Source organism: Nitrospiraceae bacterium (assembly GCA_020632595.1).
Lineage (GTDB): Bacteria > Nitrospirota > Nitrospiria > Nitrospirales > UBA8639 > Nitrospira_E.
In genome coordinates, this window is record JACKFF010000005.1 from 1 (window position 1) to 57,671 (window position 57,671).

Consider the following 57,671-nt stretch of genomic DNA (forward strand, 5'->3'; position numbering starts at 1 on the left):
TGGCCATTTTGCGCCGATTGTCTGCATCGCGAATAGGTCGCCCAACGACTAAATAATCAGCCCCGGCTCGAATGGCATCAAATGGAGTTAACGAACGTTGATGTTCATGGGTATTCTGTCCGGCAGGTCTCACACCTGGAGAGACAATGAGCACCTTCGGACCAAACCGTTCCCTCAGAATTCCAACATATTTTCCCGAGGCGATTAGACCATCGCACCCTTGGGCCATCGCCATATCGGCTCGCCATAAGACGTAGTCATCCAGAGAATGAAAACGTGCGGACTCTCCTGGGTGCATACTCATCATCCCCAGGTCTTGAAGATCCTTTTCCCCCCAACTCGAAAGGAGCGGAACGGTCAAAATTTGAATTGACCGGGCGCCTCGACCCAGCACTGCAGCTTTGGCTGTGGCATGATTTCCAAATATGGTCAGAAAATCCACATCAAGATCAGCCGCCAGATTCACAGCGCGGCGCACAGTTTCATCAATATCATTCATCTTCAGATCTAAAAAAATCCTGCAATTTTGTGCACGTAATTCCTTGATAAAATCCGCATTCACCGCCAGAAATAATTCCAGGCCGATTTTATAAAACCAGGCGACACCCTCTAAATCCTTCACATATTGACGGGCTTCCTCTACGGAGGAAACATCAAGTGCGACAATTAACCGTTCCTGTAGGGGGATAACCATGTTCATTCCTAATTCATCATATACGCCGGTGGTTCAACATTCATGGGAATGCGCGGATGAGTAATCTATAGACAGCCCTAGGAATGAGAGACCGAGGTATGAGCCAGGCTTTTACCAGTGAATAGCCACACACCCAAATTCCACATGAACACTAATTCTTGCTTATGGACAGTGGAGAGTGCCATAACCAATGGATGAACTCAAGCCACACCGCATCGAGGCCAAACCTGCCCTTGATGACTCATCGATTCGAACCATTTCGTCGAAAATCCCTGGACCTACATAGGTTTTCTGGATCGACTCCCTTACACATCCTGCCCCGCAGGATCCGTATCCAACATTTTTCGGTTCTGCCATACGATAAAAGCCCGGGTTCCAGTTTCGAAGCCGAATGAGATCAGGGCTCTCCACAATTTTATGTCGGGTGGAGTCCGATTGTTGAGGCTTGGAGACAGCTAGTTGACCTATTAAAGGAAACAGATCGAAAAAGCAGGGCAAATTCCCCAGCACAATTGTCGGTCAATTCCATCTCGTGGAAAATACAGGTCAAGGTTGTGTATCCATTTGGATAATTGGGTGTATCCAAACAGATATCAAAATTTCGTTTTTTCATGAAAAGAAGTCAAAAAAAAAGGCTTTTCCTTGCAAAGATTTCACTAAATCACAATTTTTCCAAAGGCTTATCGCCTGTCCGAATTAACGTATGCCCTAATTGGTACGTAGATTGCGTGTGCCATATGTACGCCCATTAACAGGAACATTGGCTTTGAGGGTCAGTTACACCAGACATGAGGTCAAACCATGGCAAATGCATCCCCGATACCATCCTCTTCCCCCATTCTTGTCGTCGACGATGAGCAGGATATTGTCCTAACCTTACGAGATCTTTTGGAGGCCGACGGACATCACATTAATGTGGCGTCAACAGGCGGCACAGCCCTGGAATGCGTAAAACATCACTCGCCTAGTGCAGTAATCCTTGACGTCAAACTCCCTGACATGGATGGCTTACTCGTTTTAGAGAAGATGACAAAAGCAGTACCCGGTCTTCCCATCATTATTTTGTCGAGTTATACCACTCTCGATGATGTGACCGGCCCTCTTGAGGAACAGGGCGCCTTCGCCTATCTCCATAAACCCATCAACCGTTCCGAAATCAGGACCACGGTGCGCCAAGCACTCAAGGCTTATGCCTTGGCAAAAAAAATGGAACACGCCCGTCACGCCTTATATGAAAGCGAAATCCGCTTTCAAGCCGTCTTTCAGGCGGCCATTGATGCCATTGTATTAGCCGATCACACCGGCCGCATCACGTCCTGGAATAAGGCTGCAGAATTGATGTTTGAATATACCGCCGAGGAAATGTTCGGAAAACCACTTACACTGATCATGCCCAATCGGTACCGGGAAGCTCATACCAAAGGCATGAAACGATTACAGACAACAGGCGAATCTCACGTCATCGGGAAAACGGTCACACTCCATGGATTACGAAAAAGCGGACAGGAATTCCCCATCGAACTCTCTTTGAATTCCTGGATGACAGGAACGCAGCCATCCTATTCCGGATTTATCCGGGATCTTTCGTTGCGAGAATCAAATAAGGGAAAGCCTGTGCACTATCAAAACGTGTGAGACCCCTGTGCCGAGCATGGCTGTTTGTTTACTGAGCGGTAAGAGAATCGTCTGAACAAGCAGGAACTGAAGAAGAGCAATCCCAAACAAGTTAAAGGATTCGGTGCAAGCATCGGATAATTCCTGCTGTGAAACCCTTCCAATATGACGCAGCCTCATCTTCGTGGGAACACCTCATGGAGATTGGCATTTAGTTGTACCTCGCCGTTACCAATGTGACTCCTTCGTATCACCTGTTCAGGCGCATGTAATCCCTCATTCGAAATCACACGTTTTTTCGTGGTTTTCCCTCACGCTCGGGACCTCCGAGAACAGCTTGGACCTGCTCATTCCTATCGCAAGATTCCCACACAATTTGAATATTTATTTGGATTTTAATGTAGCAAGGGCTGGCTCAAGCCTTGGAAGATCATCATTCAAAAATCTCAGATCGGTTGAAAATATGTCATACTTGGTTAACTCAGGCAAAGGCACGAACCGAATATTTTTGATCTCGGGAGATCGGGGGCGTATGTGCCCGGAACTCAGTCTCGCACGGAAAATTGCGAAACCGTCCTGTGGAGCACAGCGGAAGTAAAAGTGCAATCGAAAGGGGCCGGGTTCTTCCGGAAGATAGGGAATAGCATCAATTCTAAGGAGACTGTTCACCCTAATGGCGATACCGAGTTCTTCGGACATTTCCTTGCAAAGAGCTGCCTGTATAACATCGTCAGGCGATGAAGTATTGCTTGGTCTGGTCGGATCTCCGGGAGTCGATTCGAGAGACCCACCAGGAAGACCCCATGCTCCTTTCGGCCGATAACTGTGCTCAACCAAGAGCACCTCCGGAGGTGATGAATTTTCGTCAATCATGACGGCTATTGCCCCCACTACCCAGCTTCTGGCAAGCAACCCTTTCAAAAATCCTGCCACCCGTGGAGGAAACAGCCTCCAAATATAAAGGGCAAAACGATGAAGGTTGGGGTGATGCTCAATAAACCGTGTTAACCATGCGAACATATCTTTTTGCGTTATCTATAAACGGCCAGCCGGCACGGAGATTTGGTGAATGTTCCAAGAGGACCTTTGATTTTTTTTCAAGTACCTGTCCTTTTGTCTTATCACTGTGCCTGGGGTCAATAACGCCAATACACTATGTATCACTATCCAAAGCAAATTAAATCATTAATTTTAAATCAAAAATTACCCTTTGGTTTTGGCACTATGATCCGACTCTCCATAGCTATCGCCTTATAAGGTACCCAGCGTCGCGGCTTGATGGCTTTCCCAAAGAACCGCCTCTCCGCAACAGTCTTGTATCGGCGATTGATTCGGTTAATGCCGCTGAGGGGACCTGTATCCCAGGAAGAAAATACATCCCATATCCGGACAAATTCCCCCTATTCTTTTGATTCGAATTTTTTACGCTCATGTGCAACATGATTGAGTGGTCTCAATACTGTAAGGATCCTCTAGCTGAGGTAAACCTTTCAGAACGAGACCTTTAAAATTTTCTTTGCTTGTGAAGCACCTTCACATTTTTCTGTGCCGGATCTGGGTTCACTCCAAAAATTGAATACTCATCCTGGGTGACCCAGTTCCGGGGTGGTCCACCGGTAGATGTTTCAGTCGTTGGTCCTGAGAATTCTAAATCTGCCTATTTGTTAAAAATATTTCTTGAGTATCAAAAGGGCACCACGACGATGCGGTACGCTCCACCCTCAGGCTCGGCATCTAAAGAACCAATCAACGAAGGAAGTTTGTCAAAAATTGTAAACAAACCTTGGACGTGGGAGGCAGACCAGGCAATAGCGGAAACACAAAAATAGAGGAAAGTGCCTGAAAGGAAAGAGAAAGTTGACTGGCTGGGGGACCAGGAATCGAACCTGGGTTCTAAGATCCAAAATCTTATGTCTTGCCCCTAGACGATCCCCCAACCGAACAGCCACTTTAAGACTTACGGGTCTAAAGCGTCAAGATCTTTCAAGTTTAGTACACACGCCCGTAGACGATCCAATGCCGGTCATCAGGAACATCAACCATCAGGCGGCTTAAATTCAGTTCTGCGAGGTGAGCAGCCACTTCATCTTCCGTAAATGCCGCCAACAGGGAATGAAAGAAATCCTGCCGTAATCTCTCAGGTTCATGGGCCGCATACTGCTCAACAAGCGCCTGCGCCTCGTCGGGAGAATTCGGACGAAGGAGATCCATGACCACCACAAGCCCACCTGGCTTGATCATTTTTTTTATCTCATACCAAAATCGTAACGGATTGGGAACATGGTGGGCCAAACTGTTCGATATCACGGCGTCCGCTGGAGTAGCCAACCTGACATCTTGAAACCGTTGGGAGAGAAACTTTATTCGATGAGCTAACCCGGCTTGCTTCACTGCCTGTTCCGCCCAGGTGATCATAGGGATGGAAGCATCAATTCCTGTAATCCGACAGGTGGGATGACTCCGGGCCAGGCGAATGGCGATATCACCGGGGCCACACCCCAAATCCACAACATGAGGGCCATCACAGTCCTCATACAGTCGAAGAAAGGTATCCACAAATCCCTGATTTTCTTCTTGAAAATCCGCTTCGGCATAGGCCTGAACCTGAACCGGGTCATCCATAACTTCCGGTTCGAGAACCCGTTCCATCATTGCATATTCCTTTTCGGCAATGTCACGACCCACACTCCATCACCTTGCCGTACCCGTCCTTCGGACAGGACCTGAGCATACAATCGGCTCCATCCGGGATGTTGCCGGTGCGAAATCCGGGAAAAGTCGCCATTCGCAAACCATTGCGCATTATGACGACACGGTTCACAATATTTTGTTAGTTTGATCTGCACCTCTTCTCCAATTTTCAGATGGTCACCTGGTTTCAGCTGTGTCCAATTAAGTCCGGCCACGGTCAAATTTTCTCCCGAGGCTCCAGGATAAACGGTGTGTCCCTCCTGTTGTAAGGCCTCCAGGACCTCAAACGAGAACAGGCATAAGGCCCGATCCGGGCCGCCATGCAACGCCCGATTCCGATGCCCGTCCCCATCCATCCCTTTGAACGTAATCCACGCCTCGGGCACGGGCAGCTTGGGGAGTCCACCTGGAGAACGATTAATTTGATGGAGATATGCGACAGAACCCATAAAAATCTTTATATCACCGGCATACTTGTCAGAGACGAAGAGGATGGTAGCCATCGAACGAAAGGGTGGTCAAGCCGCATTACATCAATCACGAAGACCCGCCATGGTCTTAGGAGGTTATAGTCTGCACAAAGCCCGTGATTTTCTGAAAATAGGAGATTCCCCCAACAAAGGGCACATCATTATGCTCCGCACCCACTATCACAAACCATTGTTTAGGCTCATGTGCTGCATCATAGACCTGCCGCCCCAGGGCCATCGGAACAATGGAATCCTTTTCGCCATGAATCACCAATAGCGGACGCCTGAGCTTGGCCACCTTTTCAGTCAGATTAAAGTCCACATTTAACAACCAGTGGGCAGGCAATCCCATGTAATGGTGGTCCGACATGGCCTGGATAGAAGGAAACGCCCCCTCAAGAATGACCCCGGCCGATGGCCGGAAAATGGCCACCTCACCGGCCACACAAGCGCCCAGAGATCGTCCAAATACTACAATCCGGTTCGCGGCAATGCCACGTTGGTGTAAGACATAGTCATAGGCGGCCAGTGCATCCTGATACATGCCGGGCTCTGAGGGAGTGCCTGTGCTCCGGCCATACCCACGATAATCAAAGATGAAAACAGATAATCCGCGCCGATACAGCTCCCGGATATTGTCTAACCGGTGACTAATATTACCGGCATTTCCATGACACCAGAAAAGCACCGGCCTAGTCGGTCCGGCGTCGACAAACCAGCCGAATATCGTGACTGACTCATCGACCGGAAGCCACACCTCTTCTAAAGGCAGTCCACTGAGACTCACCCAGTTCCGGTCTTCCCAAGAAGAGGGCTGAAATACAAAGACTCCTTCAAACATCGGCCCATTGTAGCAAGGCGGGGACACCAACGCGGATAAAAAATGCTAAAGTAGGGTATTCTTTCAATAGAAATTTCTTTTACCATTCGAGATCCTTCACGATGGCTACTTATGCAATTGGAGATGTACAGGGATGCGTTCAGGCCTTACACCGTTTGATTGAAAAGATTCGCTTCAATCCGGCATCAGATCGGCTCTGGTTCGTCGGGGACTTGGTCAATCGAGGGCCAGATTCCTTGGAAGTGCTCCGCCTCATCAAGCAGTTAGGGAACTCGGCCATCACCGTGTTGGGCAATCATGACTTACATCTTCTGGCGGTGTGGGCCAAGATCACCACTCTTAGTCAAAAAGACACCTTACAATCGACACTCTCGGCTCCCGATGTGGATGAATTGCTCGCCTGGTTGCGATTTCGACCCCTTGCCCACGTCGAAGATGGATATTGTCTAATTCATGCCGGCCTCTTACCATCCTGGTCCATTTCTCAAGCCCTGGAGTTAGCGCGTGAGGCAGAGGAAGCCTTGCGGGATGAGAATTTTCACCAGCACCTACCCGCAATCTATTTTCGAAAAGCTCTCGTGTTTTCTCCTCATCTGAGCCTTGATGAACGAGTAGGCCTCACCACCAATGTCTTGACCCGGCTCCGGGTCTGTACCCAAGAAGGCATTCCTGAGTTCTCGTTTAAGGGGCATCCCGACGACGCCCCTCCGGGGTATATGCCATGGTTCCAAGTTCCCAATCGAGCGACACAAGAGGACACAATTATTTTTGGTCATTGGTCCGCCTTAGGAGTTGTGAAAGGACCACGCGTCTTCGCGATCGACGGTGGATGCGTGTGGGGACGGGAACTCATTGCCCTGCGCCTCGAAGACAAACATCTCTTTCGCGTCACCTGCTCAAAGATTTAATCAGATCACGCGACCCGCCGTGGTATAAAAGGCCAGGCAGTCTCCCCCTTTCCCATACACGCCATATCCCCCTGCTGTTCCCTAAAATTTCACACCACTTCTAACATGTATCTGATGAGATACATTTTGTATCCTTTTAGATACCTAGTGATTCCTTCTTCCCCCTCTGCCCTTGTGTAAGTTTCAATTTTTTTTAGCACCATATAGTGCTTAATAATTATTGGCATTGTCTTCCCAGGATTTATTCAAGTTCTTCAGGCACTTCTCTTGCTTGATTATCTAGTTACAACCGGGAGAGGTAATTGCGATCGAAAGTGAACCATCCTGAAGACTTAAGGAGACCTCACCTCTACATTTTTTTAGAAAGGAATCCACATGATGAAATCCACTCTCCAACAAAGAACCAATTTATCCGCAAATAACCCGCCCCCCACGCACAGAAAAATTCGCCGACGCCACACTCGTATACATTTGGATTCCCTCAGACCGGATCCATTGGCTTACTGCGCCGACACACTCTCTCAATGCCCAAAATGCCAGGGCTTGGTGCATCAAGAGGGTGGAGAAACCTCGAAGGAAACCGTGGTCCGCTGTCTAAATTGTGGGTGGCAACCGCATTATCAGACTCCCATCATTCGTGAAACAGCAGAATCCAGAATGATTCGCTCACTGACCGCCCAGTTTGTTTCAGAATACGAGTGGCATCGCGTACCATAAATTTTTCAGGGCCGCAGTCATCCGGCGCCAGAGCGGTTTTGGCAATAGTTGCACGTCAAGTGAAATTTTCTCCGGTACTCTCAAGAGGCTTTCCCATTCCATCTGAATAGCCTTCCTAGACGGTTTCCGCTCTCGTTCACTTCCTCAGCCCCCATCCCCATAACTTCCTCCTCATTTCCGACCCGGAAATTTCCCGACATATTGTGACGAGCATTCGGTCGGTACTACCCTTGCTTCTTTTCAATATTTGAGTGAGACTTCAGGGTGAAAGTTGCGTATGCGCTTCGACCAGGCAACCGCTAATAGAAAATAGGATTCCTCCTGATGAGAGATCACAGCCAGGGTTGTCGATGCATGGAATCCCCTATTCTTTTCCTCACCAGGAGGAAAAATATGAAGGAAGAATTTTTATACTCAGGCATCCGGCCCTGTAAGCCCTTTGTCATCGTTTCAAATGAATCAAATCAACCATTATCTGACCCATATGGTAGAACAAAGAGCCTCATAATTTTCTCTGAAACACGATGAATAACTTGAGGGCTATTTGCCGCCGATCACCCTACTGGAGGAAGCTTGTCCGGGTGATCGTATGTGTAGGCATTTTTCTCGATCTGTCCACTGTCACCTCTGCGCAGGAAGTCGCCATCCTCAAGTCGGCAGACATCAACGCCTATTCTGAAGCCATTTCTGCATTTACATCGGCCCTCCCGTCCTCTCTTCAGGTTACCAGGGAATATGACCTCAGGGGGGACCTGGCAAAAGGCCGCCAGCTAGCTCGCCGCATTCTCGCATCCAAGGCGAAGGTCGTACTGGCCGTGGGATTAAAAGCAGCTATGGCTGCCAAACTCGAGATTCAGGAAATCCCCGTCATATTTTGTTTGGTTCTTGATCCGGAAAAATATGGTTTGCCGGCAACCAACATGGTCGGTCTCTCCCTGAAGGTCCCGTTTCGCGAAACCCTACAATCCCTCAACGCTTTGGCACCCAAGGTTTCACGCATCGGAGTACTTTTCGATCCGCAAAATACACGCGAGATGCAGAGGCAACTTCTCCATGACGCCAACGCATTGGGAATTAAAATCGTCTCCGAAGAAGTACATCAAGAACAAGATGTCGCTTCCGCACTCAATGCCCTCAAAGATCACATCGACGCCTTGTGGCTTTTACCAGACAGCACCGTTCTCACCGAAAACACGCTGGACTTTCTGATGAGTACGACCTTGGAAGCCAATATCCCCGTCGTGGGTTTTTCCCCCGCGTTAGTGCGTAGCGGCGCCGTTGTCGGTGCGTATTTCGCTTATGCGGACATCGGCACCCAGGCTGCCCAGCTGACTCAACAGTTAGCCAGGAAAACATCCTCATCTTTTTTGGGGACGATGATTTCTCCTGAGCGCGTCCATCAATCCATCAATCAGAAGTCCGCCAGGTATTTGGGCATGTCTTTGACTCCAGACGTCCTGAGGCAATTTGATGAGCGTTTTTAGCCCCCGGCTCCCCCAACCCTCATCGCCTCTCCGAACTGCCCCCACCGCAATGCCGCGTGGCTTTCTCTCATTACGAGCAAAATTTTCATTGTTTGTCAGTTTGGTCATCGTGCTTGCCTGTTCTAGTCTCAGTGGCTACCTCATTCAACAAGAAGCCGAAGTCATGAAAGGCGCGCTTCTCAAGACCGGAATGATTCTGGTTAAAACACTCAACAAAGTCAGCGTCAATAGACTCATCATTCAAGATACCCACTATCTGGAGGCCATGTTGGATGGCGCGTTATCGGCACCAGAAGTTATTTATGCCATCGCACGGGATCAGCAGGGACACGTGTTAGTCCGGAAAACAAAAGGAAAATTAGTGGATACCACAAAGCTGACTCGTGACGAAACGCAGCCCATATTCCCGGATGATTCCCTCACCGAGGGGCTGCTCTCACCAGCTCGCCCAAATTCAAAAATCGAGCCGCTCGTGACCGTCTTACACACCTCACCACTCAAGGAAGGACTTCTCCCCGACAGGTCGGCAGAACGAAAGGGTGCAGAAAAATTCAGCATCGGATCAGAAACCATTTATGATTTGGCCCTTCCGGTCTATCGTCAAGAAAGACGACTCCCGACGATTGACCTCCTGTCCGAAGAAACCCTTCAAGACAGTCGCACGGTTTCCACCATACCGTCCTCCATCATCGGCATTATCCAAATTGGTATCACCACGACACACATGCAACAATCCCTCAACCAAACGGTATGGCACATCGGGCTCCTCACCGTGGGAATCATTCTCGTGGGGATTCTTCTCACAATTCTGTTAGCCAATCGCATCGTCACCCCTCTTCAGCATTTGGCCGTTGCCTCTCGAAAAATCGCTGAAGGAGATTTGTCCGTGACGGTCACGACCGACACCCAGGATGAAGTGGGACAACTCACTACCAGCATCGATCGGATGGCGCGGGCCCTTCAACAACGCGAAGCAGCCATCTCTCATTATGTTCACACCATCACGAAGCAGGTCACGCAACTCAGTACCTTGCACCAAACCGGAATTGTGATCACTTCGACTCTCGATGTCCAAAAACTGTTTTCCACCGTCCTGAAACTTCTTCGCCAAAATCTGGGGTTTCAACGCATGATCCTCGTTCTCCAGAACCCCGGGGACACAAAAGCCAGGGTCTCGGATGTATCAGGTGTGCCTCCGGAATTAGAGCAGCAAATTCGACATCTTGAATTTCCCATTTCTCCAGGAAGCATAGATGAAACCCTTTTGCTCCATGGACGCCCGGTCTTGGCATACGATCTGGAGGAAGTTGCTCATCAGATGAGCCCTCTCATTCTCCCCATCTGTCGAAAAATGGAGGTGATCTCTTTTGTGTGCGCCCCGCTGCTAAGTCATCAACGCGTGCTGGGATATCTGGGAGCCGATCGGGGCCATCAACGTTGCACGCAGGAAGATCTGGATTTGCTTTTGACCATAGCCAGTCACGTGGCGGTAGCCATCGACAACGCACAAACCTATGAGGAAGTTGAAAAGCTCGCTCAAACCCTCGAAGAACGGGTCAAAGAACGCACGCAAGACCTGCAGTCCGCCAATGAACGTCTTCAGGAATTAGACCGGTTGAAGTCTTCCTTCGTGTCGATCGTCTCACATGAACTTCGCACGCCGATGACCTCTATTAAAGGTTTGGTGGAAAACATGTTGGATGGCTTGGTCGGTGATCTGAATGACCGCCAATCATTCTATCTTGAACGGATGAAATACAACATCGAACGACTCACTCGGATGATTAATGATCTTTTGGACCTTTCCCGCATCGAATCAGGCCGCATGGACTTGCACCGGAGCCCCGTCAACATGGGCAGCCTCGCCAGAGAGGTCGTGGAAACGTTGCAATCTCTCGCGCAGGAACGTTCGCTCATTCTCCAAGCCCATATTTCCAATCCCATCGGATTCATCCAGGGCGATCGGGATAAACTCATTCAGATTTTTACCAACCTGATCAACAACGCACTCAAATTTACAGAATCTCCCGGAACCGTGACAGTGGAAGTCAAACAGCGGGACGACGGCATGATTCAAACATGCGTCATTGATAGCGGCTGCGGCATTCCTCTCGATGAACAACAGACGATTTTTGAACGGTTTTATCGTGGGCAATCTTCTGAAATGAAAAATCGCGGAGCCGGCCTCGGCCTGGCTATTACGAAGAGTTTAGTTGAGCTACATGGTGGATCGATTTGGGTAGAGAGTACTCCCGGAGAGGGTAGTCGTTTCTGTGTTATCTTACCCGTTACACCTTCGACCCCACTCTTCTAAAAATTACCAATACGGTCTGTCACACATGTATCTGTTCAGATACAACAGTTATCTAAACAGATACATCATTAATTTTGACAATTTCCTTTTTCTCCAAAAAACAAGCATTTATGTAAGCCTATAAATTGCAGAGTTTTTTGAATGGCTGGAGGAACGTAGGGATATTTCTAGGTGACCTTTTCTGCCAGAATTTTACAATCCTCTGATTCGCCTCCAAAGAAAGGAAACATGTCAACCTTGTTCACGAAGCCGCGCATTTTGCTTGTGGATGACGACACCGACATTCTTCTTGCCCTCTCTGACTATCTTCGCCAGGAAGGCTTTGAGGTGGAATCCGTGGAGACCGGAGGGGCTGCCCTCCAAAAAAGTTCGACATCTTCGTATGATATCGTGCTTCTCGATGTCGGACTTCCAGATCGGGATGGCATTGAAGTGCTCAGCGAACTCTCTCAGACGCACCCACATCTGCCCGTCATCCTGTTGACGGCCTTTACCTCCCTACGAAGAACCGCCCATCCGGACATCCTGGATAAAGCCTTTGCTTACCTCACCAAACCGTACCAACGGCAGGAGGTTAAATCAGCCATTCATCGAGCCTGTTTGGCCCGAAACATCGCGATCGCAGGGTGGCAAGGCTCTATCGCACCCACCCATCCAATTGCCACTTTTCCTTCCCTTCTTCAACCAAGCTCAACGGGGGCTCCCCTCCATGACTCAACGCATCACCCAGTGAACCTCACCGCATATGAGCAGCTGGCAGAGTATGCTCAATTGATGCAATTCGCTTTTAATCATGTACCCAATGGAATCATGGTGGCGGATTCGGATAAACGCTTACGTTTTGCCAATCAGGCGGCTTGCGACGCCTTAGGATATACCCAGGAAGAACTCAAAACCCTTCGCATTCCCGACATTGCCCCCTATCATGACAATGAAAAATTCCAACAATGCCTGGAAAGCTTGAGGAAGGGTCAATCTTTATCCTACCCATCGGTCCACCGCAACAAAAATGGCCAGGAGTTCCCAATTGAGATTTCAGTATACCTGCTCAATTTTCAAGGCCAGGAATTTACCTGCGCGGTGACCCGTCCTGTAGCGGAGAAATCACCTAAGACCTAGAATTTTGTTCGGCACCCAGAGCCTCATACCACTCTTTACGCGGCGGGGTCTGAAACCATGAAACCCGCTTGCAAAGCTCCCATAGTTGAGAATCTGTCCGCAGAAAAAGGAAAGCAAGTCAGAGGAATTGCATAGGACTAATCAGGAAGGAACGAAAAAGCATAAGGGTCTTTTGAGTTTAGCTGAGGAGATTCGTAGGATTATGCAAGGTGAAACCCTCAATGAGCAATCTGGCATTCAGAATGCCTTTCAAAAGTCTGCACAATTGGATATGGCTGTGTCTGTTTTTTTAGCTTTCCTCTGCTTCGCGACAGATCTGAAAGCCCATTCCTTCCTCAATGACCGAAGCAACCGACCACTTGGCATTCTTTCAGAGGAAGAAACGTCTCCAGCCTTTTGATATTGGAGAACTTCTTGCCCCCTCACTCAACCCGGACCCACCATCACAGTCTTTACAAGCTCGTCACAAGGTATTTCAGTTGCCAGGGGGTTATGGTGTTTCCGTGGTCTAACCTGACTGATTTCCACTATGCCCACCAATTGGTTTTATGGAACCCAGCAGGCAGTTTTTCTCGATTATATCAGCACAATGCCAGCATGCAGACCAATTCCAACTAGCACAATAGGTCCTCATTCCCCCTTTACCAGTAAACAATTGATCGTTTGAACCTTGGGGAGTTTTCCCCCCGGTTCCTCAAAAAGCCAAAATCGTCAGGAACTCTCTGTCCCCTGCTGAATGCCTTTTTGTTTGAGGAGCCGGGAAAGATAAGTGCGTTGAAGTCCAAGGAGTTCCGAGGCTTTGGTTTGGCTCCAGTTGCTCCGACGCATGGCCTGCTCCAGAATGCGGGTACCAAACCGGTCCAGGGATTCATGATAGGGCAGGTTGTCGATCTCATCGAGTTCGTCTTTTCCTCCCCCCAATCCCAAGAGATCAGGAGAAATTTCTTCCTCCACTCCCAACACCACTGCTCGAGCAATCGCATTGTCCAGTTCCCGAATATTGCCGGGCCATGCGTAGCATCGCATCGTTTTAATGGCAGACTTGGAAAAACTCCGCTTCCGTTTTTTCATTTCCCGCATGTGGCGTGCTAAAAAATATTCGGCAAGCGGTATGATATCTTCTGGACGATCCCGCAATGGTGGCAATAACAAGTTCACGACATTCAGCCGGAAATACAGGTCTTCCCGAAAGGTCCTCTCCTTAACCGCTCGCTTCAGATCCTTGTTGGTGGCCGCAATTACCCGAATGTTGACGCGAACCAATCGCGTCCCACCCACCCGGGGAAACTCATGATCCTGAAGCACCCGGAGTAATTTAGCCTGAAGCCCCAGCGGCATATCCCCAATTTCATCAAGGAAAACCGTTCCCCCATCCGCAGCTTCGATTTTCCCCTTCTGGAGAGAATCTGCCCCGGTAAACGCCCCCTTTTCATGCCCAAAGAGTTCGTTCTCCAAAAGGGTTTCCGTGAGAGCCACGCAATTAATGATGCTGAAGGGCATATCCCGCCGGTCGCTCCATTGGTGAATGGACCGAGCAAACAATTCCTTCCCCGTCCCACTTTCTCCCAGCAGCAACACCGTGGCATCAGCTTCGGCAGCCCGTTTTGCCAACTCCACCATTGAATGCACCTGAGAACTATTCCCCACGATTTGGCTATACCGGCTTTCCACCTCGGTACGCAACGCGGCCACCTGCCGCCCTAATGCTTCCCGCGTGAGGACCTTTTTGAGGACAATGGCCAGATGGTCCAGCTCAATAGGCTTTGTGAGAAAGTCATACGCTCCCGCTTTCATGGCTTCAACGGCTTTGGAAATTGTGCCATGAGCCGTCATGACCACCACAGGCAACGGGAGGCACTCTCCTCCCCCAAATGTCTGAGAATCAGCCTCTCCATTTTTTTTCACACTCATTTTGGCCAATTGGTGCAACACTTCCATGCCGGCCATCTGTGGCATTTCCAAATCCAACAGCATGAGGTGAGGAAAGTCCTGCTCATATTTCTCCAACGCTTCTTGGCCGTTTCCAGCGGAAATCGTGTCATAACCCAAGGCCTCTAAGCGGTCTGTAAGCATGAGGACAATGTCGGGATGATCATCGACAATGAGAATTTTCTTTTTCATGAGGGTTCTCCTCCTAAAGCCCGCACCTAATTTCCCCTGTCCATAATTTCCCAGCCACCTGAGAATGCCTCACCTACGCAGCGCCTCCAGGACGGCTGCGGCCAAAAGCGGAACCATCAATTCATGATGGCCGGTCAGCGCATAACCTTTTCCACCTTTTTGGGTTGGCCGCTTCACGACGTTGGTCATCGGCCGGTAGTGCGGGAGAAAATCCATATTCACCGTTGTGATCTGCTTTAAGGCTCGTCCCAGATTCCGGCCCAACGTCACGGTTTTGAGAAAGACTTCCGGCATCATGACCGCCGATCCCAAATTGATATACACGCCCCCTTCCATCTTCGACACCACTGCGGCCAGCTTGCGAAAATCCAATAACGAGCCGCCACCAATCGCTTCGCCGTTTGCCTGGGGATGCATGTGAATAATATCGGTTCCAATCGCCACATGCACCGTGACGGGAAGACCAAGTTGCGCACCGGCCGCCAGCAAACTCCTTCGCCGATGTGGAAATTGCTTGGGGTACTTCAAAAGATACCGGCCGACCGCTTCTCCAATGCCCAAACCCTCTCGCCATCCCTGTACAATCGCCTCATTTAAAATGCGTCCCGTATCTTCTGCCATGCCAAATCGTCCGGAATCAATTTCAGCTTCGACCTCCTCCGAGGTTTGCCCCAGGTAGGCTATCTCAAAGTCATGGATAATGACCGCTCCATTCATGGCCACAGCCGTAATCACACCCTTGCGCATCAGGTCCACGATAATGGGATTAAGACCGACCTTGGTCGGATGGGCGCCCATGCCGAGGATCACCGGTTTTCCCCGTCGCCTGGCATCAACAATCGCCGTCACCACGGCTTTGAAAGTTTTGCCCGCTAAAATATCCGGTAAGGTTTTAAGGAAGGCTTGAAAGGAACCAGCACGCTGCCAAGGTGAACCAAAATCCGCCAATTGCACTTTGGAATGACGGGTTTGAAGCGGGTAAGTGCGAAGCCGGGCGAGATTCAGCTTCGGAGACGTACCGGTCGGCGATGATTTAGCCCTGGTCACCAAAGAGACGCTCTTCAATAAATTCGCACAACACGTGACCCAGCGTAATATGACATTCTTGAATACGTGCCGTCACCGAAGAAGGAACCCGAAAACAATAATCGACGAGATCTCCGACTTTACCCCCCGTGGCGCCTGTCCAGGCGACGGTGACAAGGCCACGGTCCGTGGCCGCTTCCACACCACGGATCACGTTCAGGGAGTTCCCGCTGGTGCTAATGGCAATAGCCACATCTCCCTTGCGGCCATGCGCCTTTATTTGCCGGGAAAAAATATCAGTGTAGTCATAATCATTGGCAATACAGGTAATGGCAGCCATATCGCAGGCCAACGCCAGGGCAGGAAGGGGATCCCGATCGCGTCGGTACCGACCCACAAACTCCGCGGCAAGATGTGAGGCATCCGTGGCACTCCCACCATTCCCAAAAAGCAAGACCTTTCGGCCTTCACGAAATGCGCGGATCAGCAATTGACCAACTTCAACGACACGATCCGCGTGGGTCCGGATAAATTCATTTTTGACATCGGCACTGGTTTCAAAGGCCTGGATGACCGCCTCAATATCCATCGTGGCCGATTCTATCAGGATAGGAATCAAATTTCACACTGTGTGAAGAGAAATACCGGGATTCCCAGTTGAGAGCATAATATCCGGCATCGGTTTTCTTGCCGGGCTCATCAACCGATGATATAGTCGACCCATTGTGAGTGCCCATATCCCCACCAAAGCACTCCTACTCGCCATTCAAGCCGACCCTACGTCCGCCATCGCCATTATCCGGCACTTGAATCCTGACATGGTCTGCTTTTTTCTACACGAGTCCCATAAGCAGGTCGTGGAATCTCAGATCCCTCCGTCCTTGTCACGCATGCCCCAGCGCTGGGACTGGATCGTCACCCCTTCCCCTACAAGTTTTTCTGCATGCCAGAAAGCCCTGGCTCACGGGCTAGGCCCTTTGTTAACGACCTGGAACGTGATGCCCGGGGAACTGGTGATTGATATTACCAGCGCAACCGTTGGCATGGCTTCCGCCATGGTGCTGACAGGATTTCCCTTTTCCACCAAAGTGCTGTCGTTTCCCGGCCATCCTTTTCCATCTGTAGACCAGGCCGTTGAAACGATCACCAAATTGTTGTCGCAGTCTGAAGCCTCTGCCAATCCTTGGGACGAAGAGGCACCGCATCTGCGAAACGAGACGTGTTACCATTTCAATCATGGCTCGTATGATGCCGCCGCTAAAGGGTTTCACACATTGGAACATCGCATTAGCGGCGGGCTGAAACCCTTTTATCGGGCCCTGGCCGATGTGGCACAGGGCTATGGCCTGTGGGATCAACTCCTGTATCGTTCCGCCTGGGAAAAATTAAAAGGCGGGATCAAAGCCTTGGAACTGGCCTCCGTGTGGGGTGGCCCTCCAGGCATGGATCGCCTCATTCACTTCCTCAAGGCAAACCTCACGTTCCTTGAACGAATCGTGCTCGATTCGAAAGATATTAAGCCGGCGGTGGCTCTCGACTTATTGGCATGGGCAAAACGCCGTGGAGATCGCGGGCAGGATCTGGAAGTTGCCACTCACGTCCTCCTGCGAGCCTTGGAAGCCTTTAGTCAATCCCGTTTGTATACCCAGTATCACCTGAAAAGTTGGGATGTGAATCTGGAGCAACTCCCTGAGGATTTGCGAGAAACCTGTCGCAGGCAATATCTGAATGAAATTGATGGGAAATATCGCCTTCCTATGCAGGCACAATTTCAGGCGTTGGCTGCGCTTGGAGATCCTATGGGGCAACGCTTTGTCACCGATTGGTCTAAAATGAAATCCTTATTTGATGCCGCGGATCATGCGCTACTGGGTTACGGATTTGAACCCATAAAACCCGAACGCTACCACCAGCTCTATGACCTGGTGATAAAATTAAGTGGCGCGGCCCCCACCGACCTTCCAGAATTTCCCACCATGAATGTGTAGGGGAGGCGACCGGCCGGAATGGAGGTTCGGGTCTATTATGAAGATACAGATTGTGGAGGAGTGGTATACTACGCCAACTATCTCAAATACTTTGAACGAGCTCGAACCCATTACCTGGATAGCCATGGCCTGTCGGTTGCCGCATTAATACAAGAAGGAACTGAATTTCGCGTGATACACGCTGAACTTTCCTATCGATCCGCCGCTACCTATGGAGACATCCTGGAGGTCGAGACCACGGTAGGGGCCGATCGACGAATTTCTCTCACGTTTTCCCATGTCATTAAAGATCGCACCAGCAAAAGATTGATCGTGGAAGGATCGGCAACCCTTGTGGCAGTGGATACCAACGGCAAAATCAAACGCCTCCCACCTCCTATCCTGAAAGTCCTGGGCCTCCCCTTAGGGCTCACTACCTCCTGAGATCGCATTCCTATGGCTCTCCCCAATTCTCGACAACCGGGAATGCTGCTGACGTTTCCTCGGCTACTCTATGCGGAAGCCTTGAGACTTCAACAATCTCTGGTCACCCAACGTCTGGAGGACCGTCGTGCAGACACGCTGGTATTGACCGAACACGAACCTGTCATCACATTGGGGCGAACAACCAAGCCTGAACATTGGGAGCCTCGCTGGACCGAACTGCAGCATATGGGGGTCCATCTTCATCAGACCGGGCGTGGCGGGTCTGTAACCTATCATGGCCCCGGGCAGCTAATTGGATATCCGATTTTACGACTTCGAAATTTCTGTCCTGGCCCCAAAATCTATGTCCAGCAATTGGAGGAGGTCCTGATTCGCACCTTAGGGGAATGGGGGATTGCCGGATGTCGGCATGAATCGTTTCGGGGGGTGTGGGTGAAAACATCCCCCACGTGCAGAGAAAAAATTGCCTCCATCGGCGTACGAATTTCCCGTGGGGTAACCATGCACGGATTTGCCTTAAACGTGAACATCGATCTCCAACCGTTCACTCTCTTGGCGCCATGTGGGATTGAAGGCTGTACCATGGCTTCCATGGCAAAAAATCTTGGGAGAACCATAGATTCACACAGGGTGCGGACACAAATCGCCCATCACTTTGGGGAAATTTTTGGCATCACCTGGTTAGAAGAGAATGGACCAGGGTACGGGCAGGAAACAGGATGAGAGGCAGAACATTGGAAGGGTTTCTCCCGTTGTCAGGCAGGCACAAGGAGGGTAATTAAGGAGAAAGCCTGTATCTGCTCATTTGTGACAGCTTGGAGGCTTCAGACTCCCCAACCGCCGCTCACGTGCAGATTGGCTCCCGTTACGTATCGAGCTTCGTCAGAAAGAAAATAACGAACGGCTTGGACGGTATCCTCAACCTGACCAATATATCCTGCCGGAATTTTCTTAGCCATGCCATCCAGCTCTCCCGGTGGCGCGCTTCCGGAATCGATAAATCCCGGTGAAATCGCATTCACAGTGATGCCATCAGAAGCCAGCATTTTCGCCAGAGTCCGGGTCAGAATGAGCACACCGGCCTTAGCAATATAATGAGCGGTCACATGCGGTTGGGCTTCCATTTTGTCCGCGTTGGCCATGCTGAAGGAAATAATGCGTCCAGATTTTCTGGCTTTCATCCCCGGCGCCACGGCCTTCGCGAGATAAAAGATCGGGTGAAGATTATTTGTGAACATGTCCGACCATCCTTCAACAGTCTCTTCAAACAGTGAAATGCGATGGTAGGGCCCTGCCCCGTTGATCAGCGCATCGATCCTGCCCCAGACATTTTCCACATGCTGAACAAGCTGTGATGCCGCAACAGGGTCGGAGACATCGCATTGAATGGCCAACGCCTTTCCACCCCGTCCCTCAATGCCACGTTTGACTTCCTCAGCTTCCTGCTGACTGGTCCGATAGCAAAGAGCCACCCTCCAACCCTTGTCCGCCAAGTCCAGCGCGATACCCCGCCCAATTCCTTTGGCTCCGCCGGTGATCAACACCACACGGTCAATCATTTCTTCTCTCTCCTATAATGTGCGCGTGCCCACCCTGCGTATTCAAAAAGAATTATTGTTCCTTTATTCGCGATTGGTCAATCGCTTGGCCAGCTCCTGCAACACATTTTTAGTCCGAGAAGAGAACATCTGATTCTGCGGATCTTTCGAATCCCGGATACACGTGTGAAGATCCTCCACCGTATCAAGATCACGAAGTTCCGGTAGGATTTTTAACGAGAGGCCCAGCATTTTTACCTTCTGCTCTGTGAGGGCATACACCTGCCCCGTGGACCACGGTATGTTCTCAAACAGTTCCGGCACGGGTGTGCGCAGCCCGATTAAATAATACCCGCCATCCATGGTGGGACCTAACACGACATCATGATCGTGAAGACTGCCGAGTGCCATTGTGAGAAGCGGACCATTTATGCCGGGAATATCCGTTCCAATGACCACAACCGAACGGTATGGGGAACCGAGCGCTTGCTTGAATGCTGCTGCCATGCGCGTTCCCAGATCGCTCCCTATTTGATCCCAGACCGGAATCTTGAATCGAGCCTCCATGGCCCGAAAAAATGGATGATGGGGAGAGGGCGTTCCGGCCAGGATGCAATCATAGCCCCTGAGAGATTGGCATCGCTCCAGGATATCTAAGACGAGACTTCCGTGGAGACTGGCTGCCTCATCAGGCGTGAGAGGCGGGCACAGGCGTGTTTTGACTTGACCGGCAACCGGTGCCTTCGCAAAGACAATAATCGCCGAGGTCGCAGGCGGGAGAGATCGACGTCTCCCACCCTGGCTCTGGTGTGCTGGACGTGATCGACGTACAGCTGGGTCGTTACCGGACGATGTCATAATACTGCTGGAGACGACGCGGATCCCATCCTAGCCAATACCACGCGCGGAGCGTCCACATGCGCACGATGGTGCGGAGAGGGCCCTGCTGTTCCCACCGCCGAAACGAGGTAATGACCTTCACCCGCAGAGACGCGATCGTGCCAACTCGCTTCAACCGGCTGCTGAATTCAATATCTTCCATAAGAGGAATATTCGCAAAGCCCCCCAACTTTTCAAACACGGAACGTCGCACAAATATGGTTTGATCGCCGGTGAAGATCCCCGACCAGCGTGAGCGCAGATTCATAAGCCGGCTCACCATCCATGCATACCCGGTATCCTGTGGGAAACGTACATCAAACCGGCCGCCGACACACTGCGGATCATCCATGGCGTCTGTTATCACTTGCCTGGCATTGTCTGGCATTTGGGTGTCAGCATGCAAAAATACTAAAATTTCGGAGTCGGCCAGAGCGGCCCCGGTGTTCATTTGGGAAGCCCGCCCACATGGACCGGAAATGATTCGATAGCGGGAGTCGGATGTCGATTCCAGCATCTTCCTGGCCATATCCACGGTGCCATCCCGACTTCCTCCATCTACCACAATAATTTCTTCGAACCCCAGCGGTATTAAGACGGGCAACAAAGCCGGCAAAGCTTTCTGTTCATTCAAAACCGGAATGATCACGGCAATGCCCATGAAAAACCTAATGGCTGCCACACAATGAGAAAAACTAAAAACTCAGAACGTTGGGCTACGAGCCGGCGGGTTTCTTGGGGTTTTTGAACATAAAAAACACGACGACCCCGATCGTGCCCCAGTAAATGAGATACTTATGCCAAAATAACACTTCCCCAAAATGCATAAATGCCATCGCGCAAAGCAGAGACAACGCCATCACCGTATAACGGACAGTGAGGTTGTCCACGGAGGAATAGGCCCACATGGCCATTCCTGAAAAATAAATAATCATGGGGAAGATGCTGATTTCGGCACCGGTACTGGCGGACAGAAAAACCTGCAAAAACCCGATAAAGACCATGGCAGATCCCACCATACGCATGGCCACCTGCATCTGCAGATTTTCTTGATCTTCCGGGTCCTCATCCCTGACCGGCGGACGGGGAGGCACTGGCTTGGGGGCAACAGGGTCGGTCGACTGCGGTTGTTCGGTTTCTGTACTCATAGTTACCACTTAAAATGTTTGCTGAGTGTGAGACCCTGCTGAAAATAGGACGACCCCAACGCCGATCCATATAACTGCGTGGGGATATCCCGCATCTTCTCATAGACGACTTTAAAAAACGTCTGTCCGTCATGAATACGGAAAGGCACATCATGAGGGCGGACCTCCAAGACCACCTGGGTGCCTTTCCGGCTGCGGTTGGCATAGCCAAACCCGGGATCGAAGAACCCCGCATAATGGGTTCGCAATTCCCCGCAGGCGGCTTCATATGCCACCATTTCCGATGAATAGCCAGGTGGAACCTGGATTCGTTCTTTGGAGGCCAGGATATAGAACTCTTCCGGCTCCAAGAGCATCGTGGCGGTGGCATTGCGTTTTAGCGGTTCCCAAAAATCAGAGGCGGCGTAATGGCCCACCAGACTGAGATCAATAACATGACTATTCTTTTTTGCCCGGTACCCCACAATCGACTCGGAATGGTCGCTCGATCCTTGCAAATCGACACTTAAAAACAGACCGTTGTTTACCCGGAGTTCCCTGGCCGTTAAGGGCAGATCCGTTTTCCCGGAATCTCCATTATGATAGAGCAAGGGGGTCTTACGATGAACGGCTCGCAACCCTGAATCCGAGACCATGGGTTTCCCAGACAGTAATCGTAACTGGTTGAGGGCCAGTCCAGCCTGCACACGTATGGTAAACGACCGGGGCACGATTTCCAAAAATAACGGGCCTTCATATCCGGCGCGGATTTCATCAAAGCCCATATGGAGATCCGTCACCACGCGGGTAAAAATATCCAACCTCCCCGTGGAACTTTTTGGATTGGTTCGACCGCGGATATCCTTAGGCAGCTTGACCCTCTCCATCAAAGGGACGAGATAGACATGGCCTTTTTCCAGAATGGCACCATTGGTCAGATCCATATCGTACATCACCATATCGGACCGGTAGAGATCCTCAATCGTAAACTGGGATTGCTGATCAGAGGGTTCTGGCAGAAAACTGCTCAGGAGACGGTAGGCCTTCGTTCCCAGTCGTAAATCGAGACTGGCCGGTTGAATTTGCCGGGAGGTAATGGGCACATCGGCCCGGATCACCTGCTGACGAACCAGCGCACGAAGGTGTTGAAAGGACAGAATGCCCGTCTTCTTAGAATCGACCATTAATAGTCATCCATGGCGCCGGCACCGCACATATCCTGGGATGCAGGGGCGCCGACCATGGGAAGTTCGCGCCCGTTTCCCGATGTCGGCTGAGGATAATGATAGGTTTTATTTTCGTAATTTTTTAATACCGCCCCGTTCTCATCCAAATTCAATAAATAATCGTTAGGCAACAGCGGAATCTTTCCGCCACCGCCTGGCGCATCAATGACAAAGTGGGGAACGGCCATGCCACTCGTATGCCCCTGAAGGGATTGAATCATTTTCAACCCCGTTTCTACCGAAGTCCGGAAGTGATTCGTCCCCTTGGTGAGATCGGCTTGATACAGGTAATAGGGTTTCACTCTGGCCAACAACAGTTGATGCATCAGCCGTTTCATGATTTCCGGGTCATCATTGACACCTTTCAGCAAGACGGTTTGAGCTCCCAGAGGAACCCCGGCATCCGCCAACCGACCACAAGCCTCCTTGACCTCCGGCGTCAACTCATCCGGATGGTTGAAATGCAAATTCATATAAATGGGATGGAAGCGCTTAACGATCTCACACAATTCCGGAGTAATGCGTTGCGGGAGGGTCCCTGGCACCCGGGTCCCAAACCGAATCAATTCTAAATGGGGGATGGACCGAAGGCCTTTCAGAATTCTCTCAATGAGACGATCAGGCAGCAATAACGGGTCACCGCCGGACAGGATGACATCCCGTACTTCAGTATGCTCTCGGAGGTACGCCACCGCTCGATCCAGCTCACCCTTTTTAAGAAACCCCGGCTTCCCCACCAGTCGCTTTCTCGTGCAAAACCGACAATAGATTGGACATTGGTTGGTCACCATCAACAACACGCGATCAGGATATCGGTGGACCAAATGAGGAACCGGGCTATCCGTATCTTCTTCCAACGGATCGTCCGGGGCATCAATATCATCCAATTCGATGGCTTCGGGAACGACCTGCTTCCAGATCGCATCCCCTTTACTTTTAATCGTGGCCAGCACTGTCGGGGTAATTCGCATTGGATAGGGCCCGACGACGGCTTCCACCTCCTTGGGATCGACCCCAAGATACTTGGCTAAATCCTTGGGTTTGGTGATACTTGCGGCGAGGACCTTTTTCCAATCATCCATAGCTTAATGATTCCTTTCATCAAGGTTGCTGGAGGGTGGCTTGGTGGCTTCCCCGGAGGGAGTTCCATGGTCTTCGTAGTCGTCCAGATATGCCAAGATATCGGATGTCTCCGTCAACACCGTTTCTCCATGCACCAACACCGGGACGTAATTCTGTCCCGAGATTTCATACAAATTTTTCCGGAAAGGTCGAACATCAGGCACAACTTCATCTTCATAGGGCAGACCCAACTCAGCCAACCTCTCGCGGACGACTTGGCATTCCGGGCACCATTCCGTGTGATACAGTTTCATGCGGTTAAGAGTATCAGACATGTCAACTAGGGGTCTTCCCCATGAGAGAAAAAATACACTAGGCCCGAAAGAACCAGGAAATCTGGGCCTTATGGGCTGAGGTGACTAACCATGATGGAACAGGGAGCCATGACCGCATCCCGCATGCCATGAATAATTTTTTTATCTTTGGGACACACCGTCGCCAGAACACCGCCCAGCTCGGCCTGTCCCTCGGTCACGAAATAATACGGAGATAAGCGCGCCCGTCCTTCCATACTGACGACGTCACCGGAGTGGCTGTCATAATATTCAACCATAACCAGTCGCCCTTTGTGAAATGTTTGAAGAATCGAAGGGCTCGTCTCAAATTGATCCAGAGCATGGGATACGACCTCTTTCCATTGGACTTGCGACATATCATGCCCGATGGAAACGCCCCGGCTCCCCCAAGCCTGGTCGGAAAATCCTGACACTTTGATGACATACTGACGTTCTTTTTGGGTGGCATCTCCCAACCACTGCCAATCCGACACCGCACGATTTCCATGACGCAAGCCGGGAATTACCGCAGATGGCGGAAGGGGTCTGGGATCCAAAATCCAGGTCTCGGGAATGAGGGCACGAAGACAGTCATACGTGTCGGATTTCAATTCGCGTTCCCAAAATTTCTCCAGCATCGGATGGTGAAACAAGGCTAGAGCCAGCTTTTCCTCCATCCAGGGCTTATATGGCGGGGTGACCACAACCCGGCCTTTTTTGGCACTGTAGGCAATCAATTCCCCTTTGGGAATATTTTTCAAATCAAACAACTCATAGAACCGGTAAACCACCGAAAGAGGCTGTTCCTGTCCCTCATGGTGAATCCAAAGACCCTCTTCCGTAAATCGAATATCACGGGGATGCCCGCAATAGGCCTCCCAACCTTCCTGCCGGAGTTGTGTCACCACCCACTGCATTTCGGCGCGATAGGCATCAGCTTCATCCGAGACGACAATGGCCACCCGAGGAGGCTGCCCGTGCAATGCCCCTCGTAACATTCGGGAAAACCCTTGAACCAATCCGTCCGCCTGCGGCCACACAGGAAAACCCTGCTGGGCATACATCCGACTCAAGCTGCCGGTTAAGCCAATCCCTCCAGGGACGGAATCAAGTTCCGTCAGGGCCATGGCACCATTGGTGGGAATAAGATCGGGACGAATGACACCTGGGAGGTGATTTTTGAATCGATTCATCCGTGCAAGGGCCAGAAGATCCTCCGGCTTTCCAATATCCAAATATTCATGAACCCACGCCGGTTGCAGACCTTTCAGGCTTTCAAGATACAACCGGTTCAAGGCCTGGTAGAACACCAATAGATGCTGACCTAATGTTTCAAAAAACTTGGCTTCCTCGGTGGAAAGCGAAAAGGGTCCGCATGCCACGCGCCAATGATCATCCTGCCCGTTAATAAATAAACCGTCTTTGATCAGCCTTTCCCGAAATAGAGGATAGGGGCTGTCAGATGTCGACGGACTCAACGGCAGAATGGGGCCGGATTGTTCTACGTGGGAAGAAATAACCGATCCTGGGTTAATCGTGGAAGACGGGTGAAACGGACGGGACACGCTGACGTCCTTCACTCGTCGATCACAAGAGGTTGGACCTGCACGAAATACTTCAATTCGGGCCTAACATGAAAAGCTTGGACCTTGATGACGGCCCTTTTGCTAGAATAGGGAGGATCGTAGCACGCTCTCTTGAAACCAGACAAGGCACGCCCCCGAGGGCAATGGCGGGCCAAGTCGCCATGAAAGTTATTCGCCTATGCCGCAAGCCATCCCCGTCATTCCTGGCCCACAGGTTGTTCCCTCCGCTGTCTGTTTTCGATGCGACGTCTGCTGTCGCTTCCCAGAACAAGACAGCACCCTCAGACCGTACTTTACTAAAGAAGAAATTCGACAGGCGGTCACGCATGGCATCTCTCCCTCTTCCTTTCCTGATCATCGGGGTAGTCAGATTCAAGTCGTCCGAAATCCCAATGATGAAGGATTTCTCTGCCCGGCATTTGATCCCATCACACAACACTGTCGCATTTATGAGGTTCGTCCTCTGGACTGCCAATTGTATCCCTTTGCGCTCATGTGGGATGCTCAACACGAGAAGGTCGTGCTTGGTTGGGATCCGTTGTGCCCGTTTCTTCTCGAGCAAGCCGTGGAAGAAAATTCTCTCAGGAGAGCTGGCCTAGAACCTTCGGAACGGACCCTTCCAAAGACGTTCATGGAACAGGCCCAAAAAGTTGCGACCTATCTGGAATCTGATTATGTTCTACATTGCCTTGCCGTTCATCCTCGATTAGTGACTCCGTTTCAACCGGACGTCGTCGTGTTGCACACCCTCGACCGCCTGACCGCGACTCTTCGGTCCTCCGATTCGAACGACATGAGATGACGGCCACGGACTCGCCCTTTTTCCATTGATCCTTCATCCCGTATAACGATCTTTCATGTCCATCCATCTCAGTCCTTTGACCATCAACGATCAGTCTCGTCTGAACCAGGCCATTGCCTCCACAAGTATCGGGGGGAAAACTCCCTTGAGCACCTGGTCATTTCCACCGCATTATATCTGGAAGGACCTGTTCACCTTTTTCTGGACGGACATTGACGGGTGGCTGTGCCTTTTCGCGGAATATTCCGATGGGATCTTTATGCCTCTTCCCCCCGTCGGGCCCTATTCTGCAATCGGATCCTCCTCCGGCAACCCTCTCAAAGACGTGCTGAGTCAAGTGACGGCATACATGGTGACCCGGAATCGTGGATCCAGCGTTACGCGAATTGAAAATATTCCCGCTGAATTAAAAGAAGAAATTCAACAATGGGGATACAATCTCCTACCAAAGGACTCCGATTACCTCTATCGCACCTCCGATCTCATCCAACTGAAAGGAAATCCCTACAAATCCCAACGCGCCGCATGCAATCGCTTTATTCGCGGGCACCGCATCCGGATTACCCCCTACCGGATCATCGATCGTGATGAGTGCTTCGCCCTTTTTCACCGCTGGATCCATCAAAAGGACGATATCCCAATTTCCCGAATAGGACCCAACGAGGATGTGGCTCGCCTGATGCTTCGAGATGCCGCCCATGCCCACCGAGTAACACTCCAGGAATATCGTGAACTCGGTCTCACCGGGCGAATCGTCCGGGTGGATGAAGCGGTTAAAGCGTATACGTTCGGGTTCCCACGCTCATCGGAGGTGTTTTGCGTCTTGCTGGAGGTGGCAGATCGATCAGTCTATGGTTTAGCCCAGTATCTTTTTCGTGAATTCTGTCGCGAGTTTCAGGCATACCCATTCGTAAACACTATGGATGATTCAGGGCTACCGGGTTTAGCAAAGACAAAACTGGCCTATCATCCCTTTCAATTAGTGTCCAACTACATTGCCCAGCCCTCATGAGTGATCAGGATCTCTCCCCGTGGAGTGCTGGATAAATCCTCCGGCGTCGTGGTCGTCCCTTGGTCATGCTCACGCTTTCACCTGTACGCTACGCCTGCGAACAAGCGCTTACGCCTAACGAACGTCGCAAGCCATACTGCGGCCATCCCTTCGCATGACTGAGGGCGGGACTGGATTGACCTTTGAACCTTCCTTTCTTGCTCTTGATGGTCCCGCCATCAACGGGGCAGGAGGTGAACCGGTGAAAATTTTGAATTTTTCAACAATCTCCCATGGAAATGCATCGATCACACTTGCAGGTTGTCCTCCCTGAAATGACACCCGTATAATGCCCCCTTAGCCGTCCATGTGTTTTGCTGTTTCATTTCTTAATTTGGATGAGAGGTTATGAAGGGTCTTGAATTCGGTATTGAACAATTCCGGGTAACTGAGGAGCCGTTCTATCAAGAAGTGAACGGGGAAATCGATCTGTTCACCGTGGGTGCCAAAAACAAAATACCTGTGATGTTGAAAGGCCCCACTGGATGCGGGAAAACCCGGTTTGTCCAGCATATGGCGCATCGACTCAATCGGCCCTTGATTACCGTCGCGTGTCATGAAGATCTGACCGCCTCAGATTTGATCGGACGCTACCTGTTGAAAGGGGAAGAAACCGTATGGGTGGATGGCCCGCTCACCCTGGGAGTCAAGCATGGCGCCCTTGTCTATCTGGATGAAGTGGTCGAAGCCCGAAAAGATACCACCGTGCTGATCCATCCCTTGAGTGATGACCGGCGGTTTTTACCCATCGAGAAAAAAGGGCAGATGATTCAGGCCGTGGATGATTTTTTGCTGGTGATCTCGTATAACCCCGGATATCAAAGTGTCTTAAAAGAATTAAAGCAAAGCACCAAGCAGCGTTTCATGGCTATTGAATTTGGGTATCCCCCCAAAGACATCGAGACCAGGATCGTGGAGCATGAAGCCAAGGTTTCCAGGGACGTGGCCATCCGCTTAGTCAAATTGGGTGAAAAGGTACGAAATCTCCGTAACCATGGCCTGGAAGAAGGTGTCAGTACCCGACTATTGATTTATGCAGGGACCTTGATGCAACAAGGCGTGGCCCCCGACCGGGCTTGCGATGCCGCTATTACCCGCCCGATTACGGACGATACCGATATGCAACGCAGCATTCAGGAACTCGTCAAGGCAATTTTTTAATCCGAACTGCCCAACAAGCGACAACCCCCGCCTTCGGACAGTCCGTGACGCTCAAAAAGAAATGTAGACGGCGTACTCCAGTCTCTGGAAGTCTTAAAAAACCCCTCCTGATAAGACCGGCCAATTGGATCTTTTTTTAACAAAAATCCATGCACTTCCTACCACCGCTCAAACTATCCCCAACTTAATTGAAGAAGATCCGGGGTTCCGCTGCTAGTCTGTTTGGCAGTAAAATCCCTTCCATTTCCTGACCTGACTTGATTCGACTGGGACTCCAAAGGCGTTGACCAGCGTATTCGATAAAATGGCCTTCATGCCCTTCATTCCAGGCTTCGGTCAACCGATACGGTCAATGGATTACCGGCACACATCATCCTCAGATGCCCTCAACAGAAACAGAGATCGCGGTATGAAGCCAAAAATCACCAACCACCCCATGTATACCCTGCTTCGAGAGGGAAAAATTACTGAATTCAATGCGCGGTTTAAGACTGGAGAGAAGCCTGAGCTGAGTAATTACGATTTCCGGAGTGTGGATCTGCGCGGCATTGAAGTGGCAGGAATGGATTTCCGGGGAAGTTATTTCCGGCAGGCCGATCTTCGAGGAGTAGATCTCTCTCAATGCAATTTGGAAGGGGCCAGCATTCACGGCACCAAGATCTCCGGCACGCTCTTTCCCAAAGAACTCAATGCCCAGGAAATTCTTCTCTCGAACCAGCAGGGCACGCGTATGCGCTACGGCGTATAAATGCTTGTTCTGCTCCGCCTATCACGCAGCAGCATTTCCTCTACGACAGCATCCCACAAACGACAAAGCGCTCCAGGACCCTGTTCCCTCGCACAGGCTCATTCGTTGACACCTTTCGCTCCCCAACTTACACTGCTTTTCCCAAGAATCGGGAAGGAAAGTCTCATGCATCAGCCCCAGAACATCATCGCCATCGTCTATGACTTCGATCATACGTTGAGTCCGCATTACATGCAGGATCACACGATTCTCCGGCACGCCGAACTTGACCCGTCCACATTTTGGAAAAGCTGCACGGCTCTGATCGAAGCCCGGGATTACGATCAGGAGCTGGCTTATATGAAACGGATGCTGGAAGAACCCCGGATCCGGACGCTTTCGAATCAGGACCTCCGTGGCATGGGCAATCAATTATCCTTTTTCCCGGGTGTCCCCTCGTTTTTTGAAGAGCTCAACGGGATCTTAAAAAAGCCAAAATATGAAGAGGTGCCCATCCGCCTGGAACATTACGTAGTCAGTTCCGGACTCAAGGCTATTTTGGAGGGAAGCGTGGTTGCCAGCCAGGTCCGCGCCATTTTCGGCTGTGAATTCGATGAAGAAGATGGGCACATTTGTTTCCCTAAACGGACCATCAGCCACACGCAAAAAACCCAATTCCTGTTTCGGGTCAACAAAGGACTGACGGATTTAAAAGAAGATGTGAACGACCATATGCCCGAAGAAAGCCGTCGGGTGCCGTTCCGACAAATGATCTATGTAGGCGATGGACCGACAGACGTCCCCTGCTTTACCGTCATGAAGAAAAATGGGGGATTCGCCCTGGCGGTCTATAATCCGGAAGATCAGACCCGCCGGTCCTTTGAAAAATGTTATCAATTAACTTTCCACGCCGACCGGGTCCATTTCATGGCTCCGGCGGATTATCGGCCCGGCAGCCATCTCCGTCTCATTTTGGAAAAACACATTGCCGAGGTTGCCGATAGAATTGTCGATAGTCGCCGGCAAGGGGTTGAAGGTTCCCGGGTGCCCGCTCCTCTCCCGTAATCATTTTTTCCGCTTTCTCATTCTTTCTTCTTTTCCCTTCCTTTTTCTCGCTTGATTGCGCAACACTTGTGGGTCAAGTATTGTAAAATAAGAAAAATGGACTAGATGAAGAAGGACTTCCCACCAGGAGGTGGACTATGGACATTGTCGCTAGTTTTTTTATGAAAGTGTTTCGTAATTCTGCCGGCAAATCATGCTTCTTTCGCACTGCGACGGCCCTTATTCTTATTGGTTTGTTCAGCAGCAGTAGTTGGGCAGACGATCCGTTTGGAAGCTCGACCCTGGCACCCAATAAAAACGATATGATCAAAGACATGGCGTTTGACCAAGTCAATTGGAAACGCCCACAAGGCGTCTTTACGTGGATTACGATGGCCACGGGATACGACACACCTTGGGATTCCCTTGGACGGCCAGGTTGGATGACGACGGGGGATGCATATGTGGAGCCGGTTAACCCAGGCGTTTCGGAATTCCCCTCAGACACGCAGATATTTTACATCGTTTTCGAAGCACAACCCTTAGACGCTCCTGGCCAATTCGCAGCTGCGTGGTTTCACATGAATGATGGGCAGGTGACGTCGAATACGCCCATCGGAAAAGACGTGATCGAACTGGAAATGAATCAGCGATCCGGATATTTTCAAATTACAAAGCCGGCAGAGGGATGGAAACCGGGGAAATATCAGGTTAAGATTTTTTATGGTTCTCCAGGCCAAGCGCTGCATGCCGTCAACGTTATCGGCACCATGGAATTTACGATCAAAGGGTAGACTCTCGGTCCTCAGAACGTTTCCACATGGTCCGTAAGTATCCATTTGATGGGGAATACCTCCTCCCTCCGTTTGTAACAGACTCGCCCATCAAGATAGTGGTCTAGCTTAATCCTCCTGCAGGCCCGGCGTTTTCGCACTCCACAAATTTATAGATGGGGAGTGTTGAATAATAAGGATGATCAAAAGTAAATTTGCCCAGGATTAGATTACTCATCAAAGGCTCCGGGTCGGTTTAAAAAAGCATGCCCTGAGTCGTCCCGAAGGGTCCGTCCAACAAGGCCGCAGCCGTTTTTACTCGGTGAGCGTGCGCTTAGAACGTGGGCACGGGAAAATGGCGAGAACGCCGCTGGCGGCTTTTTTCAACAGACCCAGAAGAATCAACGGGAGAGATTGGGTGCGGGGGCCGGAGAAAGCGGCTGGGAATCGGATGGACGGCGGGAACGAAGGATTTCTTCCAGCGTGAGCAGGGCATCTCGCCCGGAATTGGTTTCAAAACCTTTAGACAGACTGGTATCAGCATAAGCATGCCCCTGCTGTTGCGTCGCACTTTGGCTCAAGCTGCCAGACCAGGGGCGGGGATCCTGGGCCCCATGCTTCCGACCCCAGGCCGCCAGACAAGCCTGGGCGATAATCTTGTTAAGGGGCGCCGGATTGTACAGCATCTTTTTGATATTCCAGGGTGTCAAACTGAGCGGGTTGTAGCCCTTCGATAAATATCCTTCCGACAATAATCGTTGCTCTAAATCCGTATTGGGCTGGATACCTAAGAAAAACATCAAGGGAAACACCCGGTCTTCTCCCAATATCGAGGCCACTATTTTGTAGGACTCGATACTTTGAAGGAGGCTCTCTTCTGTTTCGTCCGGGGAATTCAAGGAATAATTGAGAATGACCCGCCCGTTGAATCCCGCTTCCTTGAGATACCGGCATCCGTCATACAAATGTTCAAGTTTGAACCCCATATGCATGCTGTTCAGGACCTTTTGCGAGCCAGCCGTGATCGCGACCTCTAAATCTCCCACTCCGGATTGCACCATCAGCCTGGCCAGGGTTGGATTAATCAGGGAGGTCCGGACGTATCCCGACCATTCAATATGTAATTGTTGAGAGATGATCCGTTCCAGGATTTCCGTACATTGGGGGTAGGCATCCTTGCCGGTGATGAACTGCGCGTCGGTAAACCAAAACCGTCTGGCTCCCCATTGATGGTAGTACTGAGCAATGTCTTTCACCACATTTTCCGCCGGGCGATAGCGCACCCGTTTGCCTTCAATATAGGGATAGAGGCAAAAAGCACAATCATACGGGCAGCCGCGTTTGCTCTGCACGCCGATGCATTCCCCGATATATTCACGGTATTGCGGAAAGATTGACGTGAGATAAGGAATATCCACGGAGAGCGCATCCAACAGGGCCGGCGTATTTTTGGTGCCCTTGGTGACCCGTCCCTGCTCTTTGATGATGAACCGTTCTTCACTCAGAGACTCGCCGTTCAGGACTTTGAGAATCGCGTCCTCCCCTTCTCCCAGAATACCAATGATGCCTTCCGGTAATTTTTCAATAAGCTGATCCGCAAAGGCCGTGAACGCTCCGCCGCCGATCATCATGCCGATTGAGGGAAATTCCTTCTGAATCAGCCAGGGATATGAAAGGTTATTCCGGATATCCGTGTAATAGCGGTACAGGTTCTGCAGGCCTTTAAAGGAGGCCGCCACTCGCTTCAGGGGATTGCTTGCGTAATAAAAATTAAACGCATGCTCAAGCGAGGCATCGCCTTCATGCGGAGAAAAAATTTGGATATCCCGCCATGAAAAACACACCAATTCAGGCTGAAAGGCCTTGGTCACGTCCCGTAATTGCGCCTGACGTTGCTCCGGAGGAAATAAGGAGAGATCCAGAATCTGCTGCCGCACCTCCGGCCGGCGCCGGTGGATGAAGTCAGCCAGGTAGGTAATCCCGGTGGGATAGACCTTTTTACAGGGAAGAAAGACGTAGAGGACGGAGTTCATCGAGCTATTTCACCGCCACATGCACGGCAACAATTCCACCGGTCAGATTGTGATAGTCCACTGATTGAAACCCGGCTTCCTTCAGGAATTGAGCTAGCCGGTTTTGGTCCGGGAAATTGCGTATTGATGCCGGCAGATATTCATACACCCCCGTACCATCCCGAGCCACCTTGGTGCCGATCCAGGGGAGCAAATGAAAGGAATACCAGTCGTAAAGCTTGCGCAGACCGGCTGAAACAGGACGGGAAAATTCCAAGCACACAAAACGACCCCCAGGTTGCAATACCCGGAAGATTTCCGAAAGAGCCTGGGGAAGGTTCCCGACGTTGCGAATACAAAATCCCGCCGTCACCGTATCAAATGTGGCGGGCGGGAAGGTGAGATGCTCGGCATTCATCTGTAAACAGGTAATGCGATTGGCCAAGCTCTGGGACCGGACTTTATTCTGTCCCACCCGCAACATGGCCAAATTCAAATCCGCTGCGATAATTTGGCTCGTATAGCGGAGATGTTGATCCACTAAGATAGCCAGATCGCAGGTTCCCGCACCTAGATCCAAAGCTCGTGTCCCAGGGATGTCAGGAATGTAGGAAATCGCCTTGCGCTTCCAGGAATGGTGCAGACCAAAACTCAGAAGAGAATTATTCAGGTCATAAAATTTGGCAATGGCCGTGAACATTCGTTGGACGGCCTGCTCACGAGCCGGACCTGTCCATGTGGACGCCGCTTTGCCAGGGATGTCGATTTTATTCATGACAGGAACCACCCCAAGGACCTAGCACCCGATCTTAAGTTTTGTCAAGAATGAAACCCTTCAGAAAACTGGAGTGAACAATCAAAGCCTGCTAACACACTGCAGGGAAAAACCGGAGAGGGAATTAAATAAATAGGGTGGTTTCCGCACCGGAGCAGGCAGAAATAATTGCAGGCAAGCCCATTACTTCATCGACCCCTCGAGTAACCGCGTTGGCATCGACTCCCATATACTCAAGTCCCGCGCTACAGGCCACTAATTTGAACTGACCAACCTGACGGGCTTCCTCGAACATGTCCGAAATGAGCGGAACTTTGCGTTCACGGATCAACCGGGCCACTTCAGGGGCCTGATCGGCATATTCCGGAGGAAAATCCAATTCATTTAACCGGCCCTCAGCCAACTTTTTGATGGTCCAGAACAATAGCACCACCATCACGTCTTTCCCCATGGCAGAAGCCGTTAATCCCAGCGTAGCCACTTGATGGAGCTTATCGTAGGTCGCATTATGTGCATAAATGACGAATCGTGGCTTACCCCCCATGGCGCGTCGTTTCTCCACTCATTACCGGAAGTGTTAAAAAATGCCGCCAGCGGCGTTCTCGCCTTTTGGCCATGCTCACGTCCTCCTCCTTACGCTCCGCTCGTCCAAGCAGCTGCGGCCTTGCCGGACGAGCCTCTTTAAGCACTCCCTCATTGTCCTCGGGGAAATTTCTGTCACCCATACGCCTATGAAAAGGCAGAAAATTAAAATAATCAACGGCCCTCACGGTGACCACCCCAGCTTGCGGAGCCGGAAGCCCCTAACTCACAACCAACCTTTTTGAGCAACATAATATTACCGTCTTGTGGGACGAATTAAAGGCTGTGGCTTGCGTCGAGTGAGGGTCCAATTCTCTTCCTCATATAACAAGCAGCATTTCATCCGACCACAGACCCCGATCCGATGGCTATCCATGCCGTTCATGGGTGCGTCAGCCCGACCGCGAGGATAGACGGGCTTAAAATCGGTTAAAAAGCTTGAGCAACAGAGCACCAATCCACAGGTATCCACGCCACTCAGTCGAGCAGCTTCCTCCCGACTTGAAATTTGGCGCATCTCAATCCGGCACCCAAATCGCCTGGCCAGATCTTTGACCAGTTGGCGAAAATCAATCCGCTCATCGGCCGTATAGGTAAAGGTGAGTGATCGCTGGGCAAATGAACCAAACACTTCCACTAACGTCATGCCGAGCCCCAATTCGGCAATCCGTTCCTGGCAAAATTCCTCACCCTCCTGCGCTAATCGCAGCTGGCGCGCAATCTGGCGTTCATCTTCTTCAGTGGCTTTTCGAATAATCTGCCGCATCACCCGCATCGGCGGGGTAAACGGGAGGAATTGAGGAGGAAGGTAGACTTTGCCAAAGGTATGGTCGTTGTCTAAATCCAACAAGACCCAATCACCGACCTTCACGGTATGATCATCGGTCCGGGTTTTTTTCACCTCTCCCAGGTCCCGGACTTTGACACCGACCACCGCCACTTCTTCTGTATATTTTCTTTGGTCTTCGGATTCCTGCACCATGAATCGTTGCCTCCGTTTGCTACCAAGGAATTCTGTGGGCGTGAGGGTCAATCATACCGGACTTACTGGAAGAGGCCAAGCAGGAATTCTGGTGGCTCAGACTTGAGTACTCTAACCCGTTTTCGACCCACACCGGCTAACGAGATTTTCGCAGAAAGGGAGGAGGGGGATGATCCAACTGGTATAAACCGATTGGTGTCAATTGATCTGCCAGATGTGACACCAGGGTTTCCCCGTTGGGTCCGGCTCCAAACACATCAAAGGCCTGCCCGAAATGATAGCGACATCCAAACGGTGCCAGTTCCTGCCTCAGACTTTCAGGAGGATCCCAATTTGCGGTGAGCAAGGCCGTACGGGCCGGGTTACGCCCACTGAACATAAATGATAAATGATCGGGATACCAATCCGCACCCCCTGTCGCATAGGAGACAAAGAGTTTGGCTTGAGCCGTTCGACACAACTCGGCTAAATAGGCATTGGTCAAAAAGCCGTTTTCTCCCACCTCCAACCAGGTTCCCGGCGGAGAGAGACAGGCATAGGCCGCATAACTCCGGACTTCTTTGAGTTGTTGCTGAGAGGCAAAGACCAAGGGAATCGGACCGTACTTTGACACGAGGTTGGCCATAACCTTGTCTTGCAAAGCCGAGCGGCCATCATTGGTCGGCCCGCTATCAGCATGCACCAGCGTGTTTCGCCCCCGGTCCGCCACCAAATAACAATTTCTCGGAAATTCCACATCACATGGATCTTCGCCGAAAAACGGCACGGATACTACCCGGGCGTCCCCTATACGCCAGTTTTCTCCATGAGCCAGCTCTCTGACCTCCGAAAAACCTAACTCTCTCAGAAGGGACAGATAATCATAATACAGCGCTTTCCGGTTGCGTCGACTCGGCACAAAGATCGGCACATCTTTGGGCAAGTGGTACAAAGTGCGGGGATCGACATGGTCATCATGGTCATGGGTGAGAAAAATTCCAGCCGGGCGCGGAAGGAGGTTGGCCCACAGAGACGGCACAGGCGACTCCGCGAACCATGGCATGAGCCAGGGATCAAACCATAAAAAATTATCCTGATGTCGATACATCAACGCCGCATGCCCCAGATGCACGACATCCTGATCCCGCGTGACTTTACGCCAATGTGCCTCAAGGGAGGTGTTGGGAGCGATGGCCAGACAATCATGGTCTTTCAATAAGGTAAAGAGCTGCGCCAATTGCCGTTCAAGATCTCGCCCGCCGGCCTGGGCCACCGCTTGAATCTCCCCCATCGTATGCCGGCCAGTGAGAAAACCAAGGAAATGCCCCACATTCGGCCCGATTGGCCGCTCAAACCCGAAGGGGATCGCTTGCCGGGTGACGGAGTTAAAAATCCGCAACCCTCCATACGTCATCCTGGCCGAGGCTGTGGAATTTTTGGGATAGTCCCAGTGAAAGGTCCCATCGGATTTCCGTCCGCACTGAATATGTCGTTGGAGGGAAGGACGAGATTGCACCACTTCGGCATAGGCATCCTCCAAGCGACGGGGTAATTGAGGGTCATCCACGGAAGCACGTTTGGCCATGATGTCGCTGATGGCGGTCTCGATACCACTCATCATAATCTCATGCACCTGATGAAGACTCCTGACGACCTCCGGGTCCACCCCGCCCAAAAACGGAAAAGGTCCTGGCGGTTCGGTACTCTCCAACTGAACCCAGACCCAAGGATTCAGTCCAACATGCTGCGTGGGATCAATAGTTGTCCAAGGATTCATGGCAAGATGTGGGGGAGGGTAATCTGTCTCGTATGCTGCGAAAAGAAGGAACCACGAGGGGTCGACCCTGCTCTATTACAATTACAATTGGATTGAGGGTTCAAACAACACCTGAATCGTATTCTGATCCGGATCCGAGAGATAAAACGAATAACTACCGTCGCGATGTTGCTTCAGGGGTTTCACAATCGTGAGGCCCTGTGTTGTGGCTTCCGAAAATAGCGCATCCACACTTGCCGGAGAATCCATTAAAAACCCCAAATGATCCAACGGGTGAACCTGGGAGAGGTTAAATTGACCCAACTCTTCAGAAGTCACTTGATGCAGTGCGAGATTGTCACAGCCCGTACTGAGGTAGACATTCCCGGGATCAGGCTGCCACACAACTTTCATATCAAATAGTCGTTCATAAAACCGCTGGGATACCTGAACATCCCGCACCCGTAAGGCCAAATGTCGAAGCCCGAGGGTTTTTCGTTTTTCCTGCATCTCAATTCCGTCAATGGATGAAGAGTGAGACTATATCGCCCGCGAATATTCTCGGAGAAAGGCATCATACCCAGGACCCCGGGATGGAGCAAGTTGCCGAACGAACGTCAAAGAATCCTAAGGTCTGTTGAACATCGCACCTTCGATTTGTATTTCTCCAGGATCCCACCTCCCGTCTCAACGGTTCATAATGAAAAAAGGAGGAATAGTCCACGGCTCTTTCTAGCGACGCCAAAACCGACCCTGTGGAGTCTATGTGGGGCTTCATGCTTCAACTTTCCCTCCGAAACCTTTGACCTAACATTCATGATCAACCGGAATTATGGTATTTTAGAAATCGAATCATTAAAAAATTGTGGGATTGCCGGAAAAAATTGGAGGAAAAAATGGTAGAAACGATGTGGAATCGACGGGTAGGGAATGTTGGGATATGGGCGGGCCTTCTCCTCATCGCTGCAGTTTCCAGCACGGTCAGCGCTTCTGAGCCTCCTCAGGAAATTGTGGGAAAAGACGGCGCTCCGATGGTTTTAATTCCTGAGGGAGTCTTTCCCATGGGCGTGCCCAAGGCAGCCAGGGATGGGGGACTTGACGAACGGCCGAATCATGACGTGTTTGTGAGTAGTTTTTACATGGATAAGTACGAACTCACCAATGGGCGCTATCTTCAATTCGTGACTGAAACCGGTCACCGGACTCCCCAACATCCCACCGATCCAAAGAAAGGACTGTGGAAAGGAAATATGATGCCTGAGTCGGTCACCGACCTCCCGGTCATCAACGTGGACTGGAAAGATGCCGAAGCCTACTGCCGCTGGGCCGGGAAACGCCTTCCCACCGAAGCCGAGTGGGAAAAAGCCGCAAAAGGACCCAACGACTGGCGATTTCCTTGGGGTGACGTTGAACCGACGCTGGAACATTTGAACTTTAATCAATCGTGGCGGGGCGAGGCCACGTTAACCCAGGTGGGTATTTATGAAAAAGGCAAAAGCCCCTATGGTATTTACGATGTGGCGGGCAATGTCTGGGAATGGGTGGCCGACTGGTATGAAGCAGACTATTATGCCAAAAGCCCTGCCCGGAATCCCCCAGGACCCGCAACCGGCCAATTTAAAGTATTACGGAGTTCGGGCTGGCAAGGGGAAACCCCCCAGGTCCGAATTTTTACGAGGATCAAAAGTCTTCCAACGGACCGCAATAATTCCACTGGTTTCCGATGTGCCCAGGATGTGCCTGCACCATCGGGCCACTAAAACTTTCGTCCCTCTGTAAGGTATCAGCATGAGCGGTGAACAACTCAATATCGGCTTTCAAGGACTCCGGGTGGGGGCTCTTGAAAGCCGGATGGCCACGGAAATGGAACGGCTGATTGTCCGGCACGGAGGCGTGCCCATTGTCGCCCCGTCCATGAGGGAACTCCCACTATCGAACAATTCTCAGGCGCTGGAATGTGGTGATGCCTTGATGGCCGGTCAGGTTGACCTGCTCATCCTGCTCACCGGTGTAGGATTGCGGACTCTGCTGGATGTTGTACAAACCCGGCATACTCGTGAGACGATCATTGCCGCCTTGCGCAACACGGTGCTCGTCGTGCGAGGTCCCAAGCCGGCCCTGGTACTAAAGGAGCTTGGACTTCAGCCGAACATTCTGGTCCCTGAACCCAATACATGGAAAGATACGCTCGTCGCTCTTGATGCATCCTATCCGGATGGGCTCCAGGGCTTACGGATCGCCGTACAGGAATATGGGGTCAGTAACCCCAAATTTCTAGAAGGCCTGAGGGAACGGGGAGCAAAAGTTCGACCGGTCCCGGTCTATCGGTGGACCTTACCTGAGGATCTGGCACCCCTGAAACATCTCCTTCAGGAAGTCATGGATGGTGTCATACCGGTTTTGTTAATCACCAATGCCATTCAAGTGGAACATCTCGTTAAGGTGTTGGAAAAGGACGAGAAGATTAACCTTTTTAGAAAAGCCCTTCATCGCATGATGGTCGCCTCTATAGGCCATCTGGCAAGCGAACGGTTACGCCACTATGGCTTCCCCGTCGACCTCGAACCTTCCCACCCCAAAATGGGGATCCTGGTCAAAGAGGCCTCCCAGGCCGCTCACACCATCCTGACCACGAAGAACCCCCCGCCCATGAGGGATAAACCCTCGCCCTGATCCTCGGCAAACAGATCAGACCCTCACTCTTATAACTGTTATAGGAATTCCCATTAACTTCCGAATGTTTCGAAGAGAAAAACACCATAATTCCAAGCAAATGTACCAGCTGGAATTTTTTGAATTTATGATATGCCGGGTTTCGGCCCGGTGGCCGAGGCCCTTTTGTTTCGGCAAAAGGACCCAAAACCAGTGACGCCCCGTCCGGTCTCATTAAGATGGGACGGACGCGAGCCTGAAGAGGGCGGGCTAACTCGTTGCGCTCAAACAAAGCCCGCCGGTCCATGAGAGCGTCCGACCCAAGAACCGGGCGGCAGGCCTCAGTAATAGGGAGGGGCCATAGTCACAGAAGACTAATTAATTGTCATCACTATCATTCATGAAGCCGGCTCAGGTGTGTTGAGCAGTTTGGGATCGAAATACGGCGATCTGGTCCCATAGGAAGACCCGCAGAATCCAGTTGTTATGAGAAAAAAATGAGGAACGGCATGGAAACCGATGTCAAGCGGTCAGTTCTTGATAAAGAGCCCATCCCTCAGGCCAGTCTCCAAGCTCACTCTCCGAGTTGATGTGCCCTGCTGGCCCAATATTCACAAAACGGCTACCCCACCCCGACGCACAAGCACGGGCAAACTCAAGACTCCCATACGGATCGTTGGAACTGGCCACCACGATGCTTGGAAATTCAAACGAACCTAGGGGCACCGGATAAAATCCAATGGCCTCGGAGGGGAAACCGGCATCATCCGGATTCGGTGGCGCCACCAGTAAAGCTCCTTTGATCTTGAAGCTGGTTCGCGCCGCCCAATGTGCAACGCAGAGACACCCCAAGCTATGCGCAACAAGCACGGGACTTTCACCGATTTTTGCCACGGCTTGCTCAAGAACATTCACCCACTCATGGCAAACAGGATTTTCCCAATCTCGTTGTTTTACACGAACAAATTCCCTGTTTGCGGACTCCCACAGGGTTTGCCAATGGTCTTGGTCAGAGTTGCCGATTCCCGGAATTATGAGAGTAGGGATATTCAAGACAGTAATTCTTTCCGGAATTTCTAATGGGAAGGAGGCAGCATCCTTGCCGAGTGGGAGGAATCAAAAGGGTTCTATCGCGAACCGGTAAACACTGAAAAAAGCTTTTCCATGTAGAAATTCTTTTTCCTCTTGAAAGAAAAAGGCCACATAGGTGTTGGGGCGGTCAAGCACATCAGCTCAATGAAGACGCTCCCGCCATTTTTCAGGATCGCGCGCAGTGTGAAACACGCTGTAGACCGTTACTCGGTCTTCGATACACTCATAAAAGATCGCATACGGAAAGCGTCGCACCAACCCACGACGATAGTTCTCGAAGACCGTGGCATATATATGTGGTGTACGGCAGATCGCTTCAATGCACGCATCGACGCAATTCAAAAATTCTTCCCCCAAACCGATCCGCCGACTCTCATACCAGGCGTGCGCTTCTGCGACGTCTTGCTCGGCCTCCGGGGCAACGATCAACTCAGCGGCCATAACGACTTCGGACTCTTCGTTTGACTTCTTCCCACGTGAGGCCGGAGGCAGGGTTTTTCATCAGGCGGGCCTTTCTCCTGGCCAGCTCTTCCTTTTGCCAGTCATGAACTGGTACAGCTTCGGGAGTGGCCGCAAGATCATCCCACAAATCTTCGACAAGCTGAAGTTTTTCTGACGGACTCAGATCAAAAATCGACGGATTGGTTGGGTTCACCTGAAAACCTCCTGCAATGGGGTTCAAGCATAACGAATCCTTTTTCAGCTTAACCGAGTCCGGAGCTGAGTGGCCGGCCATAGGCCCATCCGTTCCATGCGCGATTCCGTGGTTTTTTTAGTCAAGGCCGTCATTCCTCTGTAAATAGTTACTCAATAACCTGAACTCAACCTCAATGGGGAGGCTACCCACCCATAGCTCGAGTTGATCCAAACAAATTTTCCATTGTGCGTTGAATTGCCCTATCCACTGCTGATTTTAACTGAGACAGATACATCAATGACAACACTCACCAGATTAGCGCGGTAAAAGCTGCCACCACTCATCAACATTCCAGGCTGTGGGCAACAAGGACGGAACTCTCCCCGATTTCCGCTACGGCTTGTTCAAGCACATTCACCCACTCATCACAGACAGGCCTATTCCAGTCCCGTTGCTGCACACGAACAAATTCTGGGTTCGCAGCCTCCCAAAACGTTTGCCAATGGGCATGATCAGAATTACCAATTCCCGGAAGAATGAGAGTAGGAACATTCACGATAATTATTCTTTCTGCCCTTTCTTAAGCGAAGAAAGCAGCACCCTTGCCAAGAGAGAGGAATGCAAAAATTTTCTACTGTGCAGCTATGGGGCAGGGTCCCCTCAAGTAGAGAGACACCACTTCCCGCCCAGCCAAGCTTTCTCGACTGAAAATTGCCCATTTAACGGAGCACTTTTCGGACGATTGGTAGTCGGTGGCCTCATTCTATGCACCGACAGACAAAGGGTCGATGCCTACAATTGACCCCTCTTCCAAGGCCAAATTGAAGTAACGCCCAAGCCAAACATGTATTTCCCGCACCTGAGGCTTAAGGTTCGAACAGTACAAATGTCTATTAAGTTCGCGCCGAATCACCTTCATTTGATCCGTAGGAAGCGCGAGGTGCGGAGCAGTCTGGTTGAGGAAGTCAAGAAAACGCCAACCGTCAACCACGTCCTCCCGTAGGTAGGATGCTAAAGGCCAAAGGCTTGTCATATTGACCTGTGCGACTTCCCCATAAGCTTCAGTGGAGAAGATAATGCGTGGATATTTGGCGAATTTCTTCTCAAGATTGTAAGCCTCAATGAGTGCAGGCCCAAAGCACAGATCCTGTTCATGGCAAAGCTGCCCAAGGTAAACGCCTCCGCGTGCATACACACCGATTTCAGCAAGATTTCCAGAAAGAAACAACAGGGAGGTGACAAGTCCGGTGATAGCGCGATCGTTGAGAGCTGAAGAAAGGACCAAGCAGTCAGAGAAACTAGAGCCGCGTTCGGCTGCGGCGTATTCATTGGCCAACCGCTCTGCCTCGGCTTGCGAATCCAGGACATCTTCTTGCCTTAATCGGGCTTCGATGACGTCCACAGGACTATCCCTTTCCCAAACAGGGCGCGCTAAAATCACTTCGCGGAGGACCTGCCGTATCTTTCCCTGGAGGGCAGGGCGATCGAGACTTTTCCTAACGAGATCACCAAAACCCAGAATGTCTACGAAGGCGCACAGCCGTTGCTCGTAAATTCCCTGCATCTGTATCCTTAGCCGTTCAACATTTCGATTGAGTGATGTGAATTAGCCGACAGCCCAATGCTAGCGAATCGTCCTACTCGAATTGGTAGTTACATGAAGTATCCATCCTAAGAACTACCGCGCCCTCAATTCTAAAATTTTTCGATTCGCGACATCGAAGAAATGACCTCGTCTGATATCTCGGGGTTCTCCGATAAAGTCACTAGCCAAACTTACTCGGTACCTGACCCAATTAAACAAGGCCACTTGGGCTACGATTGAAACTCTATCTTGTGCCCAATTCGTAGTTATCAAATGGCCGAGTCGCCGCCTCCCACCAACCGATTCGTCTCCGAGAAGCGCAGCAGCTTGAACATCAATCATTTTATAGTTCGGGTTTTCACCTTTGCGTATGTAACGCCGCATTACGTCGAATGAAGGATGCTGAACAAACTCCGAACCTTGCCAAAATACGAGATAATTAAACGCGATTTTCGCGATTGCCCGAAATATGCTGTGATCGATCCTGCCTTCCAGTTCACACAGAGTTGAGTGCGAACGCTCGGGTGGCACAACTTCTCCACCGCCTCGAAACGAAATACCCTTCTCGCCAAGCTTATCCCTGAGTAGTGCCTCATCTATTGCCAGGCCGCGAATGGGTTCGGGATGCTGCGACTGAAAGCCATTTTCCCGTAATTCAGGTTCTGTGGGAATTTCATCCAATAAAAAGTACTCGTACTTGTTGGACGGGGACATCAAGAAGCCAACCTGAGGAAGTGGCCGAAGAACGATATTCGTTGCCTCCTGTGAGTACTCCCTATATGCGTAAGCCCCGGAGAAATCGCCCTCGAAGATCCTGAGAATTATTCGGCTATTGCGCCCAAAAGGGCGGAACTCCTCAGGATTTCTGACCCCATACTCATACCTGGAATGCCCCTCAAAGCTGTCTCGAGCTAATGCAAGTTCCAGCTGGTCACCGAAATATTGGTTGCACAAGTCACAGACTTTTCCCCGCAGGGTAAAATTGCGCCGGAATGCTCCAAAAGACTGCGGTACTACATGCTCTGCCCTCAGAAAGGAACCTTCGGGCTTGTACTCTTGACAGTAAACGCAGCGTAGCATGAGAAATCACCACTGACGATTCGTCTGTCTTAACAATTACTCTGCATATGATGCGGATGATTCGGTTTCTATCCCATGTAAGTTGTCATTGAATTGTGTAACAGCCATAATTTTCAAGATATCGGAGACTTACACAGTTGCTTTCTTTTATCAAGACATCTTACGCCGAACAGCCTGACGATCTCCTCGTTGGCCTTAGATGACACGGCTTTGCGAGATCCCTCGTTCCACTCAGGATGACAACCCTAAAAATGACCTATGCATTTCATGGTTCTTTCGACATTCAGCAGACAGTGTCTTACCAGTGGAACTCCAGCTTGTTACCACTATAGGCATTCCCAATAAATTCCAAAGCATTCTTGTAAGGATAGGCCAACCTCGTTGCCGACTGAACGATCAGGGTTGGCAGGAACCTCGTTCCGATCGTGAAAGGCAATGGAGAATACCCACATTCCTACGACTCGCGACCGCCTATTGTCTAACGCCTCCTGCCTGGCCTCTGGGGCGGATGCTCTTATTCACCGGAAGCCCTTGTCCGAGCCCTTCGACAGCGCCGGAAAAAGAGCAGTGGGCGATTCATTTCTATTGTCCTGATTTTGACACAACCTGAATGGTTTTCCGAAGCGTTTGGCCCCATTCCTTTAAGAAAGATCTTCAATCTTCCGAGGATTTTCAAGGAAGGGGTACAATGAATCTGACGACTCACAAATTGTCTTCGACCTATACGGCATCTCTCACCGCGACTGTGGCCCAGACGATGATGCAGTGGCACTCGACATTCCTCAAGCCCATTCTCCCTGCCGTCTTTTTTTTCGCCGGCGTGACCTATGACACCCTCACATTAACACGCATCGATCGATTGCTGGATAATCTGATAATCCTTCTCTACATCACACTCCTGGGCACTCTCATCATCCTCACCGGACGGTTTCAACTGGGACTGATTCCCTCAACACCGGACATACCCGGCTGGAATGTCCTGAGTCTGATGCATCGGGCCCGTCCGCATTTTGGCAAGGCCATGCAATTTTTATTAGGGGGACTGTTCAGTGCCTATGCCATCCTCTATTCCCAAAGTGCATCATGGTCCACATCCGCCATCTTTTTAGGAATCATTGTCGGGTTGCTGATCGCCAATGAATTTCTTTCCAAACGATATTCCAGTCTCAAAATGCTGGTGGGCCTTTTTACGATCGTCACCTTAAGCTTTATGACCTTTTTCCTTCCTGTCCTGACGGGATGGATGAATGCGGGAGTCTTTTTAACCGGTGCCCTCATCACCATAGCCGTCGTATGGGAAACCGTCCGCCTCACCCTCCGCGGCATTCCCAATCTTCCCATTAGAGCTTCCTTGAGCATTGGTTTTCCGGCTTTTGCCCTGGTGGGTCTGTGCACCACGTTATATTTTTTAAATTGGATTCCTCCCATTCCCCTCTCCCTCAAATCCGGAGGCATCTATCATCACATCGAAAAGCAACAGAATGAGTATCTGCTCACCTATGAAGATGGTCCCTGGTACGCTGTGTGGAAACGGTCCGATGACCGTGTCGGAACGGACACACCCGTCTATAGCTTTTCATCCGTGTTTGCTCCGATCACGTTGCATACCACCATCTATCACCACTGGGAATGGCGACCACTCACCAAGTCGGCTGAATTCATCACCACGGATCGCATTCCCATTTCCATCACCGGAGGAAGAGAACATGGCTATCGCATGTACACCATGAAACAACGGCTCCAGCCTGGTGAATGGCGGGTGAATGTGGAGACGGAAGACGGGCGACTCATCGGACGCATGGCGTTCTCAGCCGAAGCAAATTATTCGCCCTCCCATGAATTGACGACCATCACACAGTGAAGGATTTTCCCTCTTTCCTCGAGCATGTTCATCAGGTTTCGTTTCGTCACGCCGACATGATTTCTGACAAACGTTTTGCCCCGGGTTCATCACGACAAAAAAAATTTAAAAATTCCTGGAATTAATTGCTTAGACGTTGTAGTATAGATTCCATATCATCATGCACAACTATCGAAACACTTCTTGCTTACATCATTCCCTCTTCAATTTCGCTCCCGAACATCGCTTGGCATTGCAGAACGATAGCGCCGATAAATTTTTCGCGTGACGTCCTACACTAATAACGGGCTCAAGGGTTCCTATTCACAGACTCACTGCTATGGTAGGAGTGAGCTATCACTGCGGCTTCGACGTCGCATCTCATTTGAAAGGAGGTGAGTGTTTTGGCCACAAAGAAGAAAGCTCCAGCCAAGAAAAAGGCTCCAGCCAAGAAAAAAGCTCCAGCCAAGAAAAAGGCTCCAGCCAAGAAAAAGGCTCCAGCCAAGAAAAAAGCTGCCACGAAGAAACGGTAATTTTCCCAGTGTGCGGACATTACGCCGGATGGGGCATGCTCCATCCGGCGTTTTGGTAGGGTCAATCTGTTCTGCCGTCAATCAGAACAACGGTCATCTTAACGAGTCTTTTGTCGGTCTCCCTCATCTCCACTCTTTCCATCATTTCTCCATTTGACCTTTCTGCGGACCACCGCTCACCTCTCAATGGGCGAGCAGGCTTCAGCTCTTGACTCCACGAACTCCACCTGGAATGATCCTGATCTCCACAGGTATTGAGTGAACACCAGACAGATGTTCTGCTTTTTAGTTTCTTAGAAGGGAATGTGATATGTCGCTACACACCGGTAAATTAGTCGGATTGATGGCTCTGTATGTCTTCGTGGGTATCGGGACAGTGCTTTTTTCCAATGGCTCCGGCTTTGCCTCGGGCGAAGAGGTGAACCCACCCCACTCCCCAAAAAAATCTTCTGAATCTTCATCGCCCCCAACCCATCAATCCCCGCAAACGGACGCTGCAAAAATGTCGTTAGACAAGAAGGGTCAGGAAGAATTGGAGGCGTTACGGAAAAAGCCGGATGAATTTCGTACGTTGATGACCGGCGTGCAGATTTTTCTCGGACGCTTTGGGTATGGAGTCGGACCCTATACGGGAACGCTCGACCAAACGACCAAGCAGGCATTGAAAGCCTATCAGGAACATTCAGGGCTCTCCCAGACCGGGGATCTCGACTTTCCCACGCTGAAACGTCTCACCGAGGATGATCGCCTCTTGAACCGTGTTGTCCCATTCCTTCCCCCACAGACCTTTCAGGATCAGGAATGGGGACAATGGGTGGAAGTCCAGGGATCCTGGATGCTCAAAGAAGGCAATACCGACGATGTCCTGCAAACCTCGCGCATCACCTGCATGAAAGAATTTAAACGGTGTATCGATTCGACCGCTTCCCTGGTGAATGCGAATGTGCCCCAACTCAAAGTGCATACGCATGTCTATGATATCCAGGAATGGGATGACGCCAATATCGTGTCGGCACCCTATGACGGAGAAGCCTGTGCCGTAAGTATTTTACGAATCTCACGGAATCCTCCTCTTGTCACCCGTTTTCTTTCTTTGCAAAACAAACCGGGACCATGCGCCAAGGTGCAAGCCGAAGACCGACAATACGTTCTGGAAGATGGTCCAAAAATCTACCAGATTCTCCGGATGCAAAAGGCTGAGGCCATTCAACAAATTCTGCAAGTCACCAAGTAACCCGCTGGAATCCGGGATCAATTATGAGGCTCACGGGGATAGGACGCGGGACATCGGGGAATCTGGGGCCAGGTATATCCGATATCCCATGCCCTCGGGAGTCATCCTCATGAAGAAAATCCTGGCCGGATCCGAAGGAATGACCCGGTTAACCCTTGCCCCTAAACGCCCAGGAAAAGTACAGCCCGGCCACGGCAATCGTGAAGAGTTGAATGTTTTGGAGTATGGGGCTGCGTTGAGCCCCCTCCGTGGGGGGAGAGGTAATAAAGTGAAATCCTAAAAATTCCGGTGCCTGTTCCGGTGGCGTTTGCCAAGGAGGGAAGAGGACCGCCAGGATGAGAAGGCCCACCATAATGTAGAGAATACGAAGGTTGAGTGGTTCCTGTTTGGAATTCTCAACCGGCTTTCGATCCGCCCGACTCCCGCATTTTGGACAGAACCGTCCTTGGAGAGGGAGATCATACCCACAAGAAGGACACGGCTTGGTTTCACTCACACAGCACCTGATTTCTGTTAAGATGATGCATGTCTCATGATTGCTGGGCTTTGCTATCTTGCCCAATTTCCATCGATTCGTCCAGGCGGGACACGCAAAATAATTTGACTCATTTCCCACTGCATTTTTATAATTTCTCAATAGATCAGGATTTAATCCCAACATCGACCCTCATTCGTTCCCTAAGACCGGTGCACGTTTCTCCCCCGATATCTCGCTTGACTCCTTTGGCACATGCACCAACTCCACCATCATTCATGAATCACCTTTGTCAGGAGACACCGTGACACCCTCTTCCTTTCGCGTCCTCTCTGTGATTGGAGCCGGAGCCTGGGGAACGGCTTTAGCTCACCTCCTGGCCACCAAAGGATTCAGCATCCGCTTATGGGCACATGAACCAGAGGTCGCGGAGACCATCCAACGCACTAGAGAAAATTCCTGGTATCTCCCGGATGTGGTCTTACCCAATTCTATCCAGGCCACGATCAGTCTTCCGGATTGCGTGCAGGGCACAGATGTCATCCTGCTCGCGGCACCATCACATGCCATGGCCAATATGGTGAAGCAACTCAACCTGTTATTAAATGAACCCCTTCCCATCATCATCGCCACCAAAGGCATTGAGGAAGGCACATTGCAATTAATGAGTCAGGTGGTCGAAAGTCACCTCCCCGCCGTCTGGCATCCGTTCATCACCATTCTTTCCGGGCCCAGCTTCGCATCAGAAGTGAGCCGATGGAAACCCACGACCATTTTACTCGCCGGGCGGGATTTCAATCTGGTTAATGGTTTGCAACAAGCCTTCATCACTCCGCAGTTTCGCGTGTATGCCGGACGGGATATGATCGGGGCGCAACTGGGCGGGGCCTTAAAAAATGTCATGGCCATTGGCGCTGGTGTGGTGGATGGACTGGACCTCGGATCTAACGCGAGGGCGGCCTTAATCACCAGAGGGCTGGCCGAAATGATCCGGTTGGGCCGGGCCATGGGCGCTGATGTCGCCACATTTTATGGGCTTTCGGGGTTGGGAGATCTGGTGCTCACCTGCACCGGGACGTTGAGCCGGAATTACCAGGTCGGCATGCAGTTGGCCAAGGGCGCGAATATGACCACGTTACGCTCAACCACCAGAACCGTGGCTGAAGGCGTTCCCACCAGCCGGGCTGCCATGGCGCTGGCTGAACGTTATCAGGTGGATATGCCCATTGTGCGCGGCGTGTTTCAAATGTTGTTTGAAGGGCGCAATCCACGGCATATTGTGACAGATCTGATGTCCCGATTAGCCAAAGGCGAAACCGATGGCCTTTTTTCCACCAGCACCGCGACCTTTGGCCCCAGGGCTCATTCATGAACCATGACCGGTTAGCGGCCTTGCTGCAACGGGTTCAAGGCGGACACGTTTCTGTCCCCCAGGCCATTCGACAGCTCCGCACTCTCCCGTTTGAAGATCTCGGGTTTGCCTCAGTGGATCATCACCGGTCGCTTCGACAGGGTTTTCCTGAGGTGATCCTGTGCGAAGGAAAAACACCCGCACAAATTACGGCCATCGCTCGAAAATTGTTAAAGGCCGGCGGACCGTTCCTGGCGACACGGGTCTCGCCTGCTAATGCGCGCAGCCTCAAGCGATTGGCCCGCAAGGCGGTGCATCATGAAATGGCCAGAATGGTCTCGCTTTCCGATAACAAGCGAGACAAGCAGGGGTTGATTCTTGTTGTCACGGCCGGCACCTCCGACATCCCTGTGGCCGAAGAAGCCAAAGTCACCGCCGAAGTCATGGGCAGTCGGGTACAGACGCTCTATGATGTTGGCGTCGCAGGCTTACATCGGCTCTTGGATCGCCAGGAAATCCTTCACCAGGCACGAGTCGTCGTCGTCGTCGCAGGAATGGATGGGGTATTGCCCAGCGTGGTGGGAGGGTTGGTTGATCGCCCGATTGTCGCCGTGCCCACCAGCCAGGGCTACGGGGCAAATTTTGGCGGGCTCGCCCCTCTCTTGACGATGCTGAATGCCTGCTCATCCGGAATCGGCGTGGTGAATATCGATAACGGATTTGGAGCAGGCTGTCTCGCCCACCGCATCAACATTAACGGGAAAGCCGGAGTTCTTCCCCAGACGTAGGTAACTCAGACATCGGCTTATTTTTTAATGGTTCCGCTGTTAGCGACTCTCCCATTTCAGGGATTGTCCTCTCGTCTTTCTCTTCCGGTTCAACGCTTTGAACGTCGGCCTCGGAACCACCGGCCTCCTCCGGCTGAAGCACACCTGCAGCATCCATGGGGGCCTCTTCTTCTGAAACTATCGGATCGTCCGAAGACTGCAAGCCTTCCTCCGAAACAGGGCTATTCTCTTCGGAACTCTCTCCCTCACGGAGAATCTCAAGTTCTTCGGGAATATCCGGTTCCGGAGGAAGGGGTGGCAACACTTCACCCACATACGCCAACGCTTCGAGTGTCCCGTGAACCCGACGTGACACGATTTTCGTCCGGGGGCCATTTCCCTGATCCTCCATTAACTTGGCCTGGAGTTCATAAAAATACGAGCCATCAGCAACGAGTTGATGGTATTGATCCTTCCCATCCCAGACCAGCTCCACTGGAATGGTAAGATTCTTCCCTTTCGTCTCCAGTTCGTCCACCAACAGACGATGTGCGACAAAACTCATGGAGCGCCGGGTCGGTGAGGTGATCATGGCAGAAACTTCCAGGACATTGGCTCCACGTAAGGATGACGGCAATTCCACGAGCAGAGTCAACTTCAACCCACTTTTCCCAAGGATAAACGGATCAGGAGAAACCACCACATCAGAAATTTTCACGGGGGAAGTGGCCGGTCCTTTATTTGGTTTTGCAACAACCTGTTGGGAAAAGGCTAAACCAACAATGAGACTTACCCAAAAAATTTGGAGCGTTTTCAGAAAAAGTATACATAAACGAGGCATCTGGTTCCCTATGTGTAAAAACGTGAATTCCATCGGTCAGGTAATGTTCAATGAATCCCGAAGGATTCCCGAATGAAGCAACCCCCGGACAACCAGGTCATTCGGAGTATAACGAAGAATCTCTCAAAACTGCGTGACCTCCAAGCAGGTCATAAAAACCTTACCTATTCGGTGCTGAGCACTTCCTCTTATTGTGCCAAACATTTTCCCTTCAGACCAATCAAATCACCAAACTGTTGAATTATTTTTTCTTTAGACTTTAGCCTGGCTGAGCCGCTGATGACTCCGGAAGGATGAGGGAAGACTCAGGACAGGCTCCACCAGTTTGCGCTGCCGCCGGATTCGGCAAGCCTGAAGATTCCTGGCCCGAGACCCCACATGATTCAGGATAAGACAGTGTTCTACCACTATTTGATGGTGCCCTTTACAGGTTTCATGAGGATTCACTAAGAAGATCTTGAGCCGCACTCATAATCATTTTTTCGAATAAAGGTTGATCATCGGGTCTTTCATCCCATTCACTAAGCGCATAAATAAAGGGATCTAATAGCTGAATATTTTCTTCGTATGGTCTCAAACTAAGATCCCAGATTTTTCTCGCCCCTTCATATTTAGAAATTTCGCATCGTACAATCTGTTCAGCAACATTGCGGCTTAGATAAAGAACTGCATCACGTGATTCAGGAATTTCCACATCTAACTCATGAAAGGCTTTTTTCAATAGATTGACCTCATCGGTATCAGAGGCCCTATTTAAGCCTGCCAAAATCCTAAGAGAAGGTGAATCATATCCCTCTTCAAGAGCCTTTGTAGCCAAGTCTGGCAAATCTGTGGAAATTAAAAGCCCTAAAGCCAACTTAGCCGCCATAATTTCCAATACACCACTTTTCATTTTAGGAAGCCCTTTAAATGAGAAATAATCTCTTTTCTAGTTTTTTGTCCGCCACAAGTTTTTTTGTTTGACCTCGTTTATGCCTCTTAAGCCTTTGGCGTGGCCGAGCAGTGCAGCCGAGTCTGGAAAGACGGGGGCGCACTGTCTGAGCCCTTCAGTAAGACTCAGGACAGGCTCCGCGAGTTTGCGCCGCCGCCGGAATTGGCGAACCGCGCAAGGAACCCGAAGGGCAACGACAGGGCCAACATGGTTTTGGGTCCTTTTGCCGTAACAAAAGGACCTCGTGCGCCGGGGCGACACCCGGATTATTTCAAGAAAATTTTCCCCCTTCTCAATGACCAACTCAGCGTCGCATTCAGGATTTTGATATGATACGGTTTCGCCTTTGGACTTTTTCAAATTTTCAGGTGTAATTTCATGGCCAGACATCTTCATATCGATGCATTTTCAGGAGTCAGCGGCGACATGTTTTTGGGTGCCCTCGTGGATACCGGTGTACCCTTGAGTATATTGAAAAAAGGCCTCAAAGCCCTGGGCATCAAAGGCTATCGACTTCGCGAACAGCAAGTGATCCGCAACAGCATCCGGGCTACCAAAGTGGATGTGGATATTCACAAAGGGTTCACCAAGCCTTTGTCCCTCTCCGCGATTCGAAAGACATTAGGAAATAGCTGTCTGCCCGAAACCATTCGAACGCAAGCCCTTCACACCTTCCAGCTTCTGGCTGAAGCCGAAGGCAGGGTTCACGGCCAAGAACCGCATAAAGTACATTTTCATGAGGTGGGCGTGATTGATTCGCTGGTAGATATTGTCGGGACCCTGCTGGGTTTTGCACATCTAAACATCACAACGGTGTCCTTTTCACCTATCAATCTGGGAGCCGGCACTATTTCCACAGCGCATGGGCTGCTTCCGGTGCCGGGACCGGCAGTGGCGCACATGGCCCAGGGCATTCCCATTCTCTCTAATGGACCGGCTATTGAATTCACGACCCCTACCGGGATCGCCTTGGTTAAAACGCTCTCCCAAGATTGTAAACCGCTCCCCCCATTAACGCCACAAACAGTGGGATATGGCGCAGGCACGGCCGATCCTCATGGCTGGCCTAATGTGCTGCGTGTATTTGTTGGTATTCAAGAGCCTGACTCTTTGGATCACACCGAACGTGTTTTCCAACTTGAGACGAACATTGATGATATGAATCCGCAATTATATGAGGTGGTCATGGAGCGCCTGTTCGAGGCCGGAGCTCTAGATGTCACCTTGACGCCGACCATCATGAAACGGAGTCGGCCCGGCACGATTGTGACAGTGATCGCTCTCTCACAAGACCTTCAGGCCTTGCAGTCGCTACTATTTTCCGAAACCTCGACGCTGGGAATACGGATTCAGGAAATGGACCGAGCCATTCTGCCTCGCTCCTTCCAAACAATTAAACTGTTGGGGGGCTCTGTCCGCATGAAGATTGCCGGTCTTGGAAAGGGCCGTTTGAAGGTCACTCCCGAGTATCAGGATTGTGTGACGTTGGCCGAGCGCACCAAGCAGCCTGTTCAAACGATCATTGACCTTGCCCGCCGGACCTATGTCAGCTCGAAAGCCCCATCCACGCGCAAAACTTCTCCTGACAAATTGGCAGAGCGAAAGTAATCCAATCATGGCCTCCACGCAATCAACCAAACCGCTTCTGGCGATTACCATGGGCGATCCTGCCGGGATCGGACCGGAAATTATTGTGAAGGCTCTCCAGTTGCCGAAAATCTGGCGAGTCTGTCGGCCCCTGGTCATTGGTAGCCGGACCATCCTGGAATACACCGCGCAATCCTTGGGGACCTCACTGGTTCTTGTGCCGGTGAGCGGGCACGAATCAACCTCCAACTCTCGAATGTTCCGCCGGGGCTCTCTCCCCGTCTTGGATCCCTTTTCCGGATCAATCCGTCCGGTCAGGCTTGGGCGTGTCACGTCACGCTCGGGGGATATCGCAGTCACGTGCATTCAAACAGCCGTCCGGTTAGCCCAGGCCGGTTGCGTGCAGGGCATCGTGACGGCACCAATTAATAAACATGCGATGCATTTAGCAGGGCACACGTACCCTGGCCATACCGAAATGTTAGCGGATCTGACAAAAGCAAAAGAGTCGGGGATGATGATAGTCGGGGGTCCCTTGAAAATATTATTTGCGACCACCCACCTGGCTCTCCGTGATGTCCCGAAGGTGTTGACCTCCACCACAATTCTCCGGGCCATTCGATTGGCTCATCAGGGACTCACACGCTTGTTCCACATTCAGAAACCGCGCATCGGCGTGGCAGGGCTCAACCCCCATGCCAGCGAGAATGGCCTGTTTGGCGACGAGGAAGGCCGTATTATTCAACCCGCCATTCGGCAAGCCAAAAAACAGGGCATTGCCTGCACGGGTCCTCATCCTGCCGATACCTTGTTCGGCAAGGCGGTACGAGGATCATTTGATGGCATTGTCGCCTTGTATCACGACCAGGGATTGATTCCGCTCAAAACGGTGGCCTTCGGCCATTGCGTGAACATCACGGTGGGTCTGCCGATCATTCGCACCTCGGTTGACCACGGCACGGCCTATGACATTGCTGGGCAAGGCAAGGCTGATCCCACAAGCCTTGTTGAAGCCATGGAAATGGCTGCCAGGTTGGCCACACATTCCCCATGATCGGCAAGCCGTGAAGATGGGAGCGCAGAAACCGGCATCCGCCGCCAAACCACCGGCATCGTCGACTGGTCGCTCCTGGAGTGCGAGAAAAATCGCTGGCGCTGCCTTGCAGACAATTGAACGCACCCGGGCTTTCAGCGATGACGTGTTCGATCACATCACGAAAGACCTCGTGATCACCCCCCGCGATCGGCACCTGGCATTTGAGTTGGTCTATGGAGTGTTACGGCATTACCTCACCCTGGATTGGCGATTGGATCAGGTCTCCCGCAAACCCATGATCCGCCTGCCGCTGACGGTTGCCACGACGCTACGGGTGGCTGCCTATCAATTGCTCTATCTCGATCGTATTCCGGCTTCCGCCGCAGTGAATGAAGCCGTTCAGCTGATCCGGAAACAGCCCGGACACAATTGGTCCGGTTTCGTGAATGCCGTATTGCGCAATCTACTCCGGCAACCTGTTCCGCCCATGCCCGATCCGGCAGTCGATGCCACCCAGGCCCTTTCCATTCGATATGCGTGTCCGCCCTGGTTAGTTGAGCGCTGGCGACAATCCTTCGGACTCCCACAAGCGGAACACCTTTGCCAACAATCTATTGGCATTCCTCCGTTAACGATTCGAACGAATACTCTTCAGTGTTCCCGTTCCCAATTGCTTGCCCGGCTCCGATCGGAAGAAATACTTGCCCGGGAAACCACTGTGAGCCCCGTCGGTTTAATTTTGAACAAATGTGGTAGTCCCGGAGAACTGTCCGCCTTGAAAGACGGCTGGTGTTACGTGGAGGACGAAGCCGCCCAACTCATCCCCTTGCTCATTGACCCTCAGCCCGGCGACCGTGTTCTTGATGCCTGTGCGGCTCCCGGAGGAAAAACCGCACACCTGGCTCAATTGATGAAAAACCAAGGATCCATTGTGGCACTTGATCGTCATCAGGGACGGTTAGACCGGCTCGTTTCAAATTGTGCCAGGCTGGGAATTTCCATTGTTCAGCCTGTTCACCATGATCTGACTGCATCATCCGGACACGACAGGACAAACCATGTCTCAACGACCCGTCTCACGGTTCCTGCCGTGCTAACCCAACCGTTTGACCGCATTCTGCTTGATGCCCCCTGTTCTGCTCTGGGTATTCTTCGCCGGCACCCCGAAGGAAAATTAATAAAATCTCTATCGGCCATTCAACATGCCAAGGCTCTTCAACGTGAGATTCTGGATCGGGTCTCCAACCTCTTGAGACCAGGGGGAATCTTGGTCTATAGTGCCTGCTCAGTCGAACCGGAGGAGACCACAGAGATTATCTCCGGATTTTGTCAGGAACATCCTGAATTTTATCAGGAATCCGTCACACCTTGGGTGCCCGCTGCCGGGCAATCACTCATTACTGCCCTGGGGCATTTGTGTACGGCCTTTCAGACGTTGAACATGGATGGCTTTTTTGCGTGCCGGTTGAAAAAATCTGAATAACAATGCCAGTCACACCTTTAATCTCCCCTTCAATCCTTTCTGCTGACTTTGCCCGGCTCGCGGAAGCCGTCCAGATGGTGGAAGCAGCCGGTGCGGATTGGATCCATGTGGATGTGATGGATGGCCATTTTGTTCCTAATTTGACGGTTGGTCCGCCCATGGTTGAAGCGCTTCGCAAGGTAACCTCCTTGCCATTAGATGTTCATCTGATGATGACCAACCCGGATGATTTTATCCCTGAATTCGTGGATGCCGGAGCGGACCTGTTAACCGTGCATGTTGAAGCCTGCCCACATTTACACCGTACGGTGCAGTCTATTAAGGAACGACAAGTCAAAGCCGGAGTGTCCTTGAATCCGGCGACGTCCGTTACTAGCGTTGAGGAAATTCTTGGTGACGTGGATCTAATCCTGGTGATGTCTGTGAATCCCGGCTTTGGAGGCCAACAATTTATCTCATCCTGCCTGGATAAGATCCGGCGGGTCCGGACCATGATCAATAATTCGCGCAGTTCGGCACATTTGGAAGTGGATGGGGGAGTCAACCTGACCAACGTGGCTTCGGTGATTCAGGCCGGTGCGAATGTTCTGGTTGCCGGTTCCGCCATTTTTGGCAGCAAGAATATTCCTGAAACCATTCGGCGGATGCGAACCGCGGCTCAGACCGTGATCGTCTAATCGGGCCCATGAATTCTCCGAATAATACGGACAGCCTTCATCCTCTCGAAATTCAGGTCC

Annotated in this window: 58 protein-coding genes and 1 tRNA gene (1 of these 59 running past the window's edge); 27 read left to right on the plus strand and 32 right to left on the minus strand. The window is 51.1% G+C overall.

What is annotated here, in order from left to right; translation table 11 throughout:
• On the minus strand, window positions 1–694 hold a 694-nt coding region (gene pyrF, locus H6750_10715), incomplete at its 3' end, for an orotidine-5'-phosphate decarboxylase (GenBank protein MCB9774781.1).
• Window positions 695–1,495: 801 nt separating this feature from the next.
• Between pyrF and H6750_10720 the strand changes: the two genes are divergently transcribed.
• Window positions 1,496–2,329 (plus strand): PAS domain S-box protein, encoded by an 834-nt coding sequence (locus H6750_10720; protein ID MCB9774782.1) that lies wholly within the window; start codon window positions 1,496–1,498, stop codon window positions 2,327–2,329.
• Between the two features lie 363 nt (window positions 2,330–2,692).
• On the opposite strand, the gene H6750_10725 is transcribed toward H6750_10720, so the two are convergent.
• From H6750_10725 to H6750_10745, 5 genes are all read right to left on the minus strand, one after another.
• Window positions 2,693–3,328, minus strand: a complete 636-nt coding sequence (locus H6750_10725) for an NUDIX hydrolase (GenBank protein ID MCB9774783.1) — start codon at window positions 3,326–3,328, stop codon at window positions 2,693–2,695.
• Between the two features lie 842 nt (window positions 3,329–4,170).
• Window positions 4,171–4,244: transfer RNA gene (locus H6750_10730), tRNA-Gln, on the minus strand.
• Between the two features lie 53 nt (window positions 4,245–4,297).
• Window positions 4,298–4,960: a class I SAM-dependent methyltransferase gene (locus H6750_10735; protein ID MCB9774784.1), complete on the minus strand. Its 663-nt coding sequence runs from the start codon at window positions 4,958–4,960 to the stop codon at window positions 4,298–4,300.
• Window positions 4,957–5,448 carry an MOSC domain-containing protein gene (locus H6750_10740; GenBank protein MCB9774785.1) on the minus strand — a complete coding sequence of 164 codons (492 nt, stop codon included), beginning with the start codon at window positions 5,446–5,448 and terminating at the stop codon, window positions 4,957–4,959. Before H6750_10740 ends, H6750_10735 begins: the two co-directional genes overlap by 4 nt.
• Before the next feature lie 109 nt (window positions 5,449–5,557).
• Entirely contained in the window at window positions 5,558–6,310 is a 753-nt protein-coding gene (locus H6750_10745; protein MCB9774786.1) for an alpha/beta hydrolase, read from the minus strand.
• 101 nt (window positions 6,311–6,411) lie between these two features.
• On the opposite strand from H6750_10745, the gene H6750_10750 reads away from it, so the two are divergent.
• From H6750_10750 to H6750_10770, 5 genes are all read left to right on the plus strand, one after another.
• A complete protein-coding gene (locus H6750_10750; GenBank protein ID MCB9774787.1) occupies window positions 6,412–7,218 on the plus strand; it encodes a symmetrical bis(5'-nucleosyl)-tetraphosphatase in 807 nt (268 codons plus the stop codon).
• A gap of 1,298 nt (window positions 7,219–8,516) precedes the next feature.
• Window positions 8,517–9,419, plus strand: a complete 903-nt coding sequence (locus H6750_10755; protein ID MCB9774788.1) for a hypothetical protein — start codon at window positions 8,517–8,519, stop codon at window positions 9,417–9,419.
• On the plus strand, window positions 9,406–11,733 hold the full coding sequence (locus tag H6750_10760) for a HAMP domain-containing protein (GenBank protein MCB9774789.1): 2,328 nt from the start codon (window positions 9,406–9,408) through the stop codon (window positions 11,731–11,733). Before H6750_10755 ends, H6750_10760 begins: the two co-directional genes overlap by 14 nt.
• Before the next feature lie 228 nt (window positions 11,734–11,961).
• Window positions 11,962–12,852 carry an MEKHLA domain-containing protein gene (locus H6750_10765; GenBank protein ID MCB9774790.1) on the plus strand — a complete coding sequence of 297 codons (891 nt, stop codon included), beginning with the start codon at window positions 11,962–11,964 and terminating at the stop codon, window positions 12,850–12,852.
• A gap of 202 nt (window positions 12,853–13,054) precedes the next feature.
• On the plus strand, window positions 13,055–13,252 hold the full coding sequence (locus H6750_10770) for a hypothetical protein (GenBank protein MCB9774791.1): 198 nt from the start codon (window positions 13,055–13,057) through the stop codon (window positions 13,250–13,252).
• Window positions 13,253–13,563: 311 nt separating this feature from the next.
• On the opposite strand, the gene H6750_10775 is transcribed toward H6750_10770, so the two are convergent.
• The 3 genes from H6750_10775 to H6750_10785 form a co-directional block, all read right to left on the minus strand.
• The gene (locus tag H6750_10775) at window positions 13,564–14,973 is read right to left on the minus strand and encodes a sigma-54-dependent Fis family transcriptional regulator (protein ID MCB9774792.1); all 1,410 of its coding nucleotides are present in this window, start codon (window positions 14,971–14,973) and stop codon (window positions 13,564–13,566) included.
• Between the two features lie 69 nt (window positions 14,974–15,042).
• On the minus strand, window positions 15,043–16,020 hold the full coding sequence (locus tag H6750_10780; GenBank protein ID MCB9774793.1) for a hypothetical protein: 978 nt from the start codon (window positions 16,018–16,020) through the stop codon (window positions 15,043–15,045).
• Window positions 16,007–16,588 (minus strand): D-sedoheptulose 7-phosphate isomerase, encoded by a 582-nt coding sequence (locus tag H6750_10785; protein ID MCB9774794.1) that lies wholly within the window; start codon window positions 16,586–16,588, stop codon window positions 16,007–16,009. Before H6750_10785 ends, H6750_10780 begins: the two co-directional genes overlap by 14 nt.
• Window positions 16,589–16,724: 136 nt before the next feature.
• Between H6750_10785 and H6750_10790 the strand changes: the two genes are divergently transcribed.
• Genes H6750_10790 through lipB form a run of 3 tightly spaced genes read left to right on the plus strand, consistent with a single transcriptional unit; the run spans window position 16,725 to window position 19,136 of the window.
• Window positions 16,725–17,987, plus strand: a complete 1,263-nt coding sequence (locus H6750_10790) for a TIGR02710 family CRISPR-associated protein (protein MCB9774795.1) — start codon at window positions 16,725–16,727, stop codon at window positions 17,985–17,987.
• An 18-nt stretch (window positions 17,988–18,005) separates the two neighbouring features.
• Window positions 18,006–18,410 (plus strand): YbgC/FadM family acyl-CoA thioesterase, encoded by a 405-nt coding sequence (locus H6750_10795; protein MCB9774796.1) that lies wholly within the window; start codon window positions 18,006–18,008, stop codon window positions 18,408–18,410.
• A gap of 12 nt (window positions 18,411–18,422) precedes the next feature.
• Window positions 18,423–19,136, plus strand: a complete 714-nt coding sequence (gene lipB, locus H6750_10800; GenBank protein ID MCB9774797.1) for a lipoyl(octanoyl) transferase LipB — start codon at window positions 18,423–18,425, stop codon at window positions 19,134–19,136.
• A gap of 101 nt (window positions 19,137–19,237) precedes the next feature.
• Here lipB and H6750_10805 read toward each other — a convergent pair whose 3' ends face one another.
• The 8 genes from H6750_10805 to H6750_10840 form a co-directional block, all read right to left on the minus strand.
• Window positions 19,238–19,972, minus strand: a complete 735-nt coding sequence (locus tag H6750_10805) for an SDR family oxidoreductase (protein MCB9774798.1) — start codon at window positions 19,970–19,972, stop codon at window positions 19,238–19,240.
• 63 nt (window positions 19,973–20,035) lie between these two features.
• A complete protein-coding gene (locus H6750_10810; GenBank protein MCB9774799.1) occupies window positions 20,036–20,809 on the minus strand; it encodes a TIGR04282 family arsenosugar biosynthesis glycosyltransferase in 774 nt (257 codons plus the stop codon).
• Window positions 20,793–21,491, minus strand: coding sequence for a TIGR04283 family arsenosugar biosynthesis glycosyltransferase (locus tag H6750_10815; protein ID MCB9774800.1), 699 nt, complete (start codon window positions 21,489–21,491; stop codon window positions 20,793–20,795). The genes H6750_10810 and H6750_10815 overlap by 17 nt, the downstream gene beginning before the upstream one ends.
• A 55-nt stretch (window positions 21,492–21,546) precedes the next feature.
• The gene (locus H6750_10820) at window positions 21,547–21,978 is read right to left on the minus strand and encodes a hypothetical protein (GenBank protein ID MCB9774801.1); all 432 of its coding nucleotides are present in this window, start codon (window positions 21,976–21,978) and stop codon (window positions 21,547–21,549) included.
• Window positions 21,979–21,980: 2 nt separating this feature from the next.
• On the minus strand, window positions 21,981–23,141 hold the full coding sequence (locus H6750_10825) for a 2'-deoxycytidine 5'-triphosphate deaminase (protein MCB9774802.1): 1,161 nt from the start codon (window positions 23,139–23,141) through the stop codon (window positions 21,981–21,983).
• Window positions 23,141–24,265, minus strand: coding sequence for a KamA family radical SAM protein (locus H6750_10830; protein MCB9774803.1), 1,125 nt, complete (start codon window positions 24,263–24,265; stop codon window positions 23,141–23,143). The genes H6750_10825 and H6750_10830 overlap by 1 nt, the downstream gene beginning before the upstream one ends.
• Window positions 24,266–24,268: 3 nt before the next feature.
• Entirely contained in the window at window positions 24,269–24,580 is a 312-nt protein-coding gene (locus tag H6750_10835; GenBank protein ID MCB9774804.1) for a glutathione S-transferase N-terminal domain-containing protein, read from the minus strand.
• Between the two features lie 68 nt (window positions 24,581–24,648).
• Window positions 24,649–26,067, minus strand: a complete 1,419-nt coding sequence (locus H6750_10840; protein ID MCB9774805.1) for a hypothetical protein — start codon at window positions 26,065–26,067, stop codon at window positions 24,649–24,651.
• Window positions 26,068–26,344: 277 nt separating this feature from the next.
• Here H6750_10840 and H6750_10845 point away from each other — a divergent pair, with 277 nt between their 5' ends.
• From H6750_10845 to H6750_10870, 6 genes are all read left to right on the plus strand, one after another.
• The gene (locus H6750_10845; GenBank protein ID MCB9774806.1) at window positions 26,345–26,968 is read left to right on the plus strand and encodes a YkgJ family cysteine cluster protein; all 624 of its coding nucleotides are present in this window, start codon (window positions 26,345–26,347) and stop codon (window positions 26,966–26,968) included.
• Window positions 26,969–27,023: 55 nt separating this feature from the next.
• On the plus strand, window positions 27,024–27,980 hold the full coding sequence (locus tag H6750_10850; protein ID MCB9774807.1) for a DUF2156 domain-containing protein: 957 nt from the start codon (window positions 27,024–27,026) through the stop codon (window positions 27,978–27,980).
• Between the two features lie 387 nt (window positions 27,981–28,367).
• Entirely contained in the window at window positions 28,368–29,180 is an 813-nt protein-coding gene (locus H6750_10855; GenBank protein MCB9774808.1) for a CbbQ/NirQ/NorQ/GpvN family protein, read from the plus strand.
• A 409-nt stretch (window positions 29,181–29,589) separates the two neighbouring features.
• The gene (locus H6750_10860) at window positions 29,590–29,928 is read left to right on the plus strand and encodes a pentapeptide repeat-containing protein (protein ID MCB9774809.1); all 339 of its coding nucleotides are present in this window, start codon (window positions 29,590–29,592) and stop codon (window positions 29,926–29,928) included.
• Window positions 29,929–30,093: 165 nt separating this feature from the next.
• The gene (locus H6750_10865) at window positions 30,094–30,972 is read left to right on the plus strand and encodes a haloacid dehalogenase-like hydrolase (protein ID MCB9774810.1); all 879 of its coding nucleotides are present in this window, start codon (window positions 30,094–30,096) and stop codon (window positions 30,970–30,972) included.
• 137 nt (window positions 30,973–31,109) lie between these two features.
• The gene (locus tag H6750_10870; protein ID MCB9774811.1) at window positions 31,110–31,745 is read left to right on the plus strand and encodes a hypothetical protein; all 636 of its coding nucleotides are present in this window, start codon (window positions 31,110–31,112) and stop codon (window positions 31,743–31,745) included.
• A gap of 380 nt (window positions 31,746–32,125) precedes the next feature.
• Here H6750_10870 and H6750_10875 read toward each other — a convergent pair whose 3' ends face one another.
• From H6750_10875 to H6750_10900, 6 genes are all read right to left on the minus strand, one after another.
• Entirely contained in the window at window positions 32,126–33,757 is a 1,632-nt protein-coding gene (locus H6750_10875) for a radical SAM protein (protein MCB9774812.1), read from the minus strand.
• A gap of 4 nt (window positions 33,758–33,761) precedes the next feature.
• Window positions 33,762–34,511: a bifunctional demethylmenaquinone methyltransferase/2-methoxy-6-polyprenyl-1,4-benzoquinol methylase UbiE gene (gene ubiE, locus H6750_10880; protein MCB9774813.1), complete on the minus strand. Its 750-nt coding sequence runs from the start codon at window positions 34,509–34,511 to the stop codon at window positions 33,762–33,764.
• A 124-nt stretch (window positions 34,512–34,635) separates the two neighbouring features.
• Window positions 34,636–35,055 carry a hypothetical protein gene (locus H6750_10885; protein MCB9774814.1) on the minus strand — a complete coding sequence of 140 codons (420 nt, stop codon included), beginning with the start codon at window positions 35,053–35,055 and terminating at the stop codon, window positions 34,636–34,638.
• 294 nt (window positions 35,056–35,349) lie between these two features.
• Window positions 35,350–36,075: a hypothetical protein gene (locus H6750_10890; GenBank protein ID MCB9774815.1), complete on the minus strand. Its 726-nt coding sequence runs from the start codon at window positions 36,073–36,075 to the stop codon at window positions 35,350–35,352.
• 136 nt (window positions 36,076–36,211) lie between these two features.
• The gene (locus H6750_10895) at window positions 36,212–37,831 is read right to left on the minus strand and encodes an MBL fold metallo-hydrolase (GenBank protein ID MCB9774816.1); all 1,620 of its coding nucleotides are present in this window, start codon (window positions 37,829–37,831) and stop codon (window positions 36,212–36,214) included.
• An 81-nt stretch (window positions 37,832–37,912) separates the two neighbouring features.
• The gene (locus tag H6750_10900) at window positions 37,913–38,320 is read right to left on the minus strand and encodes a VOC family protein (GenBank protein MCB9774817.1); all 408 of its coding nucleotides are present in this window, start codon (window positions 38,318–38,320) and stop codon (window positions 37,913–37,915) included.
• 521 nt (window positions 38,321–38,841) lie between these two features.
• Between H6750_10900 and H6750_10905 the strand changes: the two genes are divergently transcribed.
• Complete coding sequence (locus tag H6750_10905) at window positions 38,842–39,570, plus strand: formylglycine-generating enzyme family protein (GenBank protein MCB9774818.1); 729 nt, start codon at window positions 38,842–38,844, stop codon at window positions 39,568–39,570.
• Between the two features lie 28 nt (window positions 39,571–39,598).
• Window positions 39,599–40,483: a uroporphyrinogen-III synthase gene (locus tag H6750_10910; protein ID MCB9774819.1), complete on the plus strand. Its 885-nt coding sequence runs from the start codon at window positions 39,599–39,601 to the stop codon at window positions 40,481–40,483.
• Window positions 40,484–40,984: 501 nt separating this feature from the next.
• On the opposite strand, the gene H6750_10915 is transcribed toward H6750_10910, so the two are convergent.
• The 6 genes from H6750_10915 to H6750_10940 all read right to left on the minus strand — a co-directional run bounded on the left by H6750_10915 (window position 40,985) and on the right by H6750_10940 (window position 44,856).
• Window positions 40,985–41,509, minus strand: coding sequence for an alpha/beta hydrolase (locus H6750_10915; GenBank protein ID MCB9774820.1), 525 nt, complete (start codon window positions 41,507–41,509; stop codon window positions 40,985–40,987).
• A 186-nt stretch (window positions 41,510–41,695) separates the two neighbouring features.
• Entirely contained in the window at window positions 41,696–41,995 is a 300-nt protein-coding gene (locus H6750_10920; GenBank protein MCB9774821.1) for a type II toxin-antitoxin system RelE/ParE family toxin, read from the minus strand.
• Window positions 41,985–42,290, minus strand: a complete 306-nt coding sequence (locus H6750_10925) for an addiction module protein (GenBank protein ID MCB9774822.1) — start codon at window positions 42,288–42,290, stop codon at window positions 41,985–41,987. Before H6750_10925 ends, H6750_10920 begins: the two co-directional genes overlap by 11 nt.
• A gap of 244 nt (window positions 42,291–42,534) precedes the next feature.
• Complete coding sequence (locus tag H6750_10930; protein MCB9774823.1) at window positions 42,535–42,747, minus strand: alpha/beta hydrolase; 213 nt, start codon at window positions 42,745–42,747, stop codon at window positions 42,535–42,537.
• 207 nt (window positions 42,748–42,954) lie between these two features.
• Window positions 42,955–43,755 (minus strand): hypothetical protein, encoded by an 801-nt coding sequence (locus H6750_10935; GenBank protein ID MCB9774824.1) that lies wholly within the window; start codon window positions 43,753–43,755, stop codon window positions 42,955–42,957.
• A gap of 114 nt (window positions 43,756–43,869) precedes the next feature.
• Window positions 43,870–44,856 carry a hypothetical protein gene (locus H6750_10940; GenBank protein ID MCB9774825.1) on the minus strand — a complete coding sequence of 329 codons (987 nt, stop codon included), beginning with the start codon at window positions 44,854–44,856 and terminating at the stop codon, window positions 43,870–43,872.
• Window positions 44,857–45,544: 688 nt separating this feature from the next.
• Between H6750_10940 and H6750_10945 the strand changes: the two genes are divergently transcribed.
• The 3 genes from H6750_10945 (at window position 45,545) to H6750_10955 (ending at window position 48,463) form a co-directional block, all read left to right on the plus strand.
• Window positions 45,545–46,717, plus strand: coding sequence for a DUF2914 domain-containing protein (locus tag H6750_10945; GenBank protein ID MCB9774826.1), 1,173 nt, complete (start codon window positions 45,545–45,547; stop codon window positions 46,715–46,717).
• Window positions 46,718–47,036: 319 nt separating this feature from the next.
• Window positions 47,037–47,288, plus strand: a complete 252-nt coding sequence (locus H6750_10950) for a hypothetical protein (GenBank protein MCB9774827.1) — start codon at window positions 47,037–47,039, stop codon at window positions 47,286–47,288.
• Window positions 47,289–47,539: 251 nt separating this feature from the next.
• Entirely contained in the window at window positions 47,540–48,463 is a 924-nt protein-coding gene (locus H6750_10955; protein MCB9774828.1) for a peptidoglycan-binding protein, read from the plus strand.
• Window positions 48,464–48,611: 148 nt separating this feature from the next.
• Here H6750_10955 and H6750_10960 read toward each other — a convergent pair whose 3' ends face one another.
• Window positions 48,612–48,959, minus strand: coding sequence for a zinc ribbon domain-containing protein (locus H6750_10960; protein ID MCB9774829.1), 348 nt, complete (start codon window positions 48,957–48,959; stop codon window positions 48,612–48,614).
• Between the two features lie 283 nt (window positions 48,960–49,242).
• Here H6750_10960 and H6750_10965 point away from each other — a divergent pair, with 283 nt between their 5' ends.
• Window positions 49,243–50,310 carry an NAD(P)-dependent glycerol-3-phosphate dehydrogenase gene (locus H6750_10965; protein MCB9774830.1) on the plus strand — a complete coding sequence of 356 codons (1,068 nt, stop codon included), beginning with the start codon at window positions 49,243–49,245 and terminating at the stop codon, window positions 50,308–50,310.
• The gene (gene larB, locus H6750_10970; protein MCB9774831.1) at window positions 50,307–51,077 is read left to right on the plus strand and encodes a nickel pincer cofactor biosynthesis protein LarB; all 771 of its coding nucleotides are present in this window, start codon (window positions 50,307–50,309) and stop codon (window positions 51,075–51,077) included. Before H6750_10965 ends, larB begins: the two co-directional genes overlap by 4 nt.
• On the opposite strand, the gene H6750_10975 is transcribed toward larB, so the two are convergent.
• Window positions 51,043–51,774, minus strand: coding sequence for a hypothetical protein (locus H6750_10975; protein ID MCB9774832.1), 732 nt, complete (start codon window positions 51,772–51,774; stop codon window positions 51,043–51,045). The two genes, larB and H6750_10975, sit on opposite strands and share 35 nt — an antisense overlap.
• 556 nt (window positions 51,775–52,330) lie before the next feature.
• Window positions 52,331–52,789, minus strand: a complete 459-nt coding sequence (locus H6750_10980) for a hypothetical protein (protein MCB9774833.1) — start codon at window positions 52,787–52,789, stop codon at window positions 52,331–52,333.
• 417 nt (window positions 52,790–53,206) lie between these two features.
• Between H6750_10980 and larC the strand changes: the two genes are divergently transcribed.
• The 5 genes in view from larC to H6750_11005 are tightly spaced (at most 8 nt apart) and all read left to right on the plus strand, a layout consistent with a single transcriptional unit that may run on beyond the window.
• Window positions 53,207–54,436 (plus strand): nickel pincer cofactor biosynthesis protein LarC, encoded by a 1,230-nt coding sequence (larC, locus tag H6750_10985; protein MCB9774834.1) that lies wholly within the window; start codon window positions 53,207–53,209, stop codon window positions 54,434–54,436.
• 7 nt (window positions 54,437–54,443) lie between these two features.
• On the plus strand, window positions 54,444–55,469 hold the full coding sequence (gene pdxA, locus H6750_10990; GenBank protein ID MCB9774835.1) for a 4-hydroxythreonine-4-phosphate dehydrogenase PdxA: 1,026 nt from the start codon (window positions 54,444–54,446) through the stop codon (window positions 55,467–55,469).
• Window positions 55,381–56,934 carry a 16S rRNA (cytosine(967)-C(5))-methyltransferase RsmB gene (gene rsmB / locus H6750_10995; protein ID MCB9774836.1) on the plus strand — a complete coding sequence of 518 codons (1,554 nt, stop codon included), beginning with the start codon at window positions 55,381–55,383 and terminating at the stop codon, window positions 56,932–56,934. The genes pdxA and rsmB overlap by 89 nt, the downstream gene beginning before the upstream one ends.
• Before the next feature lie 2 nt (window positions 56,935–56,936).
• On the plus strand, window positions 56,937–57,611 hold the full coding sequence (locus tag H6750_11000) for a ribulose-phosphate 3-epimerase (protein MCB9774837.1): 675 nt from the start codon (window positions 56,937–56,939) through the stop codon (window positions 57,609–57,611).
• Window positions 57,612–57,619: 8 nt separating this feature from the next.
• Window positions 57,620–57,671 carry the 5' portion of a phenylalanine--tRNA ligase subunit alpha gene (locus H6750_11005; GenBank protein MCB9774838.1) on the plus strand. 1,508 nt of this gene lie beyond the right edge of the window, so the window shows 52 of its 1,560 coding nt (coding positions 1–52); its start codon is at window positions 57,620–57,622; its stop codon lies beyond the right edge, outside the window.

Bases quoted from the DNA above. Each gene is read 5' to 3' on its own strand.
- H6750_10720 (MCB9774782.1), top strand. From the start codon at position 1,496: ATGGCAAATGCATCCCCGATACCATCCTCTTCCCCCATTCTTGTCGTC.
- H6750_10725 (MCB9774783.1), bottom strand. From the start codon at position 3,328: ATGTTCGCATGGTTAACACGGTTTATTGAGCATCACCCCAACCTTCAT.
- H6750_10735 (MCB9774784.1), bottom strand. From the start codon at position 4,960: ATGATGGAACGGGTTCTCGAACCGGAAGTTATGGATGACCCGGTTCAG.
- H6750_10740 (MCB9774785.1), bottom strand. From the start codon at position 5,448: ATGGGTTCTGTCGCATATCTCCATCAAATTAATCGTTCTCCAGGTGGA.
- H6750_10745 (MCB9774786.1), bottom strand. From the start codon at position 6,310: ATGTTTGAAGGAGTCTTTGTATTTCAGCCCTCTTCTTGGGAAGACCGG.
- H6750_10750 (MCB9774787.1), top strand. From the start codon at position 6,412: ATGGCTACTTATGCAATTGGAGATGTACAGGGATGCGTTCAGGCCTTA.
- H6750_10760 (MCB9774789.1), top strand. From the start codon at position 9,406: ATGAGCGTTTTTAGCCCCCGGCTCCCCCAACCCTCATCGCCTCTCCGA.
- H6750_10765 (MCB9774790.1), top strand. From the start codon at position 11,962: ATGTCAACCTTGTTCACGAAGCCGCGCATTTTGCTTGTGGATGACGAC.
- H6750_10770 (MCB9774791.1), top strand. From the start codon at position 13,055: ATGCAAGGTGAAACCCTCAATGAGCAATCTGGCATTCAGAATGCCTTT.
- H6750_10775 (MCB9774792.1), bottom strand. From the start codon at position 14,973: ATGAAAAAGAAAATTCTCATTGTCGATGATCATCCCGACATTGTCCTC.
- H6750_10785 (MCB9774794.1), bottom strand. From the start codon at position 16,588: ATGGATATTGAGGCGGTCATCCAGGCCTTTGAAACCAGTGCCGATGTC.
- H6750_10795 (MCB9774796.1), top strand. From the start codon at position 18,006: ATGGAGGTTCGGGTCTATTATGAAGATACAGATTGTGGAGGAGTGGTA.
- lipB (MCB9774797.1), top strand. From the start codon at position 18,423: ATGGCTCTCCCCAATTCTCGACAACCGGGAATGCTGCTGACGTTTCCT.
- H6750_10805 (MCB9774798.1), bottom strand. From the start codon at position 19,972: ATGATTGACCGTGTGGTGTTGATCACCGGCGGAGCCAAAGGAATTGGG.
- H6750_10810 (MCB9774799.1), bottom strand. From the start codon at position 20,809: ATGACATCGTCCGGTAACGACCCAGCTGTACGTCGATCACGTCCAGCA.
- H6750_10815 (MCB9774800.1), bottom strand. From the start codon at position 21,491: ATGGGCATTGCCGTGATCATTCCGGTTTTGAATGAACAGAAAGCTTTG.
- H6750_10820 (MCB9774801.1), bottom strand. From the start codon at position 21,978: ATGAGTACAGAAACCGAACAACCGCAGTCGACCGACCCTGTTGCCCCC.
- H6750_10825 (MCB9774802.1), bottom strand. From the start codon at position 23,141: ATGGTCGATTCTAAGAAGACGGGCATTCTGTCCTTTCAACACCTTCGT.
- H6750_10830 (MCB9774803.1), bottom strand. From the start codon at position 24,265: ATGGATGATTGGAAAAAGGTCCTCGCCGCAAGTATCACCAAACCCAAG.
- H6750_10835 (MCB9774804.1), bottom strand. From the start codon at position 24,580: ATGTCTGATACTCTTAACCGCATGAAACTGTATCACACGGAATGGTGC.
- H6750_10845 (MCB9774806.1), top strand. From the start codon at position 26,345: ATGCCGCAAGCCATCCCCGTCATTCCTGGCCCACAGGTTGTTCCCTCC.
- H6750_10850 (MCB9774807.1), top strand. From the start codon at position 27,024: ATGTCCATCCATCTCAGTCCTTTGACCATCAACGATCAGTCTCGTCTG.
- H6750_10855 (MCB9774808.1), top strand. From the start codon at position 28,368: ATGAAGGGTCTTGAATTCGGTATTGAACAATTCCGGGTAACTGAGGAG.
- H6750_10860 (MCB9774809.1), top strand. From the start codon at position 29,590: ATGAAGCCAAAAATCACCAACCACCCCATGTATACCCTGCTTCGAGAG.
- H6750_10865 (MCB9774810.1), top strand. From the start codon at position 30,094: ATGCATCAGCCCCAGAACATCATCGCCATCGTCTATGACTTCGATCAT.
- H6750_10870 (MCB9774811.1), top strand. From the start codon at position 31,110: ATGGACATTGTCGCTAGTTTTTTTATGAAAGTGTTTCGTAATTCTGCC.
- H6750_10875 (MCB9774812.1), bottom strand. From the start codon at position 33,757: ATGAACTCCGTCCTCTACGTCTTTCTTCCCTGTAAAAAGGTCTATCCC.
- ubiE (MCB9774813.1), bottom strand. From the start codon at position 34,511: ATGAATAAAATCGACATCCCTGGCAAAGCGGCGTCCACATGGACAGGT.
- H6750_10885 (MCB9774814.1), bottom strand. From the start codon at position 35,055: ATGGGGGGTAAGCCACGATTCGTCATTTATGCACATAATGCGACCTAC.
- H6750_10890 (MCB9774815.1), bottom strand. From the start codon at position 36,075: ATGGTGCAGGAATCCGAAGACCAAAGAAAATATACAGAAGAAGTGGCG.
- H6750_10895 (MCB9774816.1), bottom strand. From the start codon at position 37,831: ATGAATCCTTGGACAACTATTGATCCCACGCAGCATGTTGGACTGAAT.
- H6750_10900 (MCB9774817.1), bottom strand. From the start codon at position 38,320: ATGCAGGAAAAACGAAAAACCCTCGGGCTTCGACATTTGGCCTTACGG.
- H6750_10905 (MCB9774818.1), top strand. From the start codon at position 38,842: ATGGTTTTAATTCCTGAGGGAGTCTTTCCCATGGGCGTGCCCAAGGCA.
- H6750_10910 (MCB9774819.1), top strand. From the start codon at position 39,599: ATGAGCGGTGAACAACTCAATATCGGCTTTCAAGGACTCCGGGTGGGG.
- H6750_10920 (MCB9774821.1), bottom strand. From the start codon at position 41,995: ATGGCCGCTGAGTTGATCGTTGCCCCGGAGGCCGAGCAAGACGTCGCA.
- H6750_10925 (MCB9774822.1), bottom strand. From the start codon at position 42,290: ATGGCCGGCCACTCAGCTCCGGACTCGGTTAAGCTGAAAAAGGATTCG.
- H6750_10935 (MCB9774824.1), bottom strand. From the start codon at position 43,755: ATGCAGGGAATTTACGAGCAACGGCTGTGCGCCTTCGTAGACATTCTG.
- H6750_10940 (MCB9774825.1), bottom strand. From the start codon at position 44,856: ATGCTACGCTGCGTTTACTGTCAAGAGTACAAGCCCGAAGGTTCCTTT.
- H6750_10945 (MCB9774826.1), top strand. From the start codon at position 45,545: ATGAATCTGACGACTCACAAATTGTCTTCGACCTATACGGCATCTCTC.
- H6750_10950 (MCB9774827.1), top strand. From the start codon at position 47,037: ATGGTAGGAGTGAGCTATCACTGCGGCTTCGACGTCGCATCTCATTTG.
- H6750_10955 (MCB9774828.1), top strand. From the start codon at position 47,540: ATGTCGCTACACACCGGTAAATTAGTCGGATTGATGGCTCTGTATGTC.
- larB (MCB9774831.1), top strand. From the start codon at position 50,307: ATGAACCATGACCGGTTAGCGGCCTTGCTGCAACGGGTTCAAGGCGGA.
- H6750_10980 (MCB9774833.1), bottom strand. From the start codon at position 52,789: ATGAAAAGTGGTGTATTGGAAATTATGGCGGCTAAGTTGGCTTTAGGG.
- larC (MCB9774834.1), top strand. From the start codon at position 53,207: ATGGCCAGACATCTTCATATCGATGCATTTTCAGGAGTCAGCGGCGAC.
- pdxA (MCB9774835.1), top strand. From the start codon at position 54,444: ATGGCCTCCACGCAATCAACCAAACCGCTTCTGGCGATTACCATGGGC.
- rsmB (MCB9774836.1), top strand. From the start codon at position 55,381: ATGACATTGCTGGGCAAGGCAAGGCTGATCCCACAAGCCTTGTTGAAG.
- H6750_11000 (MCB9774837.1), top strand. From the start codon at position 56,937: ATGCCAGTCACACCTTTAATCTCCCCTTCAATCCTTTCTGCTGACTTT.